General features: G+C 73.6%; 49 protein-coding genes and 1 riboswitch (2 of these 50 cut by a window edge). Of the genes, 26 read left to right on the forward strand and 23 right to left on the reverse strand.

The features are described 5' to 3' along the window. Positions 1 to 875, forward strand: partial view of a low temperature requirement protein A gene (locus ACFWFZ_RS14725; RefSeq protein ID WP_387121847.1) — the 3' portion only. 325 nt of this gene lie to the left of the window's left edge; the window shows 875 of its 1,200 coding nt (coding positions 326-1,200); the start codon falls outside the window, past its left edge; it ends in the stop codon at positions 873 to 875. Here the strand turns inward: ACFWFZ_RS14725 and ACFWFZ_RS14730 are convergent. Next, positions 862 to 1,803, reverse strand: coding sequence for a beta-ketoacyl-ACP synthase III (locus ACFWFZ_RS14730; RefSeq protein ID WP_387121850.1), 942 nt, complete (start codon positions 1,801 to 1,803; stop codon positions 862 to 864). The genes ACFWFZ_RS14725 and ACFWFZ_RS14730 overlap by 14 nt on opposite strands. Before the next feature lie 207 nt (positions 1,804 to 2,010). Here ACFWFZ_RS14730 and fdhD point away from each other — a divergent pair, with 207 nt between their 5' ends. Continuing rightward, on the forward strand, positions 2,011 to 2,838 hold the full coding sequence (fdhD, locus tag ACFWFZ_RS14735; protein WP_387121853.1) for a formate dehydrogenase accessory sulfurtransferase FdhD: 828 nt from the start codon (positions 2,011 to 2,013) through the stop codon (positions 2,836 to 2,838). On the opposite strand, the gene ACFWFZ_RS14740 is transcribed toward fdhD, so the two are convergent. The 3 genes from ACFWFZ_RS14740 to ACFWFZ_RS14750 are packed head-to-tail and all read right to left on the reverse strand — an operon-like array spanning position 2,828 to position 4,777. Next, positions 2,828 to 3,256 (reverse strand): hypothetical protein, encoded by a 429-nt coding sequence (locus ACFWFZ_RS14740; RefSeq protein ID WP_387121856.1) that lies wholly within the window; start codon positions 3,254 to 3,256, stop codon positions 2,828 to 2,830. The genes fdhD and ACFWFZ_RS14740 overlap by 11 nt on opposite strands. A 35-nt stretch (positions 3,257 to 3,291) precedes the next feature. Next, positions 3,292 to 3,726 (reverse strand): (2Fe-2S) ferredoxin domain-containing protein, encoded by a 435-nt coding sequence (locus ACFWFZ_RS14745; RefSeq protein WP_387121859.1) that lies wholly within the window; start codon positions 3,724 to 3,726, stop codon positions 3,292 to 3,294. 34 nt (positions 3,727 to 3,760) lie between these two features. Beyond that, positions 3,761 to 4,777, reverse strand: coding sequence for a bile acid:sodium symporter family protein (locus ACFWFZ_RS14750; protein ID WP_387121862.1), 1,017 nt, complete (start codon positions 4,775 to 4,777; stop codon positions 3,761 to 3,763). Positions 4,778 to 4,943: 166 nt separating this feature from the next. On the opposite strand from ACFWFZ_RS14750, the gene ACFWFZ_RS14755 reads away from it, so the two are divergent. The 7 genes from ACFWFZ_RS14755 to ACFWFZ_RS14785 all read left to right on the forward strand — a co-directional run bounded on the left by ACFWFZ_RS14755 (position 4,944) and on the right by ACFWFZ_RS14785 (position 14,124). Further along, positions 4,944 to 5,795, forward strand: a complete 852-nt coding sequence (locus ACFWFZ_RS14755; protein WP_387121865.1) for a LysR family transcriptional regulator — start codon at positions 4,944 to 4,946, stop codon at positions 5,793 to 5,795. Positions 5,796 to 6,063: 268 nt separating this feature from the next. After that, positions 6,064 to 7,887 (forward strand): AMP-dependent synthetase/ligase, encoded by a 1,824-nt coding sequence (locus ACFWFZ_RS14760; RefSeq protein ID WP_387121868.1) that lies wholly within the window; start codon positions 6,064 to 6,066, stop codon positions 7,885 to 7,887. A gap of 125 nt (positions 7,888 to 8,012) precedes the next feature. Beyond that, positions 8,013 to 9,281 carry an ABC transporter substrate-binding protein gene (locus ACFWFZ_RS14765; protein WP_387121871.1) on the forward strand — a complete coding sequence of 423 codons (1,269 nt, stop codon included), beginning with the start codon at positions 8,013 to 8,015 and terminating at the stop codon, positions 9,279 to 9,281. A 9-nt stretch (positions 9,282 to 9,290) separates the two neighbouring features. Beyond that, positions 9,291 to 11,966 carry an ATP-binding cassette domain-containing protein gene (locus ACFWFZ_RS14770; RefSeq protein ID WP_387121874.1) on the forward strand — a complete coding sequence of 892 codons (2,676 nt, stop codon included), beginning with the start codon at positions 9,291 to 9,293 and terminating at the stop codon, positions 11,964 to 11,966. Continuing rightward, positions 11,963 to 12,733, forward strand: coding sequence for an ABC transporter ATP-binding protein (locus ACFWFZ_RS14775; protein ID WP_387121877.1), 771 nt, complete (start codon positions 11,963 to 11,965; stop codon positions 12,731 to 12,733). Before ACFWFZ_RS14770 ends, ACFWFZ_RS14775 begins: the two co-directional genes overlap by 4 nt. Positions 12,734 to 12,839: 106 nt before the next feature. Continuing rightward, positions 12,840 to 13,688, forward strand: coding sequence for an aldo/keto reductase (locus tag ACFWFZ_RS14780; RefSeq protein ID WP_387122016.1), 849 nt, complete (start codon positions 12,840 to 12,842; stop codon positions 13,686 to 13,688). A 10-nt stretch (positions 13,689 to 13,698) separates the two neighbouring features. After that, the gene (locus ACFWFZ_RS14785; RefSeq protein WP_387121880.1) at positions 13,699 to 14,124 is read left to right on the forward strand and encodes an RICIN domain-containing protein; all 426 of its coding nucleotides are present in this window, start codon (positions 13,699 to 13,701) and stop codon (positions 14,122 to 14,124) included. A gap of 48 nt (positions 14,125 to 14,172) precedes the next feature. On the opposite strand, the gene ACFWFZ_RS14790 is transcribed toward ACFWFZ_RS14785, so the two are convergent. Together ACFWFZ_RS14790 and ACFWFZ_RS14795 are read right to left on the reverse strand one after the other, a co-directional pair. After that, positions 14,173 to 14,937 carry a class I SAM-dependent methyltransferase gene (locus tag ACFWFZ_RS14790; protein WP_387121883.1) on the reverse strand — a complete coding sequence of 255 codons (765 nt, stop codon included), beginning with the start codon at positions 14,935 to 14,937 and terminating at the stop codon, positions 14,173 to 14,175. Further along, the gene (locus ACFWFZ_RS14795) at positions 14,937 to 15,242 is read right to left on the reverse strand and encodes a 4a-hydroxytetrahydrobiopterin dehydratase (protein WP_387121887.1); all 306 of its coding nucleotides are present in this window, start codon (positions 15,240 to 15,242) and stop codon (positions 14,937 to 14,939) included. The genes ACFWFZ_RS14790 and ACFWFZ_RS14795 overlap by 1 nt, the downstream gene beginning before the upstream one ends. A 176-nt stretch (positions 15,243 to 15,418) precedes the next feature. Between ACFWFZ_RS14795 and ACFWFZ_RS14800 the strand changes: the two genes are divergently transcribed. After that, on the forward strand, positions 15,419 to 17,221 hold the full coding sequence (locus ACFWFZ_RS14800; protein ID WP_387121890.1) for an FAD-dependent oxidoreductase: 1,803 nt from the start codon (positions 15,419 to 15,421) through the stop codon (positions 17,219 to 17,221). A 44-nt stretch (positions 17,222 to 17,265) separates the two neighbouring features. Then, entirely contained in the window at positions 17,266 to 18,060 is a 795-nt protein-coding gene (locus ACFWFZ_RS14805) for a helix-turn-helix domain-containing protein (RefSeq protein ID WP_387121893.1), read from the forward strand. Here ACFWFZ_RS14805 and ACFWFZ_RS14810 read toward each other — a convergent pair. Continuing rightward, positions 18,046 to 18,462, reverse strand: coding sequence for a hypothetical protein (locus ACFWFZ_RS14810; protein ID WP_387121896.1), 417 nt, complete (start codon positions 18,460 to 18,462; stop codon positions 18,046 to 18,048). The two genes, ACFWFZ_RS14805 and ACFWFZ_RS14810, sit on opposite strands and share 15 nt — an antisense overlap. Before the next feature lie 257 nt (positions 18,463 to 18,719). Here ACFWFZ_RS14810 and ACFWFZ_RS14815 point away from each other — a divergent pair, with 257 nt between their 5' ends. Next, positions 18,720 to 19,745 carry a hypothetical protein gene (locus ACFWFZ_RS14815; protein ID WP_387121899.1) on the forward strand — a complete coding sequence of 342 codons (1,026 nt, stop codon included), beginning with the start codon at positions 18,720 to 18,722 and terminating at the stop codon, positions 19,743 to 19,745. Positions 19,746 to 20,127: 382 nt separating this feature from the next. After that, entirely contained in the window at positions 20,128 to 21,651 is a 1,524-nt protein-coding gene (locus ACFWFZ_RS14820; protein WP_387121903.1) for an NAD(P)/FAD-dependent oxidoreductase, read from the forward strand. A gap of 133 nt (positions 21,652 to 21,784) precedes the next feature. Here ACFWFZ_RS14820 and ACFWFZ_RS14825 read toward each other — a convergent pair whose 3' ends face one another. Next, entirely contained in the window at positions 21,785 to 22,630 is an 846-nt protein-coding gene (locus ACFWFZ_RS14825; protein WP_387122019.1) for a bifunctional 5,10-methylenetetrahydrofolate dehydrogenase/5,10-methenyltetrahydrofolate cyclohydrolase, read from the reverse strand. 72 nt (positions 22,631 to 22,702) lie between these two features. After that, a riboswitch (ZMP/ZTP riboswitch) is annotated at positions 22,703 to 22,805 on the reverse strand. A 57-nt stretch (positions 22,806 to 22,862) separates the two neighbouring features. On the opposite strand from ACFWFZ_RS14825, the gene ACFWFZ_RS14830 reads away from it, so the two are divergent. Both ACFWFZ_RS14830 and ACFWFZ_RS14835 read left to right on the forward strand, forming a co-directional pair. Further along, positions 22,863 to 23,624: a methyltransferase domain-containing protein gene (locus tag ACFWFZ_RS14830; protein WP_387121906.1), complete on the forward strand. Its 762-nt coding sequence runs from the start codon at positions 22,863 to 22,865 to the stop codon at positions 23,622 to 23,624. Between the two features lie 216 nt (positions 23,625 to 23,840). After that, positions 23,841 to 25,436 carry an RNA polymerase sigma factor gene (locus tag ACFWFZ_RS14835; protein WP_387121909.1) on the forward strand — a complete coding sequence of 532 codons (1,596 nt, stop codon included), beginning with the start codon at positions 23,841 to 23,843 and terminating at the stop codon, positions 25,434 to 25,436. A 195-nt stretch (positions 25,437 to 25,631) separates the two neighbouring features. On the opposite strand, the gene ACFWFZ_RS14840 is transcribed toward ACFWFZ_RS14835, so the two are convergent. From ACFWFZ_RS14840 to ACFWFZ_RS14855, 4 genes are all read right to left on the reverse strand, one after another. Further along, a complete protein-coding gene (locus ACFWFZ_RS14840; protein WP_387121912.1) occupies positions 25,632 to 26,066 on the reverse strand; it encodes an SRPBCC family protein in 435 nt (144 codons plus the stop codon). Positions 26,067 to 26,128: 62 nt separating this feature from the next. Then, positions 26,129 to 27,502: an amino acid permease gene (locus ACFWFZ_RS14845; RefSeq protein WP_387121915.1), complete on the reverse strand. Its 1,374-nt coding sequence runs from the start codon at positions 27,500 to 27,502 to the stop codon at positions 26,129 to 26,131. A 75-nt stretch (positions 27,503 to 27,577) separates the two neighbouring features. Beyond that, positions 27,578 to 29,827, reverse strand: a complete 2,250-nt coding sequence (locus ACFWFZ_RS14850) for a phage holin family protein (RefSeq protein WP_387121918.1) — start codon at positions 29,825 to 29,827, stop codon at positions 27,578 to 27,580. 114 nt (positions 29,828 to 29,941) lie between these two features. Beyond that, complete coding sequence (locus tag ACFWFZ_RS14855) at positions 29,942 to 30,346, reverse strand: hypothetical protein (RefSeq protein ID WP_387121921.1); 405 nt, start codon at positions 30,344 to 30,346, stop codon at positions 29,942 to 29,944. 140 nt (positions 30,347 to 30,486) lie between these two features. Here ACFWFZ_RS14855 and ACFWFZ_RS14860 point away from each other — a divergent pair, with 140 nt between their 5' ends. Both ACFWFZ_RS14860 and ACFWFZ_RS14865 read left to right on the forward strand, forming a co-directional pair. Then, entirely contained in the window at positions 30,487 to 31,263 is a 777-nt protein-coding gene (locus ACFWFZ_RS14860; RefSeq protein WP_387121924.1) for an MBL fold metallo-hydrolase, read from the forward strand. Between the two features lie 92 nt (positions 31,264 to 31,355). Then, on the forward strand, positions 31,356 to 31,928 hold the full coding sequence (locus ACFWFZ_RS14865; RefSeq protein WP_387122024.1) for a DedA family protein: 573 nt from the start codon (positions 31,356 to 31,358) through the stop codon (positions 31,926 to 31,928). Here ACFWFZ_RS14865 and ACFWFZ_RS14870 read toward each other — a convergent pair. From ACFWFZ_RS14870 to ACFWFZ_RS14880, 3 genes are all read right to left on the reverse strand, one after another. Continuing rightward, positions 31,925 to 33,103: an MBL fold metallo-hydrolase gene (locus tag ACFWFZ_RS14870; RefSeq protein ID WP_387121927.1), complete on the reverse strand. Its 1,179-nt coding sequence runs from the start codon at positions 33,101 to 33,103 to the stop codon at positions 31,925 to 31,927. The two genes, ACFWFZ_RS14865 and ACFWFZ_RS14870, sit on opposite strands and share 4 nt — an antisense overlap. Before the next feature lie 51 nt (positions 33,104 to 33,154). Further along, positions 33,155 to 34,372, reverse strand: coding sequence for an aminotransferase class I/II-fold pyridoxal phosphate-dependent enzyme (locus tag ACFWFZ_RS14875; protein ID WP_387121931.1), 1,218 nt, complete (start codon positions 34,370 to 34,372; stop codon positions 33,155 to 33,157). A gap of 211 nt (positions 34,373 to 34,583) precedes the next feature. After that, entirely contained in the window at positions 34,584 to 35,156 is a 573-nt protein-coding gene (locus ACFWFZ_RS14880; protein ID WP_387121934.1) for a TIGR03086 family metal-binding protein, read from the reverse strand. Positions 35,157 to 35,347: 191 nt separating this feature from the next. Here ACFWFZ_RS14880 and ACFWFZ_RS14885 point away from each other — a divergent pair, with 191 nt between their 5' ends. Further along, positions 35,348 to 36,202: a methyltransferase domain-containing protein gene (locus ACFWFZ_RS14885; protein WP_387121937.1), complete on the forward strand. Its 855-nt coding sequence runs from the start codon at positions 35,348 to 35,350 to the stop codon at positions 36,200 to 36,202. A gap of 35 nt (positions 36,203 to 36,237) precedes the next feature. Here the strand turns inward: ACFWFZ_RS14885 and ACFWFZ_RS14890 are convergent, their stop codons facing one another. The 3 genes from ACFWFZ_RS14890 to ACFWFZ_RS14900 form a co-directional block, all read right to left on the reverse strand. After that, a complete protein-coding gene (locus tag ACFWFZ_RS14890; protein WP_387121940.1) occupies positions 36,238 to 38,205 on the reverse strand; it encodes a DUF5107 domain-containing protein in 1,968 nt (655 codons plus the stop codon). A 58-nt stretch (positions 38,206 to 38,263) separates the two neighbouring features. After that, positions 38,264 to 39,169, reverse strand: coding sequence for an arginase family protein (locus ACFWFZ_RS14895; protein ID WP_387121943.1), 906 nt, complete (start codon positions 39,167 to 39,169; stop codon positions 38,264 to 38,266). 63 nt (positions 39,170 to 39,232) lie between these two features. Further along, on the reverse strand, positions 39,233 to 39,790 hold the full coding sequence (locus ACFWFZ_RS14900; RefSeq protein ID WP_387121949.1) for a GNAT family N-acetyltransferase: 558 nt from the start codon (positions 39,788 to 39,790) through the stop codon (positions 39,233 to 39,235). A 194-nt stretch (positions 39,791 to 39,984) separates the two neighbouring features. Here ACFWFZ_RS14900 and ACFWFZ_RS14905 point away from each other — a divergent pair, with 194 nt between their 5' ends. Beyond that, complete coding sequence (locus tag ACFWFZ_RS14905; RefSeq protein WP_387121952.1) at positions 39,985 to 40,710, forward strand: hypothetical protein; 726 nt, start codon at positions 39,985 to 39,987, stop codon at positions 40,708 to 40,710. 131 nt (positions 40,711 to 40,841) lie between these two features. Further along, complete coding sequence (locus ACFWFZ_RS14910) at positions 40,842 to 41,900, forward strand: VWA domain-containing protein (RefSeq protein ID WP_387121955.1); 1,059 nt, start codon at positions 40,842 to 40,844, stop codon at positions 41,898 to 41,900. A gap of 3 nt (positions 41,901 to 41,903) precedes the next feature. Here ACFWFZ_RS14910 and ACFWFZ_RS14915 read toward each other — a convergent pair whose 3' ends face one another. From ACFWFZ_RS14915 to ACFWFZ_RS14930, 4 genes are all read right to left on the reverse strand, one after another. After that, on the reverse strand, positions 41,904 to 43,901 hold the full coding sequence (locus tag ACFWFZ_RS14915; protein ID WP_387121958.1) for a prolyl oligopeptidase family serine peptidase: 1,998 nt from the start codon (positions 43,899 to 43,901) through the stop codon (positions 41,904 to 41,906). 13 nt (positions 43,902 to 43,914) lie between these two features. Continuing rightward, positions 43,915 to 45,300, reverse strand: a complete 1,386-nt coding sequence (locus tag ACFWFZ_RS14920) for a M20/M25/M40 family metallo-hydrolase (RefSeq protein WP_387121961.1) — start codon at positions 45,298 to 45,300, stop codon at positions 43,915 to 43,917. Between the two features lies 1 nt (position 45,301). Then, entirely contained in the window at positions 45,302 to 46,138 is an 837-nt protein-coding gene (locus tag ACFWFZ_RS14925; protein WP_387121964.1) for a M55 family metallopeptidase, read from the reverse strand. Positions 46,139 to 46,379: 241 nt separating this feature from the next. Next, on the reverse strand, positions 46,380 to 46,829 hold the full coding sequence (locus ACFWFZ_RS14930; protein ID WP_387121967.1) for an SRPBCC family protein: 450 nt from the start codon (positions 46,827 to 46,829) through the stop codon (positions 46,380 to 46,382). Between the two features lie 19 nt (positions 46,830 to 46,848). Here ACFWFZ_RS14930 and ACFWFZ_RS14935 point away from each other — a divergent pair, with 19 nt between their 5' ends. Both ACFWFZ_RS14935 and ACFWFZ_RS14940 read left to right on the forward strand, forming a co-directional pair. Continuing rightward, positions 46,849 to 47,643, forward strand: a complete 795-nt coding sequence (locus tag ACFWFZ_RS14935) for a hypothetical protein (RefSeq protein WP_387121970.1) — start codon at positions 46,849 to 46,851, stop codon at positions 47,641 to 47,643. Positions 47,644 to 47,755: 112 nt separating this feature from the next. Then, positions 47,756 to 49,330, forward strand: coding sequence for an alpha/beta hydrolase (locus ACFWFZ_RS14940; RefSeq protein ID WP_387121974.1), 1,575 nt, complete (start codon positions 47,756 to 47,758; stop codon positions 49,328 to 49,330). Positions 49,331 to 49,525: 195 nt separating this feature from the next. Here the strand turns inward: ACFWFZ_RS14940 and ACFWFZ_RS14945 are convergent, their stop codons facing one another. After that, positions 49,526 to 50,080, reverse strand: coding sequence for an adenylosuccinate lyase (locus ACFWFZ_RS14945; protein WP_387121977.1), 555 nt, complete (start codon positions 50,078 to 50,080; stop codon positions 49,526 to 49,528). A gap of 397 nt (positions 50,081 to 50,477) precedes the next feature. Between ACFWFZ_RS14945 and ACFWFZ_RS14950 the strand changes: the two genes are divergently transcribed. The 4 genes from ACFWFZ_RS14950 to ACFWFZ_RS14965 all read left to right on the forward strand — a co-directional run. Continuing rightward, a complete protein-coding gene (locus tag ACFWFZ_RS14950) occupies positions 50,478 to 52,274 on the forward strand; it encodes a 3-hydroxyacyl-CoA dehydrogenase family protein (RefSeq protein WP_387121980.1) in 1,797 nt (598 codons plus the stop codon). A gap of 163 nt (positions 52,275 to 52,437) precedes the next feature. Beyond that, complete coding sequence (locus tag ACFWFZ_RS14955; protein WP_387121983.1) at positions 52,438 to 53,250, forward strand: TetR family transcriptional regulator; 813 nt, start codon at positions 52,438 to 52,440, stop codon at positions 53,248 to 53,250. A gap of 389 nt (positions 53,251 to 53,639) precedes the next feature. Next, positions 53,640 to 54,977, forward strand: a complete 1,338-nt coding sequence (gene ccrA, locus ACFWFZ_RS14960) for a crotonyl-CoA carboxylase/reductase (protein ID WP_387121986.1) — start codon at positions 53,640 to 53,642, stop codon at positions 54,975 to 54,977. Between the two features lie 31 nt (positions 54,978 to 55,008). Further along, positions 55,009 to 56,039, forward strand: partial view of a protein meaA gene (locus ACFWFZ_RS14965; RefSeq protein WP_387121989.1) — the start only. 1,048 nt of this gene lie beyond the right edge of the window; 1,031 of the gene's 2,079 nt are visible here — the first part of the coding sequence; it begins with the start codon at positions 55,009 to 55,011; its stop codon lies beyond the right edge, outside the window.

The following is a 56,039-nucleotide window of genomic DNA, read 5'->3' on the forward strand; positions in this document are numbered from 1 at the left end:
ACGGCGTGCTGTTCACGCAGGCGCACGGCCGCGGGGTGCTGTGGTTCGCGCTGCCCAACGTGCTGTGCGCCCTGGCGGTGACGGCCGCCGGGTTCTTCGACGGGCAGCCGGCCTGGGGACTGTGGCTGCTGGCGCTGCTGCTGCAGTTCGTGACGCCGGTGGTCGTGCAGCGGGTCGCGGCGAGCGGGGCCGCGGCGGAGCCCGAGGTGCCCGAGGTGCCCGAGGTGCCCGAGCAGACGGTCGGCGACCAGCTCGGCGGGATGAACGCGGCGCACCTGGTGGAGCGGCACGGCCTGCTGCTGATCATCGTCTTCGGCGAGTCCGTGATCGCGATCGGCATCGGGGTGGGCTCACTGCCCCTGTCCGCCGGCATCGCGGGCGGCGCGTTCCTGGCGCTCACGATCGCGTCCGCGATGTGGTGGATGTACTTCGTGCGCGACGAGGGCCGGGCCGAGGAGGTCTTCGCGCAGACCCCGCCGGACCGGCGGTTCAAGCTGGCGATGGCCGCGTACTACTACGCGTTCCTGCCGGTGCTGCTGGGCATCGCCGTCTTCGCGGCCGGTGTGAAGAAGACCATCGGGCACCTCGGAGAGCACCTGCACACCGGCCCCGCCGTTGCGCTGGCCGGCGGGGTCGCCCTCTATCTGGCCGGGAACCTGGTCTTCCGCGGGGTGCTGGGCCTCGGGCCGGCCCGCTACCGCGCGACGGCCCTGGTGCTCGCGCTCGCCACGGTGCCCGTGGGGACCGGCTGGACGGGAGCGGGCCAGCTGGTGGCACTGGCGGCCGTCCTGGTCTGCGCGGTGGTCGCCGAGGGGGGCCGCTCCCAAGCCGGGCAGGCGCGGGGAACGGCCACCGAGAGCGTCACGGGCAGCTGATGACCTGGCCGGCGTAGGAGAGGTTGCCGCCGAAGCCGAAGAGGAGGACGGGGGCGCCCGAGGGGATCTCGCCCCGCTGGACCAGCTTCGACAGGGCCATGGGGATGCTGGCCGCGGAGGTGTTGCCGGATTCGACGACGTCACGGGCGACGACGGCGTTGACCGCGCCGATCCTGGCGGCGAGCGGCTCGATGATGCGCAGGTTCGCCTGGTGGAGGACGACCGCGGCCAGCTCCTCCGGGGTGACGCCGGCCTTCTCGCACACCTTGCGGGCGAGCGGCGGGAGCTGGCTGGTGGTCCAGCGGTAGACGGACTGGCCCTCCTGGGCGAAGACCGGCGGCGAGCCCTCGATGCGGACCGCGTTGCCCATCTCCGGGACCGAACCCCACAGCACCGGGCCGATGCCCGGCTGCTCGCAGGCCTCGACGACGGCCGCGCCCGCGCCGTCGCCGGTGAGAACGCAGGTGGTGCGGTCGGACCAGTCGGTGATCTCGGTCATCTTGTCGGCGCCGATGACCAGGGCTCGCGTGGCGGAGCCGGCCCGGATGGCGTGGTCGGCCGTGGCCAGGGCATGGGTGAAGCCCGAGCAGACGACGTTGAGGTCCATGACGGCGGGGCTGCCGCCCATGCCGAGCTTCGCGGCGACGCGCGCTGCCATGTTGGGCGAGCGGTCGATCGCGGTGGAGGTGGCGACCAGGACGAGGTCGATGTCGTCCGGGGTCAGGCCGGCACCGGCCAGCGCCTTTCCGGCCGCGTGGTAGGCCAGCTCGTCCACCGGCTCGTCCGGGCCGGCGACGTGGCGGGTGCGGATGCCGACGCGGGACCGGATCCACTCGTCGGTGGTGTCGACCATGGCCGCGAGGTCCTCGTTGGTGAGCACTCTCGCGGGCTGGTAGTGCCCTAGCGCCACCACGCGTGAACCGGTCATGGGCGGGATCCCCCCTCGTAGGCAAGTCAGGATCACCCAGCTTTGCCTGCTACCGATGGGTACGTGTGCGTGTGACCCGACAGGATTCAGGCACCGGATTTTGGAGCTTCCCGAGGAGCTCCCTGCCCGGGACCTGGTCGGATGCGGAACCGCGAGAATGGGTACGGTCGGGCATCGGCGAGAAACAGAAGGGGTGGGCTGATCACCATGGGACGGGTCACCGAGCGCCGTCGCGTCGTCCGGATCCGGAACGGCGGGGCGGGTGTCCGCCCGGACACCCTAGTGGCCGAGGAGCCGCTGGAGATACGGCTGAACGGCCGGCCGCTGGCCATCACGATGCGTACGCCGGGTGACGACTTCGCCCTGGCGGTGGGCTTCCTGGTGAGCGAGGGGGTGCTCGGCGCGGCGTCGGAGGTCCAGGCCGTCACCTACTGCGAGGGGGCGACGGAGGACGGGTCGAACACCTACAACGTCGTCAACGTGCAGCTGGCCGCCGGGGTGCCGGTGCCGGACATCACGCTGGAGCGGAACGTCTACACCACCTCGTCCTGCGGCCTGTGCGGAAAGGCCAGTCTGGACGCGGTCCGTACGGCGTCCCGTTTCCCCGGGGTCGCCACCGACCCGGTACGGGTGCCCGCGGAGGTCCTGGCCGGCCTGCCGGACCGGCTGCGCGCGGCCCAGAAGGTCTTCGACCGTACGGGCGGCCTGCACGCGGCGGGGCTGTTCACCGCGGACGGGGAGCTGCTCGACCTGCGCGAGGACGTGGGCCGGCACAACGCGGTGGACAAGATCGTCGGGCGGGCGCTGCAGGCGGGACGGCTCCCGCTGACGGGCGCGGTCCTGCTGGTGTCGGGCCGGGCCTCCTTCGAGCTGGCGCAGAAGGCCGTGATGGCGGGCATGCCGGTGCTGGCGGCGGTCTCCGCGCCGTCCTCGCTGGCGGTGGACCTGGCGGTGGAGTCGGGCATGACCCTGGTCGGTTTCCTGCGGGGTCCGGACATGAACATCTACGCGGGCGAGGAGCGGATCACCCTGTAGCGGTGCGCCGGAAGCGTTCCGCGCCGCCGCCCGCGCTGCTGAGGAAGGTGGCCCACACCTCGCTGCCGCCGCCCGCCGCGCCCTCCGTGCCGGTGCCGTGGAGCGTGAACCAGTCATTGCACCCTTGCGCCGCGGGCGTCCCGTCGGGGCTGAACCGGACCCGGATCCCCGGGTCCTCGTCGGGCAGCTGGTCGAGGGTCCAGCTGCCCTCGCCGGGCTCCCCGCCCCCGGCGCACTTCCAGCCCGAAGTGTCCGAGAGGCGGGCCCGGCCGTCGGCCATCACCTCCAGCCGGGCTCCGCGGTCACCGTGCCAGGTGCCGACGACGTCCTTCTCCGTCAGCGGAGGGGAGGATTCGCCGACCCACTGGCCGAAGGCCAGGTACAGCAGGAGCAGCAGGCCGAACAGCACGCTGAGCACGATGCAGACCGCGCGCGCCAGGTTGTGGTCGCGCGTCAGCGCCGCCCCCGGCGGGAGCGGCGCCCGGCGTCGGCGGGCGGCTTCGGGGTCGGCGGGTCGATGCGGTGGAGGTCCAGGGTGGCCGGGAGCGGGGTGGAGCCCGGGCCGCCGGATTCGGCCCAGGCGATGATCTCGTCGGTGGCGGTGTCGTCGAGGGCCCAGCCGAACCACACCGCGCGGGCGCCCCGGCGGCGGGCCTCGGTGGTGGGCTGCACCACGATGACGTTGGCCTGGGCGCACGGGCCGAGGCAGTCGCTCGTACGGACGGCGAGGCGGCCCCCGGACGCGGTCGCTGCCTCGCGCAGCCGGGCGAGCTGGCCCGCGTGGTCGGAGCCGGGGTTCTTGCGGGGGTCTCCGCAGCAGCAGCCGCGGCAGACCACCAGGGTGCAGGGGCGTTCGGCGTGGGCGCCGAGCGGGCGTATCCAGGTCACCACCGTACGTTACCGGGCCTCGGGATCTTGTCGATCAGGCCGTACGGGAGACCTCCGCCACACGGTCGGCGGGGAGTTCGGGCAGCGGGTCGCCGGCGCGGCGCCGCGCGATGACGGCGCAGACCATCAGCTGCATCTGGTGGAAGAGCATCAGCGGGAGCACGGCGAGGCCGGCCTGGGCCCCGAACAGCACGCTGGCCATGGGGAGTCCGGCGGCCAGGCTCTTCTTCGACCCGGCGAACTGGATGGCGATGCGGTCCTCGCGGCCGAAGCCGAGGCGTGCCGCGCCGTACCAGGTGACGAGCAGCATGACCGCGAGGAGCACGGCCTCCACGACCACCAGCGCGCCGAGGCGCGGCGGGCTGACCTGCTGCCAGATGCCCCCCACCATGCCCGCGCTGAAGGCGGTGTAGACGACGAGCAGGATGGAGCCGCGGTCGACGTGTCCGAGGGTTTTCCTGTGCCGGGTGAGGAAGCCGCCGACCCAGCGGCGCAGGGCGCGGCCCAGGAGGAAGGGCAGGAGGAGCTGGAGGGTGATCCTGAGGAGGGAGTCGAGGGAGAAGCCGCCCGTGTGGCCGCCGAGCAGGGCGGCCGCGAGCAGCGGGGTGAGCACGATGCCGGCCAGGCTGGAGAAGGATCCTGCGCAGATGGCGGCGGGGACGTTGCCGCGGGCGATCGAGGTGAAGGCGATGGAGGACTGGACGGTCGAGGGGACCAGGCACAGGAAGAGCAGGCCGCTCTGGAGCGCGGGCGGCAGGAGGCCGGGGGCGAGGGCGCGCAGGGCCAGGCCGAGGGCCGGGAAGAGCAGGAAGGTGCAGCCGAGGACGGTGAGGTGGAGCCGCCAGTGGCGCAGGCCGTCGAGTGCCTCGCGGGTGGAGAGTCGGGCGCCGTAGAGGAAGAAGAGCAGGGCCACGGCCGCGGTGGAGGCGGTGCCGGCTGCCGTGGCGGCCGCGCCGCGGGCGGGCAGGAGGGAGGCGAGGCCGACGGTGCCGAGCAGGGCCAGGACGTACGGGTCCAGGGGGAGCCGGGCGGGGAGGTGGGGGCGGCGCATGCGCAGGTGCTCACTCGCTGTCGGAACGGGCGGGACTCCGGCCGGGTGTGACCGGGTGGGCTTGCTCTTGGTCCCTTCATGGTCGGGCCGCCGCGGTGATCGGGAAACCCGTACACCGCTCTCACTGTCATCACGGATCGCGATGAGCGCGCCCTACGATGGTGGGATGTACGACCCGGTGCAGTTGCGTACGTTCCTCACGGTGGCCCAGACGCTGAGCTTCACGCAGGCCGCGGGGCGTCTGGGCGTACGGCAGTCCACGGTCAGCCAGCACGTGCGGCGGCTGGAGGAGGCGACCGGGCGGCCGCTGTTCCTGCGGGACACGCACAGCGTGGAGCTGACGGAGGACGGCGAGGCGATGCTCGGCTTCGCGCGGACGATCCTGGAGGCGCACGAGCGGGCGGCTTCCTTCTTCACGGGGACGCGGCTGCGGGGGCGGCTGCGGTTCGGGGCCTCGGAGGACTTCGTGCTGTCGCGGCTCCCGGAGATCCTGGAGGGCTTCCGGCACGAGCACCCCGAGGTGGAACTCGAACTGTCGGTGGAGCTGTCGGGCACGCTGCACGAACGGCTGGACGCGGGGCGGCTCGACCTGGTGCTGGCGAAGCGGAGGGGGCCGGGCGACGAGCGGGGCCGCCTGGTCTGGCGGGACCGGATGGTGTGGATCGGCGCGGAGGGGCTGCGGGTGGATCCCGAGCGCCCGGTCCCGCTGATCGTCTTCCCGCCGCCGGGCATCACCCGGGCGCGGGCCCTGGAGGTGCTCGAACGGGACGGCCGGGCGTGGCGGTTCGCGTGCACGAGCGGCAGCCTGAGCGGTCTGGTCGCGGCCGCCCGTGCCGGACTGGGCGTGATGGCGCACACGCGGGGGCTGATCCCGCCGGGCCTGGTGAGGGTCGGCGGGCTGCCCGACCTGGGGCCCGTGGAGTTCGCCCTGGTGCGGGGGCCGCGCGCGTCGCCCGCCGCCGAGGCCCTGGCGGCGGCGGTCCTCGCGGGCGCGGACCGGCTCACCCGCACCGGATGAGCACCGCACACCACGCACCGCACACCGCACACCGCACACCGCCACGACGTGTACGGGATGAGCACCGCGCACCGCGCACCGCCGCTACGCGTACCGGCGTGCGGGGGTGACCCCCGGGCGCACGCCGGGCCGCCCGCGCCCTCGACCCGCACCTCAGCGGCGAGAACAACGTGATCACTGGGGAGGTCTTGTGGAGGTGTCCGAACGCCGAGCTACCCCCCTTGACACTGAGGTACGTTCACCGCGGCGCGCGGAGAGGAGCGGGGCCTTGCGCGAGATCACCGTCCCACCGGTCGTCATGGGCGCGCCCGTCGGCGGCCTGGCCGACGTCGTCTTCCAGCACGCCCGGGAGGAGCCGGGCAGGGTGGTCCTGGGCCGGAAGACCGACGGGGTGTGGCGGGACGTGACGTCCGGCGAGCTGGCGGCCGAGGTGCTGGCGCTCGCCAAGGGACTGCTGGCCCAGGGGGTGCGCTTCGGGGACCGGGTGGCGGTCATGTCACGCACCCGGTACGAGTGGACGCTGTTCGACTTCGCCCTGTGGGCGATCGGCGCCCAGCCCGTCCCCGTCTACCCGACGTCCTCCACCGAGCAGGTGCACTGGATCCTCTACGACACCGACTGCACGGCCTGTGTGGTGGAGAACGAGGACCAGGCGATGACGGTGGGTTCGGTCATCGACCGGCTCCCCCACCTGAGACGGCTGTGGCAGTTGGACGCCGGGGCCGTGGACGCGCTCGTCGAGGACGGCCGCTCGGTCGCCGAGGACGTCGTGCACCGCCATCGCGGCGCGGTGACGCCCGACGCGACGGCCACGGTCATCTACACCTCCGGGACCACCGGCCGCCCCAAGGGGTGCGTGCTGACGCACGCCAACTTCATGTACGAGGCCGACACCCTGGTGGCCCGCTGGGAGTCCGTGTTCCAGGGCAGGCAGGGCGACCCGCCGTCGACTCTGCTGTTCCTGCCGCTGGCCCACGTCTTCGGGCGGATGGTGGAGGTGGCGGCCGTCCGGGCACGGGTCAAGCTGGGGCACCAGCCGGTGCTGGCGGCGGCCGAGCTGATGCCGGACCTCGCGGCGTTCCGTCCGACCTTCGTGCTCGGCGTCCCGTACGTCTTCGAGAAGGTCTTCGCCGCCGCCCGCCGCAAGGCGGAGGCGGAGGGGCGTACGGGGCCCTTCGACCGGGCCGTGGAGACGGCCGTGCGGTACGCGGAGGCGCGGGAGCGGAGGGCCTTCGGGACCGGGCCGGGCCCTTCGGCGACGCTGCGGATGGAACACCAGCTCTTCGAGAAGCTCGTGTACGGGAAGGTCCGCGAGGCGATGGGCGGGCGGGTGCGGTACGCCATGTCGGGCGGGTCGGCGATGTCGCGCCGCCTCGGGCTGTTCTTCGACGGCGCCGGGATCACGGTGTTCGAGGGCTACGGGCTGACCGAGTCCTGCGCGGCGGCCACGGCGAACCCCCCGGAGGCGACGAAGTACGGGACGGTGGGCCGGCCGATCCCGGGCAGCACGGTGCACATCGCGGACGACGGGGAGGTCTGGCTGCACGGCGGGCACATCTTCGCCGGGTATCTGGGCGACCCCCGGTCCACGGAGGCTGTGCTGCGGGGCGGCTGGCTGGCGACCGGGGACCTGGGGCGGCTGGACGAGGACGGCTACCTGGTCATCACCGGGCGCAAGAAGGACATCCTCGTGACGTCCAACGGCAAGAGCGTCGCCCCGGCGGCGCTGGAGGAGCGGGTCCGTTCGCATCCGCTGGTGGCGCAGTGTGTTCTGGTGGGCAACGACCGGCCGTACATCGCGGCGCTGCTCACGCTGGACACGGAGGGGATAGCGCACTGGCTGTCGATGCGCGGCAGGCCGCAGATACCGGCCGCGGACCTGGTGAGCGACCCGGAGCTGACGGCGGAGGTCCGCCGGGCGGTGGTGGCCGCCAACACCCTGGTGTCGCAGGCGGAGGCGATCCGCGCCTTCCGGGTGCTGGCCGAGCAGTTCACGGAGGAGCGGGGGCTGCTGACCCCCTCGCTGAAGCTCAAGCGCCGGGCGATCGAGAAGGCGTACGAGAAGGAGGTCGCGGCGCTCTACCAGACGTGAGCGGCGGATCCGGAGGATCCGTAGCACTGCACCTGACGGTTCGTCACTCCAACCCGCCATCGATATTGACGATCCGTCAGGTCGCCCACAGAATGCGGGGATTCCGACGCGAGGGGATCCCCGACATGTTGCGACCGATCCGCACCCTGGCCGCCGCGGCGGCGGCCATCGCGCTCGTCTCCGCCTGCAACTCCGCCTCCACCGACGGCTCCTCCCCGAAAGGGCGCGGTGGCGCGAGCGGGAACACGCGCGGCGTGACCGGCGACTCGATCAAGGTCGGCGGCATCGTGTCGATGACCACCGCGAGCGGCTACAGCAAGAAGGACACCGACCTCGGCGCGAAGGCCCGCTACCTGAGAGCGAACGCCGAGGGCGGCGTCAACGGCCGCAAGATCGAGTACCTGGGCGCGGAGGACGACGGCCAGGACCCCGCGAAGAACATGGCGGCCGCCCGCAAGCTCGTCCAGCAGGACAAGGTCTTCGCGGTGTCCCCCATGAGCTCCGTGGCCTTCTCCGGCGCCGACTTCCTGGAACAGGAGAAGGTGCCCACCTTCGGCTGGGGCACCCTGCCCTCCTTCTGCGGGCCCAAGTACGTCTACGGCTTCAACGGCTGCCTGGTCCCCAGCCCCGGCGGCACCCTGAACCAGACCTGGCCCGAAGGCATCGCCCAGATCCTCGGCGGGGCCCGGGGCAAGTCGGTCGCGGTCATCGCCAACGACAGCGACGCCGGCAAGTTCGGCATCCGGACCTTCCAGCAGGGCTTCGCCGGCGCCGGCTTCAAGGTGTCCTACGCCAAGGCCTCCGTGCCCGGCACGGCCGTCCCCAGCGACTGGTCCGCGTATGTGAAGGAGATCCTCTCCAGCGACGACGGCAGGGCCCCGGACGCGGTGGTCTCCGTCATGCAGACGCCCAACAACATCGGGCTCTTCACCGCGCTCAAGCGCGGCGGATACGAGGGGCTGCTGTCCGACCCCACCGACTACGACCCCGGGCTGCTCACCCAGGACGCCACCAGGCAGGCCCTCGACGGGGTCCACGTACTGCTGCAGTTCCAGCCGTTCGAGTCGGCCGACCCCAAGACGGCCCGGTTCAAGGCGGACATCAAGGCGGCCGCGGGCGGCAAGGACCTGCCGCTCAGCATGCACATGCTCACCGGGTACATGTCGGCCGACCTGTTCCTGTCCATCGCGCAGAAGGCGGGCAGGGACCTGACCGTCGAGTCCTTCCAGGCCGCCGCGCAGGGCTTCTCCGACACCGGCACGCTCGTCGGCGACCGCGCGCTGCCCAAGGGGCAGAAGGACAGCTTCGGCTGCGGAGCGCTCGTACAGCTGAAGAACGGCGCGTACGAGGTCTCCGTCCCGTTCAAGTGCTACGAGCCCATCCCCTTCACGTAGGGCCTCGGCATGGGGGATCTGCTCGTCTTCGTCCTGAGCGGTCTGGTCTCCGGCGCCCTGTACGCACTGCTCGCCACCGGGCTGGTGCTCTCGTACTCGGCGTCCGGGCTGTTCAACTTCGCGCACGGGGCCACCGCCTACCTGTGCGCGCTCACCTTCTACGAACTGCACTCCGGTCTGGGCTGGCCGGCCGTCCCGGCCGCGCTGCTGGTGGTGTTCGTCCTCGCCCCCGGTCTCGGCTGGGGGCTGGACCGGCTGATGTTCCGGCGGCTCGCGCGGGTCGGCGAGACGGCGCAGATCGTGGCGACCATCGGACTGCTGGTGGCGCTGCCCGCCGCCGGGCTGTGGGCGGTCGAGCTGCTCGCGGACGCGGGCGCCCCGCTGAAACCGGCGGAGAACCAGTTCGGGCTGCCGGGCGTGGGGCCGAGCCCGGCGACGTCCTGGCAGCTCACGGACGGCGTCGGCATCGACTCCGACCAGCTGATCACCTGGGTGGTGACCGCGCTGGTGGCAGTGGCCCTGTGGGTGCTGATGCGGCACACGCGGACCGGGCTGCGGCTGCGGGCGGCCGTCGACAACCGCTCGCTGACCGAGCTGCGCGGGATCAGCGCCGACCGGCTGTCGTCGGTGGCGTGGATGATCGCGTCGGTGCTGGCCGGGCTGGCGGGTGTGCTGGCGACCCCGCTGCTGGGGCTGTCGGCGCACGACTACACGCTGTTCCTGTTCGTCTCCGCCACGGCGGCCGTCATCGGACGGTTCGCTTCCGTGCCGCTCGCCTTCGCCGGCGGGCTGGGGCTGGGGGTCCTGCAGAACCTGGTGGCCGGGTACGCGTCCTTCGCCGAGTCCGTCACCGGCTTCCGTACGGCGGTGCCCTTCCTGATCCTGCTCGGCGGGCTGCTCGTGCTGACCCGCAGATCGCGGACCGCGGGGGTCGCGGCGGTGGACGCCCCGCCGGTGGACCACCTGGCCGGGGCCTCCTGGGGGCGGCGGTGGGGGGTGTGGGCGGCCGGCGGCGGGCTGCTGTGCGTCGCGTTCTACACCGTCACCACACCCTTCTGGAGCGGGCTCCTGGCGCAAGGGCTGGCCGTGGCGCTGGTGTTCATGTCCTTCACCGTGGTGACCGGGCTCGGGGCGATGGTGTCCCTCGCCCAGGGCACCTTCGTGACCGGGGCCGCGCTCGTGGCCGGGCTGCTGATGAGCCGGGGCTGGCCGTTCGTGGCCGCGCTGGCGGTGGGCACGTGCGCGGCGGCGCTGCTGGGGGCGCTGGTCGCGCTGCCGGCGCTGCGGCTGGGCGGCAGGTCGCTGGCGCTGGCCACACTGGCCCTGGCGTTCCTGGCCGACCAGGTGCTGTTCCAGCTGCGGTGGCTGCGCAACGGCGACACGGGCTGGCCGGTTCCGCGGCCGGTGGCCGGGCCGGTGGACCTGTCGGACGACCGGGCCCTGGGGGTGGCCCTGGTGGTGCTGGTCGCGCTGGTCGCCGCCGCTCTGACGGCGCTGCGCGGATCACCGTCGGGGCGGGCGATGCTCGCGGTGCGGTCGGCCCCGGCGGCCGCCGCCGCCTCCGGGGTGTCCGTACTGCGTACGAAGCTGCTGCTGTTCACCCTGTCGGCGGGACTGGCCGGCTTCGGGGGCGTGATGTACGCCTCGTACAACACCCGGATCACGGCGACGGACTTCACGGCGATGACGGGGCTGGTCTGGCTGGCGGTCGTCGTGGCCGCGGGAGTGCGGCGGCCGCAGTACGCGGTGGTGGCGGGACTGGTGTACGCCGTGGCCCCGCGGCTGCTGTCCGACTACGTGACCGAGTCCGCGCACCTGCCGGTGATCCTGTTCGGCCTGGCCGGGCTGGCCCTCGCCAACGACCCCGACGGGTACTGCGCGGCCGTCCCGGTGCGGCTGGCGCGCCGGCGCGCTGCCGATTCCCGGGGCTCCGCCCCGGACCCGTCGGGGGCTGCGCCCCCGAACCCCCGCGCGTCGAACGCCGGCGAGGCGGACGTTCGCCTCGAACTGCGCGGCGTCACAGCCGGGTACGACGGCGGGCTCGTGCTGCACGGGGTCGATCTCGTCGTGCGGCGCGGGGAGATCCTCGCCGTGCTCGGGCCGAACGGGGCCGGGAAGAGCACCGCGTGCCGGGTCGCGGCCGGCCTGCTGCCCGTCACCGGCGGGGAGGTCCGCATCCGCGGGCGGGACGCCACCGGCGACGGGCCCGTACGCCGGTCGCGGGCCGGGGTGCTGCTCGCACCGGAGGGCCGGGGGATCTTCCCCTCGCTGACGATCGAGGAGAACCTGGCCCTCTACCTGGAGGAGCCCGACGCCCGGGTCGCCGTATACGACCGCTTCCCCCGGCTCGCCGAGCGGCGCGGGGTGAGCGCCGGCGCCCTGTCCGGCGGGGAGCAGCAGATGCTGGCCCTGGCTCCGCTGCTGCAGCGGCCGCCCGCGGTGCTGATCGCCGACGAGCCCTCGCTCGGGCTGGCCCCGCGCGTGGTGGACGAGGTGTACGCACTGCTCACCGAGCTCCGCGACGCCGGCACCGCGCTGCTCCTGGTGGAGGAGAAGGCCGCCGGGATCCTGGGCGTCGCCGACACCGTGGCCTACCTCTCCCAGGGCCGGGTCTCCTGGTGCGGCCCGCGCGACGAGGTGGACGCCGACCGGCTCACCGAGGCCTACCTGGGGATGGGGACATGAGCGGCTACGTGCTCCACGCGGGCGGTGTCGGCGTGCGCTTCGGCGGCGTCCGGGCGCTGAGCGGGGTGGACCTCGGGATCCGGGCGGGCGAGGTGTGCGGGCTGATCGGACCCAACGGGGCCGGGAAGACCACGCTCTTCGACGTCCTGTCGGGGATCCGCCGGCCGGACCGGGGTCGGGTCCTGCTGGACGGGGCGGACATCACGCGCCGCTCCCCCGTCTGGCGGGCCCGGCACGGCATGCGCCGCACGTTCCAGCGGCAGCAGCTGTTCGGGCAGCTCAGCGTGGCCGACAACGTGCTGGTGGCGCAGGAGTGGCGGGGCGGCGGGGGCGGGCCGGCCGCCGACCTCCTCGCCCTGCCGTCCCGGCGCGCCCGGGAGCGGGCCCGCCGGGTGCGCGGCGAGCGGGTGCTGGCCGACTGCGGGATCGGCGCGCTGGGGACCTCGTACGCGGGCGGACTGCCCGTCGGGCAGGCCCGGATGGTGGAGCTGGCGCGCGCGGTGGCCGACCCGCCGCGGGTGCTGCTGCTGGACGAACCGGTGTCCGGGCTGTCGGCGCCCGAGCGCGGGCAGCTCGCGGCGGTGGTGCGGCGGCTGGCCGAGCAGGAGGGCTGCGCGGTGCTGCTGGTCGAGCACGACGTCGCCTTCGTGACGGACCTGTGCACCCGGGTCGTCGTACTCGACCTCGGGACGGTGCTGGCCGAGGGCACGCCGGCCGAGGTGCGGGCGGACCCGCTGGTGCGGGAGGCGTACCTGGGCACCGCGTGAGGCGGCCCGGGCGGGGGGAATACGTGGCACGAGGGGCCGGTTGTCGCCCCTCGTACGACGCTGTACCACCGCGCACCACCGCGCCGACGTGAGGGAACGACCCGACGTGAACCAGGTCCCGGCCATCAGGCTCAACAACGGCACGCTCATGCCCCAGCTCGGCTTCGGCGTCTGGCAGGTGCCGGACGCGGAGGCGGAGCGCGCCGTGGGGACCGCCCTGGAGGCCGGTTACCGCAGCATCGACACGGCCGCCGTCTACGGCAACGAGCGGGGCACGGGCAAGGCCGTCGCCGCCTCCGGGCTGCCGCGCGAGGAGCTGTTCGTCACCACCAAGCTGTGGAACGGCCCGAAGCAGACGTGGGGCCGCGAGGCGGTGCTGCGCGCCTTCGACGACTCCCTCTCCAAGCTGGGTCTCGACCATGTCGACCTGTACCTGATCCACTGGCCGCGCCCGATGCGCGACGACTTCGTCGCCATCTGGAAGACCTTCGAGGAGGTCGCGGCGAGCGGCCGCGCCAAGGCGGTCGGCGTGTCGAACTTCCGCACCGAGGACCTGGACCGGATCGCCGCCGAGAGCGCGCTCGTGCCGGCCGTCAACCAGGTCGAGCTGCACCCGCTGCACCCGCAGGCCGAACTGCGCGCCGAGCACGCCGCGCGCGGGATCGTCACCGAGGCCTGGTCGCCTCTGGGCCAGGGCAAGGACCTCCTCACGCTGCCGGCCGTCACCGCGGTCGCCGAGGCGCACGGCCGCAGCGCCGCCCAGGTGGTGTTGCGCTGGCACCTCCAGCACGGGAACGTCGTGATCCCGAAGTCGGTGACCCCCGCCCGTATCCGGGAGAACCTGGACGTCTTCGGCTTCGAGCTGGACGTCGCCGAGATGGCCGCGCTGGACGCCCTGGGCGCGGGCGCGGCGGGCCGCCGGATCGGCCCGGACCCGGCCGAATTCGACGTGTGAGGACGGGCGGGTGAAGCTTCCCGAAGGGCTCTACCGGATCCGGAACGTGGACAGCGGGCTGGTGCTCCAGCTGGAGGGCGCCTCCCGTGTGCGGGTCGGCCCGGACGGGCCGCCCGCTCCGGCGGCCGCCCGCCGGTGGCTGATCGCGCCCGTGCACAGCGGCGGCGGGATCTTCCACGTGGTGAGCGAGGACAACGAGCGGCGCCTCGACGTGGCGAACGCGTCGACGGACAGCGGCGCCCGGGTGCAGGTGTGGCGGGCCAACGCCTTCGGCGCGCAGGAGTGGATCGTCGAGGAGCACCTCGACGATCCGGGGGTGGTGTCCCTGATCGCCTGTATCAGCGGGCTGCTGCTGGAGACCGACGCGGAGGGCCGGGTCCGGCAGGGCGAGGACACCGACTCCCCGTCCCAGTGGTGGCGGCTGGAACCGGCATAGGCCCTGGGGGGCGGCGGCCGTGGCGCCGGGCCCGCCCCCCGGCCGCCGTCACATGCGTACGAAGCTCCGCAGGCGGTACGTCGGCTCCGCGCGCGGCGTGTCCTGGTCGGGCAGCAGTTCCAGCCGGGCCGCCAGCTCGGGCGCGGTGATGCCGCGCGGGACGATGCGCGAGGCGTACCGCCCCGCGAGCAGCGCCTCGGCGGAGCCGCGCGGGGTGCGGCCCTGGCCGTGGCCGGTGAAGTGGGCCTCGCCGCCGGGGAGCAGGCCCGCCCGGGACGCTTGGGCCTCGATCTCTCCGGAGGCGTCCGAGGGGGTCGGGGCCAGGTGCGCGGCGAACACGGCGTCGATGTCGCTGCCGACGTCGTGCGCGGAGTCCTTGTCCACGGTGGTGACGAGGACCCCGCCGGGCCGCAGCACCCGGGCGGCCTCGGCGATCACCGCGGGCACCAGTCCCGGATCCCGCAGCAGGTGGAGCAGCCACACCGCGCTCACCGCGTCCAGCGAGCCCGAGCGCACGGGCAGCCGGGCGGCGTCGGCGAGGGCCACGGGGACGCCGCGGCGCAGCGCCGCGGCCGCCATGCCGTGGGAGGCGTCGGCGCCCAGGACGCGCAGTCCGGGGCGCCCCAGCCGGGCGGTGACGATGCCCGTGCCGCAGCCGAGGTCGAGGAGGGTTCCCACCTCGGCCGGGAGGAGGCTGAGGACGGCCGCCGCGGCGGCCTCGGCGCGCGGGGGGCCGCCGCGGGAGGCGTCGTAGAACCCGGCCTCGGCGTCGTAGTCGAGCAGGGGTTTCGCGGTCGGTATGTGCGTGGTCATCAGCTCGCGCCGTGGGCGGGGGCGAGGGACTCCACGCGCTCGGCGAGGGCGAAGTCGGTCTCCGTCACCACGCCTCCGGCGTCGTGGCTGTGCACGGAGAGCCGCACCGTGTCGTAACCGAGCGTCAGGTCGGAGTGGTGGTTCAACTCCTGCTGGACGGCGGCGATGTGGGCGACCAGGGCGCTCGCCGCGACATGCGACCGCAGGCGGTAGGTACGGATGATCCGGTCGTCCTCGAAGGCCCAGCCGGGGAGTTCCCTGAGCCGGTCCTCGATCTCCTTCTGCGACAGCGGTTCACTCGGCATGCACCGGCTCCTTTTCCCCGTGACGTGTAGTCAAGGTTCCCACAGTGCGCGCCGGAGCGAACCTTTCGCGCCATAGTGCGCTCGGGTACTTCTGCACCTTCCGCCTCCGGCGGCCGCCCTCTAGGCTCCTGCGCCGGACGTGACTGTTACCAGCGGTAACGAGGGGGGCATTCGCCATGGCCGGCACCGGGAGTTCCAGGCGTACGTTCATCGCGGGCACGGGCGCCGCGGCCTTGTCGGCCCAGGCCCTGACCGGCCTGGCGGCTCCGGCGGCGGCTGCCGCCCCCGCCGCACCCGCCGCGGCGCCCACCGCGCCGAACGGCCGGCACGTCGCCGTACTCGGCGGCGGGGTGGCCGGGATGACCGCGGCGCACGAACTCGCCGAGCGCGGATACGCCGTCACCGTGTACGAGCGCCGGGCGCTCGGCGGCAAGGCCCGCAGCATGGACGTGCCGGGCAGCGCCCGCGGCGCCCGCAGGCCGCTGCCCGCCGAGCACGGCTTCCGCTTCATCCCGGGGATCTACCACAACCTGCCCGACACCATGCGGCGCATCCCCTTCCCCGGCAACGCGAACGGCGTGTGGGACAACCTGGTGGCCCCGCCGGAGATGATGTTCGCCCGCGCCGGGGGTCGTGAGGACCTGCGCGGCCCCATCCCCTGGCCCGGCCACTCCCCCGCCGCGCTCACGCCCGAGGAGGTACGGCGCGCCCTGTCGGGGATCCTGCAGACCCTGGTCAGGCTGCCTCCGTACGAGACGGCGTACTTCGTCGACCGCGTACTGGTCTTCCTCACCAGCTGCGACGAGCGGCGGGCCGAGGTCTGGGAGCACACCCCGTGGTGGGAGTTCACCCGGGCCGGGCGGATGTCGAACGAGTACCAGCGCATCCTGGCGGTCGGCGTCACCCGCAACATCGTGGCCACCAAGGCGGAGGAGGCCTCCACCCGTACGGTCGGCACCCTCGGCGAGGCCTTCGTCTTCAACCTCCTGGGCCGCGGGGCGGACGGCCCGCCGGACCGGATCCTCAACCTGCCCACCAACGAGGCGTGGATCGACCCGTGGGAGGCCCATCTGCGCTCCCTGGGCGTGGAGTTCAGGGTCGGCTGGACGGTACGGGAGGTGCAGTACGGGGGCGGCCGGGTGAGCGGGATCGCGGTCGAGGACCCGGACGGCGCCCGGCGGACCGTGACCGCCGACCACTACGTCAGCGCGCTGCCCGTCGAGCACGCCCGGCGCACCTGGAGCGCGGGGCTGCGGGCCGCCGACCCGATGCTGGGGCGCTGCGACAGGCTCCAGACGGACTGGATGACCGGCATCCAGTTCTATCTGACCGAACGGGCCCCACTGGTGCACGGCCACATCAACTGCATCGACTCACCCTGGTCGTTGACGGCGATCCAGCAGGCCGAGCACTGGCCGGCGCGGGACTTCCCCGCCGACTACGGCGACGGAGCGGCGGTCGACTGCCTGTCGGTGGACATCTCGGAGTGGGACAAGCCGGGGATCCTGTACGGGAAGACGGCCAAGCAGTGCACCCGCGACGAGGTGGCGCGCGAGGTGTGGGCCCAGCTGAAGGCCTCCCTCAACGACACCGGGAAGACGCCGCTGTCGGACTCGAAGCTGCACTCGTGGTTCCTGGACCCCGGTGTGGACGGGCTCGGCACCCCGAACCCCACCAACCAGGACGAGCTGCTGATCCACCCGGTCGGCACCCTCGCCAACCGGCCGAGCGCGAACACGCGCGTCCCGAACTTCTTCCTCAGCGGGGACTACGTCGCCGTCGACATCGACCTCGCGACGATGGAGGGCGCCAACGCCTCGGCCCGCGCGGCCGTCAACAGCCTGCTGGACCGGGACGGTTCGACGGCCAGGCGGTGCACCGTCCGGCCGCTGTACCGGGCGCCGGAGATGGAGGGCGCCAAGCGGCACGACCTGTGGCGCCACCGCCTCGGCCTGCGCAACGTCTTCGATGTCGGCTGACCGCGGCGGGGCCCGGCCCGGCTCGCTCGGCTACCGTCGAAGCCATGACCACCTCGACACCCACGGTCGGCGCCCTGCTGCGCACATGGCGGCAGCGGCGCGGGATCAGCCAGCTGGAGCTGGCGGGCCGCGCCGACTCCTCGTCCCGGCACATCAGCTTCATCGAGACCGGGCGGTCCCGGCCGAGCGAGGAGATGGTCCTGAGGCTCGCCGACCGCCTGGACGTCCCGGTACGGGAACGCAACGCCCTGCTGCTGGCCGCGGGTTACGCACCGCACTACGCGCAGACCGCGCTGGACGACCCGTCGATGGAGACCCTGCGCGAGGGCATCGAGCGGCTGCTGACCGGGTACGAGCCCTGTCCCGCGCTGGTCGTGAACGCCACGTACGACGTCGTGGCCGCCAACCGGGGCATCCTGATGCTGCTGGACGGTCTGCCGGAGCACCTGCTGACGCCGCCGCTGAACGCGATGCGGATCACCCTGCACCCCGAGGGCCTGGCCCCGCGGATCCGCAACCTCCGGCAGTGGCGCGGGCACCTGCTCGCCCAGATGGAACGCCAGATCGCGCTGGCCCGCTCCGAGCCGCTGCGCGCGCTGTACGAGGAGGTCTGCGCCTATCCGGTGGCCGAACGCCCCGGCGGCGGCGCACCGCAGGAGCCTGTCACCTCCATCGCGCTCCCGCTGGTCATCGAGCACGACGGTCACCTGCTGTCCTTCGTGTCGTCCATCGCGACCTTCAACACCCCCATGGACGTGACCGTCGCCGAGCTGGCCATCGAGACGATGCTCCCGGCCGACCCGGCGACGGTGAAGTACCTGCGCTCACTCGGCGACTGAGCGCAGGGCGAGCTGCTGGAGCACGGCGAAGCCTGCGACGGTGAGGGCCTGCGCCGGAATCCACACGGTCCCGGCGAGGGTCGGCGAGAACCACACGGCGAGGGCCGCCAGGCTCAGCGCGGCCCAGGCGTAGTTGGTCCCGACGACGGCCTTCACGGCGAGCACCGGGGGCCGGCCGCGCGAGGCCAGCAGGCCGACGGCGGCGCCGTACAGCACCAGCGGGACGCCGAGGGCCAGGAGCAGCCCGGGCCCGACGCCGAGCAGCCGCCCGAGCGGCGCGGAGAAGGCGACGTAGGCGAGGCCGTTGCCGGTGGTGACGACGGCGTCGAGGGCGAGGAAGCGACGCAGCGCGAGCTGTGGGACGGCGGTACGGGCGAAACCGGCGAGCAGGGTAGCGGACATGGGGGATCAGCCTCCGTCGAGGTCGAACGGCCAGGTGGGAGCCGGGCCCGGAACCGAGTGCGCGGCCCCGGGACCCGACGCCCCCACGGTGCCGGGCACCCCCGCGGGGGGTCGATTACCTCCGAGGTCATGCCAACGCTTTTTGAGGTGGGCGTCAGGAAACATGGGGGTTCCCGTGGTTCGGCCGGGGGCGGGGGGCTAGGCTGCTCGCAGCCCGATCCACTCGAACGCCTTGTCGACATACGGAGAATCAACCGGTGCGAGCCGCCGCCAGACCCGACCTCGCCGCGATCTGGCGGCGCGTCGGGGCACTCGCGGAGCGGTGCGGCCGGGACCCGGCCGAGGTGCTGGCGGTGGGGCGGCTGAGCCACCTGTCCGGCGTCGAACCCCGGCGGATCCCGCCGGTGGTGGCGGGCACGGCCGCCGAAGTGCCGCTGGAACGACGCGTGCACCAGCGGTTCCGGCTGCTGCGCGCGACCCGCCGCGACAAGCACGGCCGGGAATGGCCGCTCGCCGCCATCGCCCACGACTTCGGCGCCCCCGGCGCCTCCCTCGGCCCCCTCAACGCGGGCACCGGGCTGCTGCGGCTGGGCCACGCGGCCGGCGTGCAGCGGTTCTTCGGCGTCTACGCCGGCTTCCTGCTGGCCGACTGCAAGAGCGCGGTGGAACGCGCCCTCGCCCTGTCCGCCACCACCGTCTCCGACGGCCGGGAGGACCTGGAACACCTCTCGTACCTGACCGGCATCACGCCCCAGGCCGTCCGGCAGACCCTCGACGGCAGGCCGCCCCGACTCCCCCTGAAGGAGCAGGTGCACCAGCGGTTCGAGCACCTGCGCCGTACCCGTCCGCGGGAGGACGGCCAGGCCCATTCGCTCACGGCCATCGCCAAGTCCTTCGACGCGTCGGGGCAGTCGCTGACCCGTCTGGCCCAGGGCGAGGGCATGCCGAACCTCGCCGCGGCCGCCGGAATCCAGCGCTTCTACGGCGTCGACTGCGGATTCCTGCTCGCCGACGACACCGAGGCGCTCGCGACGGCGCTCGCGCTGATCGAGGGCGAACTGGAGTGCGTGGTACGGGAGCAGGAGAATCCGATGCTGGCCGTGCTGCGCGCGCATGACGTACGGAGCATCGTCACGCGGGCCGGCCGACTGTCGCCCCAGGGGTGGAAGTCGCTGGCCGACCACTTGGACGACCTTCTCGCGCGCGAGGGGCGGCTCGGGCTTCCGGGCACGGAGGGCGGGGCGCCGGCCGAGGGCGCCGCCGCCGAGGGAGAAACACCATGAGGAGCACACGGGCCGTGCGCGAGCTGGGCCCCGAACCGCTGGAGGGCGCACGCCTGACGGCGTCGGCCGATGTCGGGGAGACCATCGGCTCGCGGTGCGCCGCCTGCGGCCCACCGCGCGGCACCGGACGGAAGGCGGCCTTCCACTTGGCCTCGTTCCCGCCCGGCACCGCGAGCGGGTCCGGCGGAGGTCCGGGCCGGGACCTCCGGCCCGCACCCCGGCGGCATCCCGCGTTCCCACCTGCCGCCGCCCCGGGGGGGGCGAGCGCATCAGGTCCGCACTCGGCTGGGGAAGCCCCGCGCCACGCCGTGACCAGCACCAGCCAGTCGCCGCACCCTCACGCCGATGCCCTCAGCACGGCCCTGACAGAGAGCACGCCACGATGAACCAGTCCTCCCCGCCCCGCCACGCCGTCGTCATAGGCGGCAGTCTGGCCGGCCTCCTCGCGGCCGCTGTCCTCGCCGAGCACGCCACGGTCACCGTCATCGACGCCGACCCGCTGCCGGAGGGTCCGGCACCGCGCCGCGGACTCCCGCAGGCCCGGCACACCCATCTGCTGTGGTCGGGCGGCGCCCGGGCCATCGAGCGGATCCTGCCCGGCATCACCGGCGACTGGACCAAGGCCGGCGCCATCCGCCGCAGCCTGCCCACCGACCTGGTCACCAAGACCGCCCAGGGCTGGATCCCGCGCTGCGGCGAGAAGCAGTTCAACATCTCCTGCAGCCGCGACCTCCTCGACTCGGTGGTCCGCGCCCGGGTCACCGCCCTCGCCGGGGTCACCACCCTCCAGCAGAGCCGCGTACGGGGCCTGGAGGGCACGGCGGCCCGGGTCACCGGTGTCCGGGTCGACACCCCCGAGGAGCAGGACCGGCTGGTGACGGCCGATCTCGTGGTCGACGCCAGCGGCCGCGGATCGCGCGCCCGGACGTGGCTCCAGGCACTCGGCGTGAGCGGCATCCGGCAGGCCGAGGTCGACTCCGGTCTCGTCTACGCGACCAGGATCTTCGAGGCCCCGGCCGGCGCGCACGAGATGGGCTTCCCGATCGTCAACGTACAGTCCGACCCGCGGGTGCCCGTGCCCGGCCAGACCGCCACGATCGTGCCCATCGAGAACGGCCGGTGGCAGGCCACCCTGTCCGGCACCCGCGGCGGCCAGCCGACCGGTGACCCCGACGCGTTCATCCCGTTCGCCAGGTCCGTGCGCGACCCGATCGTCGGCGAGCTCCTGGAGCACCGCAAGCCCCTGACGGACGTCGCCGTCACCCAGGGCACCGCCAACCGCCGCATCTACTTCGAGAGGGCCGAGCTGCCGGACGGCTTCTTCGCCGTCGGCGACTCCGTCGCCACCTTCAACCCGCTCTACGGGCAGGGCATGACCGTCGCCGCCCAGGGCCTGCTGGCCGTACGCGGCCTGCTGCGGGCGAAGGGCCTGGCCCATCCGGGGATCGGCCGCGAGGCGCAGCGCGTCATCGCGCCCCAGGTCGCCACCGCGTGGGAGCTCGCCACGTCGCAGGACATCCTGTATCCGGGCGCCACCGGGATGAAGCCGCGCGCCGGCACCGGCCTGCTCAACGGCTACGTCAACCGGCTGATGACGGGTGCCACCACCGACGAGGCGCTCACCGCCGCCCTGTTCAACGTCCTCACCATGAGCATCGAGCCCACCCACTGGCTCCGCCCGTCGGTGGTCTGGCACGTGGCGCGCGCCTCCGACCGGGGTGCGCTGAAGGCGCCGCCGCTCACCTCGGCGGAGCGGGCCGTCGCCGGGCTGGACCCGGCGCCCGGCACGAGGACCGGCGCCGGGGCCGGGGAAACGGGTGCCGGGGGCACGGGCGCCGAGGCCGCCCCCACCGGTCCGGCAGGCGACCCGGTCGGCCCTGCCGACCCCGTCGGACAGGCCCGGTGAGGCGCAGAAGCGCCCGACCCGGGCCTGAGCCGGGCGTCGCCTGAGTACCGGGAAGCGCGGAACGCCCCGGACCGGGGTCCGGGGCGGTGCGCCGTACGCGCCGATCGGCGCGCGCGTCGGATCGGCGGGCGGATCAGAGGTCCGCGAGGTCCAGCCCGGCCTGCGCGGCGGCGGCCCGCACGGTCTGCTCCAGCAGGACGGCGATGGTCATCGGGCCGACACCGCCCGGGACCGGCGTGATCAGCGAGGCCCGGGCCGCCGCCGACTCGAAGTGGACGTCGCCGACGTTGCCCTCGTTGTAGCCGGCGTCCAGGACCACCGCGCCCGGCTTGATGTCCTCGCCCCGGATGAACTCGGCCTTGCCGACGGCGGCGACCAGCACGTCCGCCTGGCGCACGATCGAGGAGAGGTCGCGGGTGCGGGAGTGGCAGTAGGTGACGGTGGCGTTCTGCTCCAGCAGCAGCATGCCGGCCGGCTTGCCCAGGATCGCGCTCCGGCCGACGACCACGGCGTGCTTGCCGGTCAGGTCCACGCCGTACTCGGCGAGCAGGCGCATGATGCCGCCCGGGGTGCAGGAGACGAAGCCGGGCAGGCCGAAGCCCATGGCCGCGAAGGAGTGCATGGTGACCCCGTCGACGTCCTTGCCGGGTGCGATGGCCTCGAAGGCGGCTCGCTCGTCGATGTGGTGCGGGACGGGGTGCTGGAGCAGGATGCCGCTGATCTCCGGGTCCTCGGAGAGCGCCGTGATCGCCGCGACCAGCTCCTCCGTCGTGGTCGAGGCCGGCAGCTCCACGTGGCGGGAGGTGATCCCGGCCTTGGCGCAGCGGTTCTGCTTCATGCGGACGTAGGTGACGGAGGCGGGGTCCTCGCCGACGAGCACGGTCGCGAGGCAGGGCGCGGTGCCCGTGCGCTCGGTGATCTTCGCCGCGAGGGCGGCGGTCTGCTCCGAGATGCGGCGGGCGAGGGCGGTGCCGTCCATCAGCTGGGCGCTGCCGGTGGCGGGGACAGTCTGGGCAGTCGTCACGGGGTCTCCTGAACGTCGCTGCGGATCGCGGTTCGCCCAGGCGCGCGGCAGTCGGCGTACGGGAGGTCCTGAGGTACGCCGGGCCGCTCCCCGGTGGTGATCCACCCGAACGCCAGTCACGGCCCGCCGACCACTGTAGTCGACCAATCCGGTGGTCGCCCGGCGCCCGACCTGCGACGATCGATGTATGACGCGTACTTTCGACCATCTTGTCGCCGAGGCCGAGTCCGTCTCCGTGGACGGCTGGGACTTCTCCTGGCTCGACGGCCGCGCCACCGAGCAGCGTCCCTCCTGGGGCTACCAGCGCCTGATGGCCGAGCGCCTGGCCCAGGTCCGGTCCGCCCTGGACATCCAGACCGGCGGTGGCGAGGTCCTGGCGGGATCCGGCCCCCTGCCGCGCCTGACGGTGGCCACGGAGTCCTGGCCGCCCAACGTCGAGCGGGCGACAAGACTGCTGCACCCGCTGGGCGCGGTGGTGGTCGCCGACTCCGACGAGCCGCCCCTGCCCTTCGGCGACGAGGCCTTCGAGCTGGTGACCAGCCGGCATCCGGTGACCATCTGGTGGGACGAGATCGCCCGGGTGCTGACGCCTGGCGGCAGGTACCTCTCGCAGCAGGTCGGCCCGGCGAGCGTCTTCGAACTCGTCGAATACTTTCTCGGACCCCAGCCGGAGGAGGTCAGGCGTGCACGGCACCCCGACGACGCGGTGGCGGACGCCACGAAGGCGGGTCTCGAAGTGCTGGACCTGCGCTCCGAACGGCTGCGTGCCGAGTTCCACGACATCGGAGCCGTGATCTACTTCCTGCGGAAGGTGATCTGGATGGTGCCCGGCTTCACGGTCGGGCAGTACCGGGACCGCTTGCGCGAGCTGCACGACCGGATCGAGCGCGACGGCCCGTTCGTCGCACATACCGCCCGCTTCCTGATCGAAGCCCGCAAACCGGACTGATGCGGAAGGCGGACGGTTCCACGCCGCATCCGGTTGCCCGGCCGCGGCGTGGCGCAGGTCACTCAATTCAGCGCGTAACGAATCGACTCGGGCATGCGATGAACCGACAGGTGTCCTCGCGCGGCCCGGAATACAGACCCCCCTCGGGTCTGTTTCCCGAGTTCGCGCGATGATGTCCCGCCCACCTCCTTATCTGTTCGCAACGAGAGGCTCCTTGTGTCGCTCAGCCCGTCCCGTACGTTCCCTCCGGAGATCGCCGAATCCGAGGCCCTGGTAGCGCTCGTCGAGCGCGGCCGCGAGCAGGGTCACATCAACGGTGACGACGTGCGCCAGGCCTTCGAGGCCGGCCGCATCCCGGTGGACCAGTGGAAGCGGGTCCTGCGCAGCCTGAACCAGGTCCTCGACGAGGAGGGTGTCGCCCTTCACGTCAGCGCGGCCCCCGCCACCAAGGCTGCCGCGAAGAAGCCCCGCAAGGCTGCCGCCGCCCCCGCCCGTACCGTGGCCAAGAAGGCCGCCGCCGCGCCCCGCCCCATCGGTGCGCGCAAGACCGCGGCCTCCGCCGCGGCCACCACGGTCGCGTCCACCGCTTCGGCGATATCCGCTCCGTCGGCCGCCGCTGCCGCGGAGGCGGCGCCGGCCGAGGCCGCCGCCGAGCCGAAGAAGCGCACGGTCAAGAAGACCGCCGCCAAGAAGACCGCCGTGAAGAAGACCGCCGCGGCGAAGAAGACCAGCGCCAAGGACGCCGACGAGGGTGAGACCCCGGTCGTCGAGGGCGAGGACTGGGCGGCCGAGGACCTCGCCGACGAGGCCGAGGAGGAGGCCCCCAAGGCCGGCGCCCAGGGCTTCGTACTGTCCGACGACGACGAGGACGACGCCCCGGCCCAGACGGTCATGGTGGCCGGTGCCACCGCCGACCCGGTCAAGGACTACCTCAAGCTCATCGGCAAGGTGCCGCTCCTCAACGCCGAGCAGGAGGTCGAGCTCGCCAAGCGCATCGAGGCCGGTCTCTTCTCCGAGTACAAGCTCGAAGAGGAGGAGGACCACAAGCCCGCCTTCAAGCGCGAGCTGGAGATCCTCGTCGAGGACGGCCGCCGGGCGAAGAACCACCTGCTGGAGGCCAACCTCCGTCTCGTGGTCTCCCTCGCCAAGCGCTACACCGGCCGCGGCATGCTCTTCCTGGACCTGATCCAGGAGGGCAACGTCGGCCTGATCCGCGCCGTGGAGAAGTTCGACTACACCAAGGGCTTCAAGTTCTCCACGTACGCGACCTGGTGGATCCGGCAGGCGATCACGCGTGCCATGGCCGACCAGTCGCGCACGATCCGCATCCCCGTGCACATGGTCGAGATCATCAACAAGCTCGCCCGCGTGCAGCGCCAGATGCTCCAGGACCTGGGCCGCGAGCCCACCCCGGAGGAGCTGGGCAAGGAACTCGACATGACCCCCGAGAAGGTCATCGAGGTCCAGAAGTACGGCCGTGAGCCGATCTCCCTGCACACCCCGCTGGGTGAGGAGGGCGACAGCGAGTTCGGTGACCTCATCGAGGACTCCGAGGCGGTCGTGCCGGCGGACGCGGTGTCCTTCACGTTCCTCCAGGAGCAGCTCCAGTCGATCCTGGGCACGCTCTCGGAGCGCGAGGCGGGCGTGGTCTCCATGCGCTACGGCCTCAACGACGGCCAGCCGAAGACCCTCGACGAGATCGGCCGCGTGTACGGGGTGACCCGTGAGCGCATCCGCCAGATCGAGTCGAAGACCATGTCGAAGCTGCGCCACCCGTCGCGTTCGCAGGTCCTGCGCGACTACCTCGACTGAGCCGGCCCCTTCCGGAACGCCCCCGACCTGCGATTGCGCGGGCCGGGGGCGTTCTGCGTCCCGCGGTGGGATCGTGGGCGTACCGCCGACGGCGCACCGCCCGCCGAGCAGCGGGTGGGACGCCTTCTGGGCGGGTGGCGGCAGCCCGCGCGGTCACACCGTCCGGCATCCGGTTCTTCCGGGCTGCCGCCCTGTTCAGGTTTCGAGGAGGTGTTTGAGCTTCTCCTCGTTCAGCGGGATCTCCTTGCGCGCGTGCGGCTTCACGACGAGCGGTACGAGGACCTTGCCGATGCCGTGGCCCTCGAAGTCGAGGCTCAGGGTGAGCCGGGAGCGCGTGCCGTCGCCCAGGGGCTCGACGGCGGCGCGGACGTCGCCGCGGACGGGGCCGTCGATGCCGTGGAGGTGCCAGGTCCTGGGCGGGTCGTACTCGGTGACTTCCATGGTCGTCGGGAACTCGCGGCGGCCGATCCGCCGCCGTACGGCGATGAGCGAGCCGACGGCCGGGTGGTCGGCGCCCCGGACGGACACGGCGCTCTTCTGCCACTCCGGCAGGTGGGAGGCGTCCGACAGGTAGGCGAAGACCTCTTCGGGGCTCCGGTCGATCTCGATGCTTTCCCTGATCGCGGACATGGCGACCCCTTCATGCCCCCGGATGCCCCCAAAGACGCTGTCCTTCCACGCTACCGCGCAGGTCAGGTGGCCGTCCGCTGCCTGCGCGCGGCCATCACGGCGTAGACGGCGACGCCCGCGAAGAGGAAGAGCACGCCCTGGTAGACGGCGGCGTATCCGGAGCCGGCCACCAGCCACATGGAGAAGCCGAAGGCGAGGACGGCGAGGGCGCCGTCGCGGACCAGGCGCCCCCGGTGGACGCGCTCGCCCCGGCCGGAGAGCAGGAAGTAGATCTGAGCGGCGGTGGAGAGCAGGTAGGGCACGGTCGCGGTGAAGGTGGTGACGAGGACCAGGATCTCGAAGACGCCGTCGGAGCCGGCCGTGTAGTTGTAGACGGTCAGGGCGGAGGCCAGGGAGGTCGTGACGACGACGCCGACCACCGGGACGCCGCGCCGCTTCTTCTCGAAGGCGCTGGGGAAGAGCCCGTCCTTGGCCGCTGCGTACGGGGTCTGGGCGCTGAGCAGGGTCCAGCCGTTGAGGGCGCCCGCCATCGAGATGACGGCGGCGCAGGCGACGAGGGTGCCGCCCCAGGTGCCGCCGAACATGGCGTTGACGGCGTCGGTGAAGGGGGCTTCGGAGGCGACCAGTTTCTCGTGGGCGACGAGTCCGAAGACGGAGAGGGTGCCGAGCAGGTAGACGACGGCCGCGCCGGCGGTGCCGAGGATCGTGGCCCGGCCGACGTTGCGGGCGGGGTCGCGGACCTCCCCGGCGCTGACGGCGGCCGACTCCACGCCGAGGTAGCTGAAGAGGAGGATCGCCGCGGAGGCGGAGAGCGCGCCGGCCGGGCTCTGGCCGGTGGCCTGGAACGGGCCGAGGTTGGCGGGGTCGAAGAAGAACAGGCCGCCCACGGCGACCAGCATCAGCGGGGCGAACTTCAGTACGGTGGCGACGAGTTGGACGGCGCCGACGTAGCGGGTGCCGGCCAGGTTGGCGAGCGCGGGCAGCCACTGCATGGCCAGGGCCGCCAGGCACATCGACCACTTGTGTGCGCCGATGGCCGGGAAGAGGACGCTGAGGTAGCCGACCGACGCGACGGCGAGGGCCGCGTTCGACACCCAGCTGGTGATCCAGTAGCTCCAGGCGGCGAGGAAGCCGGCGAAGTCGCCGAAGGCGGCGCGGGCGTAGACGTACGGGCCGCCGGTCTGCGGGTGCCGGTGCGCGAGGCGGCCGAAGACGAGCGCGAGGGCGATGGCCCCGAGCGTGAGCACCGCGAAGGCGACGAGGCTGATGGTGCCGAAGGGGGCGACCGAGGCCGGGAGGAGGAAGATCCCGCCGCCGATGATGTTGCCCATGACCAGGCAGGTCGCGATGGGGAGGCCGAAGCGTCGGGCATGGGGGTCGCGGCCCGGCTCGGGGGGTGCGGTGGCCTCGGCGGGCAGGGCTGCGGTGCTGGTCATCGGTGGTGCGCCTCGGGTCGTCTCACATGGTGGGCCGGTCGACACATGGTCGGCCACTGTGCGGGTCGTACCAAATCAGCGGGTTTCGTCCCGCGCGGGCGACCCCTCGGAAGGAAGGATTCCGCCGATCTGGCCGTCCGGCGGGGAAATCTGCGGCACCGCTCGCGGCGGCCGCTCGCCGGCCTGCGCCGCGGCCTCCGCCGCCTCCGCGGCCTGCGCCCCCTCCGCCGCCTCCCACCCGGATGCCTCCCCCGCCGATGCCTCCGCCGCCGACCTGCCCGCCGCCGCAGATCTGCCCGCAGGCGGAGCCACCGGCACCTGAGGGCCGTCCGCCTCCCTGAGCCAGCGCCGCAGTACGCCGTGCACCGCCTCCGCGCCGATCAGCTCCGCCCCCGGGTCCGACAGCTCCGCGGGCCACATCAGGAAGGGGCGCCCCTGCTCCCCGCCCAGGCCGCCGTGCGAACCGATCTGCTCCTCGAAGGCGTGCACCACGCCCGTGTCCGGGTCGTACGCCGAGTTCACCATGATGTCGGCCACGTGCGGGAAGGTGTCGGTCCGGCGTACGGCCTCCGCCGCGCCGGGCCCGAAGGCGGCGAGGAGCTCCTCCGCCTCGCCGGGTACGTCCAGCCGGGCCTGCGCCCCGTCCGGGCCCAGCACCACGCCGTCCACCAGCAGGAAGCCCACTCCCGGGTGGTTCGCCAGGGTCGCCAGCAGCGCGGGGTGGGTGCGGTCGATACGGGCCCGGGAGGCCCGGCCGGGGACGTCGGGGAAGGAGATCAGGGCGAGGTTGCCCGAAGCCAGCACCACCGGGTCGGAGCCCGGCCCCGGATGGGCCTCCTCGTCCTCCTCCACCGGCCGGTGGAGCGCCGCGAGGACCGCGGCGCGGGCCTCGGCCCCGCTGCGGGTACGGCCGGCCTTGCGGGAGACGGGCAGTCCGCAGCCCGCCCGGACCAGGTCCTTCAGGGTCAGCCCGTACCGCGCCAGGAAGGTCTCCCCCGGGCTCTGGCCGTGGTCGGACAGCAGCACGATGCGGTACGGGCGCGGCGCGTGCTCGGCGACCCGGGCGATCAGCGCGAGGCTGCGGTCGAGGCGTTCCAGCACCTGGTCGGTGTCCCGGCCGCGCGGGCCCGAGTGGTGGGCGACCTCGTCGTAGCCGACGAGGTCGGCGTAGACCACGGCACGCCCGGCGAGCATGTCCCCGATCACCGCCGCCACGACCACGTCCCGTTCGACCACGGTCGCGAAGGCCCGGATCAGCGGGTAGAGCCCGCCGCGTGACACCCGGGGCCGGTCGCCGCGGATCCGCGCCCGCAGGGACTGGACGATCTCCCGGACCGCGTCGGAGACGAAGGACAGGGCGGTGCGGACGGCGTTGGCCGGATCGGAGAAGTACGCGAAGTAGCCGGCGCGGGACCGGTTGGCCCGGCCCCGCCGCGCCGAGACCGAGAGCACGAGCGCCAGCTGGTCCGCGCCGCCGCTGAAGAGGTTGCCGCGGCTGGCGCCGTCGAGGGCGAGCAGTCCGCTGTATCCGGTGCGCTCGACGGCCCGCCGCTGGAGTTCCGCGGCGCTGGTGGGCCGGTTGCAGACCACCACCTCACCGGTCTCCTTCTCGTACCAGCGGAAGGCGGGCACGTCGAAGGTGGAGCCGTGCAGGATGCCGAGCTGGCTGGCGCCGGTCTGGCTGGACCAGTCCGTGCACCAGGGCGTGACGCTGTGGCCGTGCTCCAGCCAGCCGGCCGCGGTGGGCATCAGCGCGCCGTTGCAGGCCTCGCGCAGCACCTCGTAGCCGACCCCGTCGAGTTGGATGACCACCAGCCCGGGCGCAGGCGCCCCGGTCGGTGGCGCGGCCCCGCGGCCCTGCCGCCGCCGGCGGCGGTCGGCGAGCCGGTAGAGCCGGCGCCGGTAGGCCTCGTCGTCGCGCACGGCGAGCGCGGTGGAGGTCGCCGAGGCCACCGCCGACATCACCGCGGCCACGACGACCGCGGTCTCGGGTGCCGCCTCACCCCGCCCGTCGGGAATCAGCCTGAGCGCGATCAGCAGGAGCGAGCCGTTCAGGAAGAAGACGAGCAGCCCGAGCACGAGGGCCGGCACGAGCAGCAGGGCCCTGACGACCACGGGCCAGACCAGGGCGCTCAGCAGGCCGAAGGCGCCGGCGCCCCACGCGGCGGTGAGGCCGATCTGGGTGATGCTGTCGCCGTCGTCGGACTGGAGCCGGAAGTCCGGCAGGATCCCGGCCAGGGCCAGCATCGTGAGGGTCGACACCGCCCAGACGAGGAGCACCCGCACCAGGGCGTTGCCCGTGGTCCGCCACCTTCGTCGCCGCACCGTGCCACCCCCTGGGTCGTGTCCGCCTCCAGGCTCGCACAGCGGCGGCGGCCCGGCCGGGCGACGGGAGAGGGCGGATACGGCGAGGGACGCGGCCCGATGGGGGCGGCGGGGTCAGGTGCCGTCGTAGCCGGCGGTCGGCATGGACAGCCGCCGGTGCACCTCGGCCTTCATCTCGGAGGTGTACCGGGGCTCTTCGACCTCGGCGGTCTCCAGGCGTACGCCGCGCCGCTCGCACTCGGCGGTGAACTCCTCGACGCAGCTCACGGCGCGGGCCAGCACCCGCTGGTTGGCGGCGACGAAGAGTTCGACCCGCCCGGCGTCGATGTCGGACCAGAACCCGCAGTGGTCCGCGCGCAGCCCGTAGACGAGCAGCTGCTTGGCCACGACGTAGCCCCGGTCGGCCGCCCAGCGTGCGCACACGGCGTACTGGCCGCGGGTGTCCACGGCGAAGGGGTCGGCGTCCAGGTCTTCGAGCGGGGCCAGGCTGGCGATAGCGGCCACGCGCAACTCTTCCATGCCGCCGGACCCTACTCCGATCCGCCGCCCGAGAGGAGGGGCCGCCGGGATCCGATCCGGAAGCGGTGGCGGGAGCCTGCGGCCCGGCATGATGGGTAGGACAGTGCGAGCTGCTGGGACGGCGAGGGAGGGAGGGCCTGGTGCCGGTGGAGATCACCTGGTGGGGCCATGCCGCGTGCACCGTCGAGGATTCCGGGGTGCGGCTGCTGACGGACCCGCTCTTCACGCGGCGGCTCGCGCACCTGCGGCGGCGCCGCGGGGCGCTCCCGCCGCCCGAGGCGGCGGTGGCGGACGTGGTGCTGGTGTCGCACCTGCACGCGGACCACATGCACCTGCCGTCGCTGGGGCGGCTCGCGCCCGGGACCCGGCTCCTGGTGCCGCGCGGGGCGCGGCGGGCGGTCCCGGGACTGGCCCGGCTCGCCGGGCAGCGCGGGCTGGCGGTGACGGAGACGGCGCCGGGTGAGGAGACCGGCGTCGGCAAGGGCGTACGGGTGCGCGCGGTCAGCGCCCGGCACGACGGGCGGCGGCTGCCGTTCGGTCCGCACCTCGCGCCGGCGCTCGGATACGTGGTCCAGGGCGCGGCGCGGACCTACTTCGCCGGGGACACCGGGCTGTTCGACACGATGGCCGAGGAGGTGGGGCCGGTGGACGTGGCCCTGCTGCCGGTGGGCGGCTGGGGCCCGTACCTGGGGCCCGGGCACCTGGACGCCGGGCGGGCGGCGCGGGCGCTGGCGCGGCTGGCGCCGGCGGCGGCGGTGCCGGTCCACTACGGGACGTACTGGCCGGTGGGGATGGACGCGGTGCGGCCGCACGAGTTCCACGCGCCGGGCGGGGAGTTCGAGCGGCTCGCACGGCAGCTGGCGCCGAAGGTGACCGTACGGGTACCGGCGCACGGCGAGCGGGTGCGGCTGCCGTGACCCTTCGCGACCTCACGGCGGCTGCGGCCGCGGCCTCTGCCTCGGCGGCGGCGGGGACCGGCCAGGTACCTCCGGAGACCGCCCAGCAGGCGGTGGGCTACCCGGCGTTGTTCGTGCTGGTGGCGCTGGGCGCGCTGGTGCCGGTGATTCCCACCGGGGCGCTGGTGAGTTCGGCGGCGGTGGTGGCGTTCCACCACCAGTCGCCGCCGTACGGGGTGCTGCTGGTGTTCGCGGTGTCGGCGACGGCGGCCTTCACCGGGGACCTGACGCTGTACTGGCTCGGGCAGCGCGGGGTGCGGTCACGGGGCGGGTCGCGGTGGCTGGAGGCGTTGCGCGACCGGGCCGCGCCCGAGCGGCTGGAGCAGGCGCAGAGCAAGCTGGACGAGCACGGGGGCATGGTGCTGGTGCTCTCCCGGCTGGTCCCGGCGGGCCGGATCCCGGTGATGCTGGCCTGCCTGCTGGCGGAGCTGCCACTGCGCCGGTTCGCCCGCGGGGACGGTCCTGCGTGCCTGGCCTGGGCGGCCACGTACGGCCTGATCGGCATCCTGGGCGGTTCGCTGTTCTCGGAGCCGTGGAAGGGCGTGGCCCTGGCGGTCGGCCTGACGCTGCTGATCAGCGCGAGCCCTGCAGCCTGGCGCCGCCTGCGCCCGGACCCACAACCCTAGTAGCGGGAGCCGGGGGCCGGATCCCGGTCGGGGTCGGGGTCCGGATCGGAGTCCGGGTCCGGGTCCGGGGCAGGGCCCGGGGCGGGGTCGGGGGCCGCGGCCGGTGGCGGGTCGGGCAGGGTGCGGGAGGCTCCGACCGGGAGGTCCCAGAGGTCTTCCCGGGGAAGGCCCGCACGCGACCAGGCGGCCCGAGTGCGGTGCAGGGGCTCCATGACCGGTTCGGCGGAGAGCACGAAGGCGGCCCAGTGCATGGGAGCCATCCGCCGGGCACCGAGGTCGAGACAGGCCTGGACGGCTTCCTCCGGGTCGGCGTGCACGTCGCCGAGCCACCAGCGCGGTGCGTAGGCGCCGACGGGCAGGAGCGCGAGGTCGATGCCGGGGTGGCGGCGGCCGATCTCGCGGAACCACCGGCCGTAGCCGGTGTCCCCGGCGAAGTAGACCTTCCTCGGCACCGGGCTCAGCGTGTCGGTGAGGATCCAGCCGCCCCACAGGGACCGGCAGGTGTCGGTCAGGGACCGCTTCGACCAGTGGTGGGCGGGGACGAACTCGAAGCGTACGCCGCCCAGCTCGGCCTGCTCCCACCAGTCGAGGTCGGTGACCCGGGTGAAACCGCGGCGGCGGAACCAGCCCGCGAGGCCCGCGGGGACGAAGAGGGCGGTGTCCCGGGGCAGCCGCCTGAGGGTGGGGGCGTCGAGGTGGTCGTAGTGGTTGTGGCTGATCACCACCGCGTCCACCGGCGGCAGGTCCTCCCAGCGCACCCCGACGGGCGTCATCCGGGCCGGGGTGCCGAGGATCCGGCGGGACCAGACGGGGTCGGTCAGCACGGTCAGTCCGCCGGTCCGTACGACCCAGCTGGCGTGCCCGGCCCAGGTGACGGACACCGCGCCGGGGACCGTCGGGGGCAGCGGGCCCGGCTCGTACGGCAGGTCCGGGATGCCGCGCAGCCCTTCGGGGCCGGGCCGGAAGGCGCCCTCGCGGGCGAGTCGGGCGAAGGCGCGGACGCCGGGGAGCGGGGCGGTCAGCCGGTCGGCGAACGAGCGGGGCCAGCGGCGGTGTACGCCGATCGGGCGCGGTGCGGACGGGCGCGGGGCCCGCGGGGTGGCGGCCGGGCGTACGGGCCCCGCGGAGGGGGCGGCCGGGGCGGGTGCGGGGGCGGCGTCCGTCCGGTCGCTCATCGACAGTCTCCGTTCACCTTGGTCGCGGGGTCGGGGCGGGCCGCACCGGGGTCAGGCCAGCCCGGCCAGGACCGCTCCGAGGAGGTCCAGGGAGCGGCGCACGTGCGGCAGTTCGAGCGGATCGCGGGCGGTGAGGGCGGCCAGCCGCTCCTCCGGCGTGGCGCCCAGCAGCGGCCCCGTGGACAACCTCACCCGCAGTGCGCCCAGTTCGTCCGCGAACCGCTGCCCGCCGGGGGTCGGCGTGCCGAGCCGGCCGCCGAGCCAGTCCTCCAGCTCCAGGGCGTCGCCGACCCCGTGCCGGGCGAGCCCCGCGCGCAGCGGGGTGAGGTCGGCGTAGAGGTGCCGCCCGGCCTGCGGGGGCCGGGCCATGGCTCCTACGGCAAGGATCTCGCGGTGCGCGGCGGCGGCCACCCGGCCGTGCAGGCGGGCGGCCGCGCAGGCGCGGGCGGCGACGGCGTCGGGTTCGTCGAGGGCGTGCGCCGCCGCGCCGGCGACGGGCCCCGCGACCATCGCGCCGGTGGCGGTGAGGACGTCGAGGGTGTGGGCGCACAGCCGGGACCCCTGCGGGGTGGCGGGGAAGCGGACCACTGCGGCGGGCCAGTCGGCAGGCAGCAGCGCCCCGGCGAGGTCGACGAGGACGGCCGTCTGTTCGGGCAGCATCTCGGCGGGGCTGAGGACGAGGTCGTCGTGGGGCCGGTGGACGGTGTCGCGCCAGCTCTCGTCGCTGACGACGAACAGCCCGGCGGTCTCGGCCGCCTCGCACGCCTCACGCACCAGCTCGGGCGGCGGCACGGTCGCGGTCGGGTCGTCGGCGACCGACAGCAGCAGCACCCGCGGGTCGCCGCCCTCGGCGCGCACCCGCCGTACGGTCTCCAGCAGGGCGTAGGGGTCCGGTACGCCGCCGCACTCCGCGGGGGTCGGTACGTGGTAGGCCCGCCGGCCGAGCAGCCGGATCTGCGGGGTCCACCAGGCGGGGCAGGGCCGGGGCAGCATCACGTCGCCCCCGACCGCCCCGAGGAGGGCCAGGAGCAGCGCCGGGGCGCCGGGGCCCGCCGCCACGTTCTCCGGGGCGGTCGCCAGTCCGCGCCGGCCCCAGTGCCGGCAGGCGGCCTCGCGCAGCGATGCCCCGCCGCCCGGGGGCTGCGGCGAGGAACGCCCGGCGGCCGCGCCGAGGACGGAGACCAGTTCGGCGAGGACGGGCAGGCCGGGCTCCGGCGTGGGCGGGCCGTAGCGGACCGGGCCGCGGCCCTCCGCCGCCGTGCGCTGCATCCCCTCCACCGTTGTCCGCCTTCCGCGTTCGTCGCGCCCGCACTCCGCCGACCCTGACCTTTATACGATTGTTTGGACGCGTATGCCCGTTGTCGGGCGCCGTCTGCCGGCCGCCCGGCGGGGCTAGGGTCTGTATCGAGTTGCCCCGTGGAGCAAGGAGCGGCGTTCGTGCCGGGCGTCGCGACGCCGCGGGGCAACTCGATACAGACCCTTAGCCCTTGCGCCCCACCATCGCGAGCAGTCTGGTCTGCGCGTCCGCGCCCGGCGGGATGTCGACCGGCTCGGCGAACATGCCGCTGGCCGCGAGTCCGTCGGCGTAGGGCATGAGCTCCTTGAGGGAGAACTCCACGAGGGTGGCGGGCAGCCGGTCGTCGGCCCCGATGCCGCGGCAGAGGTCCCAGGTGTGCACGACGCAGTCGGCGGTCAGCTGCGAGCAGTACGCCGACCCGAGCGCGGGCCCGTACGAGAGCCGCACGGTCCGCTCCAGCGCGCCGGACGCGGCGAAGGCGGCGTGCGCGGCGCCCGAGGCGCGGTCCCACGCGGCGACCGGGTCGTCGCCCAGCACGTCCCCGGAGAAGGCGTCGCCGAGCTCCTCGACGGTGCGGCCCTCGGTGATCAGCGGCGGGATCCAGAGCTGTTCCCCGGTGACGTGGTTGACCAGGTCCCGCACGGTCCACTCCGTGCACGGGGTGGGCGCGTCCCACTGGTCGCGTCTGACGGCGCGCACCCGCTCTCCGAAGAGGCGCAGCGCTTCGGCGTGCCGTTCGAGCAGCGTGTCGGACATGGCTCCCACCGCTCTCCACCGGGAGGGACATCCCCTGGACCAACTTTCCTCGCCCCCGCCCGACCTTGCCACCGACCGGCCCGGTCCCCTTGGAGAACAAGCCATGTGTCCACATGTCAAAACGCATATCTCACATGACGAACTGATCGCTTACGGTGGTGCCAATGCTTCGACGAGGAGGGGCACAGGCCATGGACGCCACGAACGCCGCCGCGAACGCCGCCACCGACGCCGCCAGCAAGACCGCCGTCTACACGCACGGCCACCACGAGTCGGTCCTGCGCTCGCACCGCTGGCGCACGGCCGAGAACTCCGCGGCGTACCTGATCGGCGAGCTGCGCCCCGGGATGGCGGTCCTGGACGTCGGCTGCGGCCCGGGCACGATCACGGCGGACCTGGCGGAGCTGGTCGCACCGGGCGGCCGGGTCACGGCCGTCGACGCGGCCGAGGACGTCCTGGCGCAGGCCCTGACATACGTGGAGGAGCGCGGCCTGGGCGGCGCCGTGTCCTTCGCCGTCGCGGACGTGCACGCCCTGGACTTCCCCGACGACTCCTTCGACGTGGTCCACGCCCATCAGGTACTGCAGCACGTGGGGGACCCGGTACGGGCGCTGCGCGAGATGCGCCGGGTGTGCCGGCCGGGCGGGGTCGTCGCCGCGCGCGACGCCGACTACGCGGCGATGACCTGGTACCCGGCGACGCCGGGGCTGGACGGCTGGCTGGACCTGTACCGGCGGGTGGCCCGCGCCAACGGCGGGGAGCCCGACGGGGGCCGCCACCTGCGGGCCTGGGCCCGGCAGGCCGGTTTCACGGACGTGGCCTGCTCGGCCACCGCCTGGTGCTTCGCCACCCCGGAGGAGACGGCGTGGTGGTCCGCCCTGTGGGCCGACCGCACCAAGGCCTCCGCGTACGCGGACACCGCCGTCCGCGGCGGCCACGCGACGCCGGCCGACCTGGACGCCGCCGCGCACGCCTGGCACGCCTGGGGCACCTCCCCGGACGCCTGGTTCTCCGTCCTGAACGCCGAGATCCTCTGCCGGGCCTGACCGGGGCGGCCCCGCGCCGCCGCCCGGGGCGGGGATCAGGCCGGCGGCCGCATGCGGAAGTCGTAGCGGGACGGCAGGGGGCAGTCGGTGAGGGCGGACCAGAGTTCGGACAGGGTTTCCTCACCCTCCCTCAGGTCGGGGAGTTCGAAGCCGTCCTCGAAGACCCGGCGGGCCGCCCGGACATGGCCCTCCGCCGCGAGCAGCCGGGCCGCCAGCAGCCGGAAGCGGCCCTGTTCGCGCAGGGCCGGCCGGAGCCGCTCCCAGACGGACCGGGCCTGCGCCAGACGTCCCGCCGCCAGGAGCGTGGCCATCGCCTCCCGGCCGAGCGCCGACTCCGCCGCCGTCCACGGCTCGCCCCCGCGGCTCTCCGCGGCCAGGTCCTCGAAGGCCGCCGCGAACCCGTCGGCGGCCCGCGCCGCATCGCCCGCCAGCGCGTCCGCCACCGCCAGGCACCGCAGCAGGGGCCACTGCGAGGGGGCGAGCGCCAGCCCGCGCTCCCAGCTGCGCACCGCCTGGGCTGTGTCCCCCGCGTGCCACTGGGCCACGCCCAGGTGGTACTCCGTCAGCGGGTCCGCCGGGGCCGTCTCCAGCATGTCCCGCCAGTGCGCGGCGACCAGGCTCGGGCCTGGCGGGACCACCCGGCGCGGAGCGGGCAGGACACCTGTGCGCCACAGCTCCAGCCACGGCTCCTGCTCCTCACCCAGCGTGGACTCCTCGAAGGGCGTACCCGGCAGCCGGTGGCCCGCGCACACCACCTCCAGCGCGCCCCAGCCCGAGCCGGCCGCCAGCCGCTCCCCCGGTTCGGTGTCGGCGCGGCCGCGCCACGCCTCGTAGGCCGCGTCCACGCGCTCGCGCGGCAGTACGGCGTCCAGCGCGTCCTCGGCGGCGCCGCGGGCCGCCGCCCAGTCCGCGCCGTGCACCGCCGACGGGTCCGCCGACAGCGGCCCGTACGCCTCCAGCCAGCTGAACTCCGCCCCGCCCTCCAGCCGTACGTGCTCCAGCTGGGTGCGGGCCAGTCCGGCCTGGATCTCCGCGTAGCCGCCCGTGCCCGGCTCGGTCAGCCACTCCTGCCAGCGCCGCCCGCCGGCGCCCGCGCCCCACACGAACAGCTTGCGGCCGCGCAGCCGCCCGGTGGAGGTCTGCACGAGCCCGTGCCCGGCGGCGTCGAGGGAGGCGATCCAGGGCCGGGACCCGCCCGGGACCTCGTAGAAGTAGTCCGCCGGGTATTCACTGCGCAGCGGGTACGTGCGGTCCGCGGACTCCCACTCCGGCACGGGGATCCGGCGCAGCGAGCGCTCGTACCCGAAGTGCCAGGCCTCGTCGGCGGGGGCCAGGACGCGGCTGCCCGGGTCCTCGGGGACGGCGGTGTTGGACCACCAGTACACGGGGGCGGGCCGCTCGTGCGGGTTGCGGACGCGGACGCCGACGTACAGGAACGGCGAGTCGTGCGGCAGCCACAGGTCCACCTGGAACGGCAGGTCGCGCAGCCGCTCCCACTCCCACAGCCGGACCATCACGCCGCCGTCCGGGGCTGGGACCAGCGCGGCGTGCAGAGGGGCGCAGGACAGGGTGGTGTGGCCCGTCGCGCCGAGGTTCCACTCGATGCCGCCGGAGAACCAGGCACCGTTCAGCGCGAAGTTCGCGGGCTGGAACACCGGGTTGCGGTAGAGCAGTTCGCGGCCGGTCGGCAGGTGGACCAGCGAGTGGACGCGCCCGCCCAGGCCCGGGAGCACGGTGGCCCGCAGGTGCTCGTTCTCGATGACGACGGCCTCGAACTCCCGCTCCGCGCGCTCGCGCCGGTACCCGTCGCGGATCCGTACGGGCAGCAGGGACCGCAGCGGCGCGTAGCCGATCTGCCGGGCCATGTCGCGCGGCAGGCCGTCGCGGGAGCGCTCGTCCAGGACGTGCACGCCGTCGGGCGCACGCAGGGCGGGCAGCGGGTTGTCGGAGCCCAACGGGGCTGCGGGGAGGGTCAGTACGGCGCGTCGGACGGTGGTGGCCATGGGGAGATGGAACACGCCGCGGCGGCCGGTGCACAGGGGTTCCGCGGATCACCACCGGTCAGGATGACGCGAAGGCCCCCGCCACCAGATCCGCGAGCAGCGCGCCCGCACGGCCGTCGGGGTCGAGGTCCGGGTCGTAGATGGTGACGTTCAGCCCGACGCACCGAGGCGACCGGACCAGGACGGCCAGCAGTTCGGCGACCTCCTCCGGCCTCAGGCCCCCGGGGTCGGGGCTGTCCACGGCGGGCATCACCTCCGGGTCGAGCACGTCGGCGTCCAGGTGGACCCAGAACCCGTCGGTGACGGGCGGGTGCAGCCCGTCCAGGGCCGACCGCGCGACGGCCGCGGCGCCCCGCCGTCGGATCTCGCCGACGGTGGCGGCGAAGATACCGGCCTCCGCCAGCTCCAGGAGGTCCGCGTCCCCGTCGCGCAGCCCGAAGAGCCGCACGTCCTCGTCCCGCAGGTACGGCGCGAGGCCCTCCAGGTCGCTGAGGGAGGGCTGCCCGCGGCCGGTCGCCAGAGCCAGCTCCTCGCCGCCCGCGGCCCCGACGGGCCCGTTGACTGCGGTGTTTCCGGGGTGGCGGAAGTCGGCGGAACCGTCGACGGCGGCGAGGCCGTAGCGGCCGGTCCGGCGCATGGCGAGCGAGGCTCCGAGCTGGATGGAGCAGTCCCCGCCGAGCACGACGGGGAACTCCCCGGCCCTCAGGTGGCCTTCGATGCGGTCGGCGAGGGTGACGGTGTACGCGGCGAGAGCTTCTGCGTTGAACACGCCGTCGCCCTCCTTCCAGTCCCCGCGGTCGTAGCGGGGCGGCACCACGACACCTCCCTCGCGTGCCCCGAGCCTGCCCAGCAGGCCCTGTTCGCGCAGGGCGCCCGCGAGTTTGTAGACACCGGGGACGGTCCCGGGGGCGGGCGGCCGCAGACCCAGGTTGGACGGGGCATCGAGCAGTACGAGGGTGCGCATCCCCTCATCCTGCGCGATGCGTCGCCGGGGCGGCAATCGCCGGTCGTCCGGCCGCCGGCGCCGTCATCGCGTGCGCCACATCCCGGCGGTGACGGCCCAGCGCTCGTGGTCGCGCCAGGCGCCGTCGACGTGGAGGAAGTCCGGGGAGAGGCCCTCCAGCCGGAAGCCTGCGCCCCGGACCAGCGCGATCGAGGCGGCGTTGGCGGGCTGGACGTTGGCCTCCAGGCGGTGCAGGCCCAGGCCCTCCCCGGCGGGTGCGAAGGCGTGGTCGAGGAGCAGTCCGAGGGCCTCGCGCAGGAGCCCGCGGCCTGCGGCGTGCGCGAAGGCCCCGTAGCCGAGGGCCCCGCACTGGAAGGCGCCCCGCACGATGTTGTTGACGTTGACGAACCCGGCCAGGGCGCCGGTACCGAGCTCGCACACGAGGAACCCGGCGCGGGCGTCGCCCTCGGTCAGCCGGGTCGCGTAGGGCTCGTACTCCTCCACGGTGGCGGGCGGGAACAGCCAGGGGCGGTGGAGATCCCGGCTCTCGCGTACGCGCGCGGTGAACTCGGGCCCGTCGGCGAGCCGGTAGGGCCGCAGGCCGACGCGGTCGCCCTCCCGGACGTGGATCGAGAAGGTCATCGGGCAAGGCTAGTCCCGCGCCAGGCGACGTTTGCCCGTCAGGAGCGGCGTCCGGTGCGTGCTCTCGGCGTGCCGGCCGGAAGCGCTCGTACGGGACGTACGTGGCTTTCGTCCGGTGCCGCGAGAGTGCGTGCCGGACGCCGCGACGCCTCGGGGCAACTCGATACAGGCCCTAGCTGTGGCACGATCAGGTCGTGATCACGGACGGGACGAGTACGCCGCTGCGCCGCCTGGCAGCGCTGAACAACGCCGGGTGGTGCGACGCCGTCTGCCGCGCGCACGGCCTGTCGCCGCGGTACGAGGGCGAGGACCTCTGGCTGAGCACGGTGCGGACCCCGCCGCTGTATCCCGACGCCGTGACCCTGGACGCCTCCGTCCCGGCGGAGAGCGTGCTCCGGTCGGTCGACACCGGCTCCCCCGGCTGCTCGGTGAAGGACGGCTTCGCCGTCCTGGACCTGTCCCAGGACGGCTTCGAGGTGCTGTTCGAGGCACAGTGGATCCACCGCCCGGCCGGGGCACCGGTCACGGCGGCGGCCCGGTCCGCACCGCAGTGGTCGCAGGTGCGTGACGCGGCGGAGCTGGCGGCCTGGGAGGCCGCCTGGGGCGGCGAGGGGGCCACCGGGCTGTTCCGGCCCTCCCTCCTCGGCGGCGACACCGCCTTCCTCGCCGGCCGGGCCGGCGGCCGCATCGTCGCCGGGGCCGTCGCGCACACCTGCGCCGGCGCGGTGGGCGTCTCGAACCTGTTCGCCCGTGACGGGGCCGGCGCCGACGAGGCCTGGTCGGGCGCCCTCACCGCGGTGGCCGCCCGCCGCCCCGACCTGCCCGTGGTCGGCTACGAGCACGGCGAGGACCTGGACGCCGCCCTGCGCAACGGCTTCACCGCCGTCGGCCCGCTGCGCGTCTGGCTGCACACGGCGTGACGGCCCCCTTTCACCGCCGCTGAGCGCTGAGCGCTGAGCGCAGATCACTGATTGTCCGTCAAGCTCCGTTGTCAGTGGCTCCCCCTACTGTGAGGACATCACTCGGGGAGCTTCGGAAAAGGAGCGCAGTCATGTCCGCAAACAGGATCCAGCACAAGGTGAACCACGTCGCGCTGGTAGTGGACTGTTCGGGTTCCATGCGTCAGCACCAGAGCCAACTCATCCGCGTCGTGGACGAGTTCGTGGCGGGATTGAAAACCGAGTCGGACAGCCTCGGCCATGAGACGCGCATCAGCCTCTATTCCTTCGACCACACAGTGGAGAACCTGGTCTGGGACATGGACGTGAAGCACCTGCCGTCCATGCGGGGCCTCTACAAGGTGAAGAACGGCGCCACCGCCCTCATCGAAGCGTCCCTGAAATCCCTCGACGACCTGGGCCACATCTGGGAGGAATACGGCGAGCACAGCTTCCTCCAGATCGTGGTGACGGACGGCGAGGAGAACGCCTCCGGCGGCGACCGGCGGCACGACGGCGACATGAGCATCCTCGGCCCCTGGCTCGACCGGATCACGGCCAGGATGGGCACGCTCCCGGACCACTGGACCTCGGCGATCCTCGTCCCGAACTCCCTGGCCAAGCGGACCGCCCAGAACTACGGCTTCCCGGCGGGGAACATCGCCATCTGGGACGCGGATTCCCAGGAGGGCGTCAAGGAGGCGATCGGCACCGTGCGCGCCGCCGCCACCAGCTTCCTGCGCGGCCGCGAGAAAGGCGTGCGCGGCACGAAGAACCTGTTCGCGGTCGGCCAGGACATTTCCGTCGACGACGTACGGGCGAACCTCGAACCGATCGCGGCCGACAAGTACCGGCTGCTGGAGGTCGACGCGGAAACGAGCATCCGCTCCTTCGTCGACGCGCAGTCCGGCGTGACCTATGAGCGCGGCTCCTGCTACTACCAACTGGGAAGCCGAGTCCAGGTCCAGCCCGACAAGGAGGTCATCGTGGTCGAGAAGGAAACCGACCGCGCGTACACCGGCGACGCCGCGCGCAGCCTTCTGTTCGGCACCGGCATCCAGGGGACCGTATCCGTGAAGGCCGGCCACAATCCCGAATTGGAGGTCTATGTGCAGAGCCGTTCGGTGAACAGGAAGCTCAAGGCGAAGACGCGCCTGCTCGTCATGCTCTGAGTTTCACGAGGACGTTTCCAGGGCGAGCCGCGGCACGTCGGTGCGTTCGATCCCGAAGACCTGCGCGTACAGCGACAGTTCCGCCTCCAGCGCCCGGACCATGGTGTCCGCGCGGCGGAAGCCGTGCCCCTCGCCCTCGAAGGCCAGATAGGCGTGCGGCACCGGCCGGCCCCGCATCGCGGCCAGCAGCCGCTCCGCCTGCGCCGGCGGGCACACCGGGTCGTCCAGCCCCTGCAGCAGGACGAACGGCGCCGAGATCCGGTCGGCCCGGGCCACCGGGGAGCGCTCGCGGCACAGGACGGCGAGGGTCTGCGGCGGTCCCGCCAGGCCGTCGACGTAGCGGGACTCCAGGTCGTGGGTCTCCTCGGCGAAGCCGAGCAGGTCCAGCACCGGGTAGATGAGCGCCGCGCAGGCGTACAGGTCCGTCGCGGCCAACGAGGCCGCCGCCGTCCAGCCGCCCGCGCTGCCGCCGCGGATGGCGAGCCGGGCCGGGTCGGCGGTGCCCTCGGCGGCCAGCGCCCGGGCCACCGCCGCGCAGTCCTCCACGTCCACCACGCCCCACTGCTCGCGCAGCCGCTCCCGGTAGGCGCGGCCGTAGCCGGTGGAGCCGCCGTAGTTCACCTCGACCACGCCGATCCCGCGCGAGGTGAAGTAGGCGATGTGCAGGTCGAGTACGGGCGGCACGTGATCGGTGGGCCCGCCGTGGGCCCACACCACGTACGGGGGCAGTTCGGCGGCGGCCGCCCGGCAGGCCGGGTGGTGCGGCGGGTACACGTGCGCGTGGATCTGCCGGTTGTCAGGGCCGGGGAAGGTACGGCTCTGCGGCTCGGGGTAGTAGGCCGGGTCCACCGGGTCCGCGCCGTGCGCACCGACCACCCTGGCGTGCCCGCTGGCGGTGTCCAGCTCGACCACCTCGTAGGCGCTGCGCGGGCTGGCGGCGACCCCGTAGACCCGGCTGCCGTGCACGGCGAGCGTCGGCTGCCAGGCCGTCCACGGCCCGGCCGCGTCCACCAGGTCGCCACTCTCCGGGTCCAGGATGCCGAGCACCGAGGAGCCCTGTCCGTGCAGCACGGCGACGAGCCCGTCGGGGAGCGGGGCGAGCCAGCGCAGGCCGGGCTTCCACAGGGCTCCCCCGAACTCCTCCTCCCGCGGACACAGGTTGACGGCCGACCCCGTGTCCGGGTCCACCCGGTACGGGTTCCACCAGCCGCCGCGGTCGCTGACCGCGAGGAGGGTTCCGCCGGCCGTCCAGTCCACCTGGGCGACGGACTCCTCGGGGCCGCCGAGGACGGTCCGCGCCCCGGCCAGCCGCCCGTCGGTGGTGACCTCGGCCAGCTGCAGCTCGGTGCCGTCCCAGGGCATCAGCGGGTGGTCCCACACCAGCCAGGCCGCCCGCCGCCCGTCCGGCGAGAGCCGGGGGCCGGTGGTGAACCGGTGCCGGCCGTCGGTGAGCTCCCGTACCGCCGTCCGGTCCCCGGCCGCCGACCCGTCCAGCGGTACGGCGGCCAGGACCCGGCGCACATCGGTCGGCGCGGGCCCGGTGAACTCCTCCAGCACGCACCACACTTCGCCGCCGCGCACCACCGGGTCGGCCCAGCGCAGCCCGCCGCCCGTCGCGGACACCGGGGTGAGGGGCCGCGGCTCGGGGGCTCCGGGCGCGTCCGGCTCGTACGCGTACAGTCTCTGATCGGCGCAGTGGACGAAGACCAGCAGGGGGCCGCCGCTCGCCCGCTCGGCCCCCGCCCAGGGCAGGCCGCCGTACTCGGTGACCCGGCTGCGCACGTTCCACGGTGCGGGCAGCTCGCTCACCTCGCTCCCGGCGCCTGCGGGCCGGCGGCGTACGAGGGCGCGGCGGCCCGCCTCCCGCGGCCGGGGCTCGGTCCACCACACTTCGGGGCCGACCGTGCCGAGGTACTCGGGCCGCCCGTCGAGCGAGGCCGCGAGACCCGCGTCGATGGGCGAGGGCCAGCTCCCGTACGGACTGGTCGGCGCGGCGGACATCACCGGTCCCCGCTCACAGGGTGCGCAGCGCGCGGTCGAGGACGCGGACGCCGAAGTGGAGGGCATCGACGGGGACCCGCTCGTCCACGCCGTGGAAGAGGGACCAGTAGTCGTAGCCGGGCGGCAGCTTCAGCGGGGAGTAGCCGTAGCCGGTGATGCCGAGCCGGGAGAACTGCTTGGCGTCGGTGCCGCCCGCCATGCAGAAGGGCACCACGCGGCCGTCCGGGTCGAACCGCTCGACGCACTCGCGCAGCACGGCGTACGTCCGCCCGTCCACGGGTGCTTCGAGCGCGACCTCCCGGTGGTGGAACTCCCACGTGACGTCGGGGCCGGTGAGCGCGTCGAGGGTGGCGATGAACTCGGCCTCGCCGCCGGGCAGCATGCGTCCGTCGACGAAGGCGGTGGCCTGGCCGGGGATCACGTTCAGCTTGTAACCGGCGCTGAGCATGGTCGGGTTGGCGCTGTTGCGGAGGGTCGCCTCGACGAGGGCGGCGGCCGGGCCGAGCTTGCCGAGGACCGATTCGAGGTCGAAGCCGGGACGCCGCGGGTCGACCGACAGGCCCTGGAGGGCGGCGAGTTCGGTGATACAGGCGGTGACGGTGTCGGTGAGCCGGACCGGCCAGTCGTACGCGCCGATCCGGGCGACCGCGGCGGCGAGTCGGCTGACGGCATTGGCCTTGTTGGGCTTGGAACCGTGGCCGGCGGTTCCGCGCGCCGTCAACTTCAGCCAGGCGGTGCCGCGTTCGCCGGCGGCGATCGGGTAGAGGGCGCGGCCGGGGCCGGTGTGGAGGGTGAAGGCGCCGGATTCGCTGAGGCCTTCCGTACAGCCCTCGAAGAGTTCCGGGTGGTGGTCGGCGAGGAAGCCGGAGCCGTCGACGGCGCTGTCCTCCTCGTCGGCGGTGTAGGCGATCACGATGTCCCGGCGCGGGCGGACTCCCGCGCGCGCCCAGGCCCGTACGACGGCCAGCACCATCGCGTCCATGTTCTTCATGTCGACGGCGCCGCGGCCCCAGACGACACCGTCCTGGACCTCGCCGGAGAAGGGGTGCACGCTCCAGTCGGCGGCTTCGGCGGGGACGACGTCGAGGTGGCCGTGGACGAGGAGCGCGTCGGCGGACGGGTCGGCGCCGTCGATCCGGGCGACCACGTTGGTGCGGCCCGGGGTGCGCTCCAGCAGGAGCGGCTCCAGGCCGGCGGCGGCGAGCCGTTCGGCGACGTACTCGGCGGCGGGGCGCTCGCGGCAGTCGCCGCCGCCCCGGTTGGTGGTGTCGATCCTGATGAGGTCCGAGGTGAACCCGACGGCCTCGTCGAGGGCCACCGCGTCCACGGCGGTGACGCCGTCCACGGTGTCTCCGGCGTCGACGGCGGTGGCGGGAGACCCGGTGTCGATTGCGCGCATGTCAGCCATACTGCTCCTCCACCGCCGCCGAGACGACCGTCGTGACCGCCTTGAAGGCGCGGATCCCCTCGTACATCGTCTCGCTGGTGTACGCGACCCTGCGCTCCCCGCTGCGCCGGACCCCCGGAACCACCGTGGCGGACATCGCCAGGTGTTCGGCGTCGAACTCCAGCTCCACGGTGTACGGACCGCCGCCGGGTACGGGCTCGCGCCGGACGGCGAGGGCGGTGGCCTCCTTGGCCGCGGCCCGGATGTCGGCGGCGGTGCGGGACGGCGTCCGGCAGACGGCGGCGTAGCGCGAGACGTGGTCCTTGACCGCGACGGTCACCGCCCCGGGGGCGTAGCCGGCGGCGTCCACGCAGGTCAGGTCGTCGCCCGTGACCAGGATGACCGGGACTCCGTACTCGGCGACGACATGGGCGTTGAGCAGCCCCTCGCTCGCGCGGGTCCCGTTGAGCCAGACCCCGGTGATGGAGTTGGCGAGGTAGGTGTGGGCGAGCACGCCTTCGGAGCCGGCGCCCGTGTGGTAGCCGACGAAGGCGACGCCGTCGACGTCGCCGCGCTGGACGCCCTCGACCATGGAGAGGGACTTGTGGCGGCCGGTGAGCATCTCAGCGCGGGCGTCGAGGCGCTCCAGCAGCAGGTTGCGCATGGTCCAGTGGGCTTCGTTGACGACGACCTGGTCGGCGCCGCCGTCGTAGAAGCCGAGCACGGCGGCGTTGACGTCAGAGGTGAACATCGCGCGGCAGCGCTCCCACTGGGGCGTGCCGGGCAGCACGTCGGCGGGCCAGGTGACGCCGGTGGCGCCTTCCATGTCGGCGGAGATGAGGATCTTCATCGGGCCCCCGTGCGGTCGGTTGCGCGGTCGCGCGCGACGCGGACGACCGCGCACGGGCCCCAGCCTAGAGCCTGTGCCGTGCTCCCCGGCGGATCAGCGCGCGGGCGGGGCAGGGCGGAAAGTCCACCCGAACCGGTGAGGGGGTCAGACCCGGCCCGGGCCCGGGCAGAGCCGGCCAGGGCCCGGGCAGAGCCGGCCAGGGCCCGGGCAGAGCCGGCCCGGGCCCTGGCAACAGCCTTGCTCAGGCCTTGCCTTCGACCTCCGCGGCCAGGTTGGCCAGCAGCGTGTCGTAGATCCGGGCGAGGCCCTTGGGGGCGAAGGTGCGCTCGAAGAAGCCGCCGATGCCGCCGGCGCCGTTCCAGACGGTGGTGACGACGGCCTTGGACTTGCCCTCGCCGGCCGGGGTGACCACCCAGGTGGTGACCATGGAGGAGTTGCGGTCCTTCTCCACGAGCTGCCCGTCGGTGGGCTCGGTGACCTCCAGCAGGCAGTCGCGCACGCGCTTGCTGGTGGCCTGCAGCTTCCAGTGCACCAGAGTGCCCTCGCCGTCGCCGCCCTCGCGCACCTCGTACTCGCTGAAGTGCTCGGGGAGCAGCTTGCCCCGGGTCCCGCTGTAGTCGGCCAGCGTGTCGAAGACCGTCTCCGCGTCGGCCCCGATGATGCGCTCCGTGGTGGCCTCGACCTGCGCCATACCTGTTCCTCCAGCAGTTGTGTCCGCTCGTCACGGCGAAGCCAACCACCTCCGGCGCGGTGGCCCAAATCCGGGCCGGCCGCCGGCCGACGGGGCTCCGGACCCGCACGATCACGGGAACGTTTGTTCTATTCTCTCGGCAGAGCTACCGAGAGAGGCGCACCATGCGCTGGGAGAACCTGACCGAGGGCCCCGCGGGGCCGGCCGCGAGGCCCTGCGCGACCGCGCCAACCCCTTCTCGATCCTCACCAAGGGCCCGCTGATCCTGCGCGACCTGCCCCTCCTGCGCGAGGCCGCCGAGGTCACCGAGGTCGGGAGCTCCGTCTCCGTCGGCTTCACCGACACGGCCCTGTGGCGGACCGTGGAGCCCGGCACGCCCTCCCCCGCCGCCCGGCTGAACGCCGTACGGACCCTGACCGGCGCCGGGATCGACTGCGGGGTGCTGATGGCCCCCGTGATCCCCTCCCTCGGCGACTCCCCCGCGCAGCTGCGGGCCACCGTCCGCGCCGTCGCCGAGTCCGGCGCCACCTCCGTGACACCCCTGGTACTCCATCTGCGGCCGGGGGCCCGCGAGTGGTTCACCGCCTGGCTGGGCGAGCACCACCCGCACCTCGTCGCACGGTACGAGCGGATGTACGCGGGCGGCGCGTACGCGCCCACCTGGTACCAGCGGATGATCACCCGCCAAGTCCACGAACTGGCGGCCGAATTCGGCATCGGGCCGGCCGGACGGGACGCGGCCCGCAAGACGGCCGGCCCCGACCGCCCGGACGGGCCGGCGCCCGCCGGGGCGACGCAGCTGACCCTCCTGTGACGCCCATCGCACCCTGAACGGTCATCAGATCGGGCCAATAGCCCCTGCAATCCCGTCTTCCAGGTGTGGTTTCCGGGACGATTCCGCCCAGAACCCTCGGCTGGGAGGCCCCATGCTCCACCCCTTGAAGAAGCGCGCCGCCGTCCTGTTGGCGATCTCCACCGTCGCCGCCGCCCTCGCGAGTCCGGTGACGGCGGCCCCGGCCGCGCCCGCCCCGGCCGAGAAGGCCGCACAGGCCGCGCTGCGCTGGACCGGCTGCGCGACCCCCCGCTACCCGACGCTCCAGTGCGCGTCCCTCAAGGTGCCTCTCGACCACGACCGGCCGGACGGCCGGATGATCACGCTCGCGCTGACCCGGGTCCCCCACACCGCCAAGACCTCCCAGGGCCCCCTGCTCGTCAACCCGGGCGGTCCGGGCGGCAGCGGGCGCGCCCTCGCCGGGTTCGTCGCCTCTGCCCTGCCCAAGGACGTCGCCGCGCAGTACGACGTGATCGGCTTCGACCCCCGCGGGGTCGGCAAGAGCGAGCCCGCGCTCGACTGCGGGCCGGGGCACTTCGCCCCCGTACGACCCGACTCGGTACCGCGGGACGGAGCCACCGAGCGGGCCAACCTGGACCGCGTGCGGGCCTTCGCCGAGTCCTGCGGCGCCCGGCACGCGGACGTACTGCCCCACATCGGCACCGTTTCCGCCGCCCGCGACATCGAGGCGCTGCGCACCGCCCTCGGTGCGGAGCGGATCAGCTACTTCGGCTACTCGTACGGGACCTACCTGGGCGCGGTGTACGCCAAGCTCCACCCGGGCCGGGTGCACCGGCTCGTCCTGGACTCCGTCGTCGACCCGACCGGCGTCTGGTACGAGGACAACCTCTCGCAGGACCTCGCCTTCGACGCCCGCCACAAGGCGTTCCTGGCCTGGGTGGCGCAGCACGACGCCACCTACCGGCTCGGCACCGACCCCGCGGCGGTCGAGAGGCGCTGGTACACGATGCGGCAGGCGCTGCGCCGGACCCCGGCCGGCGGCAAGGTGGGCCCGGCGGAGCTGGAGGACACCTACATGCCGGGCGGCTACTACAACGGCTACTGGCCCAGCCTCGCCGAGGCCTTCGCGGCGTACTCGGCGAAGAAGGACCCCAAGCCCCTGGTGGCGGCGTACGAGCGGTTCGGCGCGGTGGAGCCCTCGGCGGGCAACAGCTACAGCGTCTACACCGCGGTCCAGTGCCGGGACTCGGCCTGGCCCCGGGACTGGAACGAGTGGCGCGCGGACATGTGGCGCACACACGCCAAGGCGCCGTTCATGACCTGGAACAACGCCTGGTACAACGCCCCGTGCGCGTTCTGGCCGGCGGAGCCGCTGGAGGCGCCGGACGTGGCCAACGCCGATCTGCCGCCCGCCCTGCTCCTGCAGGCGACGGACGACGCGGCGACCCCCTTCGACGGGGCGGTCAGCATGCGGGAGAAGCTGTCGGGCTCGGCCCTGGTGGTCGAGGAGGGCGGCGGCAACCACGGCATCGCCCTGAGCGGGAACAAGTGCCTGGACGAGAAGGTGGCGGCCTATCTGCGGACCGGCCAGGCCGCGGACGCCACCTGCCCCGCGCAGGCGGCCCCGCAGCCGACGACGGCGACGCGGGCCGTACCCTCCTCGGCGGGCGGCGCGGCCCTGCACGGCCTGCTGGGCTTCCGCGGCTGACCTGCCGGGCCGCCGGGCGGGCCTGCCAGGCCGCCGGGGTCCCGCCGGGCCTGCCGGGCCGCCGGGCGGGCCTGCCAGGCCGCCGGGGTCCCGCCGGGCCTGCCGGGCCGCCGGGGTCCCGCCGGGCCTGCGGGGCCGCCCGGCCTCCCAGCGGTATCCGGCGGGCCTCCCGCCGGATCCGCCCGCCCGGTCCCGTCAGCCGTCGAGGCCCCGCAGCGCGGCCGTCGCCGCCACGGCCAGGCGGGGGTGGGACTGGGCGCGGGTGAGGACTTCGCGGGCGCGGGGGTCGGCAAGGGCGCCCAGGCCCTCGACGCAGGCCAGGGCCACCCGCCAGTAGGGGTCGTTCGGTGACAGCAGCCGCGACAGGGTGGTGAGCAGAGCCGGTACGGACTCGGGGGCGCGCAGGGCGGTGAGCAGCCGGACGGGCTGGAGGGCGTAGGCCGTGCGGAGTCCGTTGGTGGCGAGGGCCGCGGCGGCGCGGGCGGTGCGCGGGTCGTCCAGGACGGCCAGGGCCTCGGCGGCGGCCGCGCAGCGGGGCGGGTCGCGGTGGTTGAGGAGCAGCACGAGGGACTCGAAGGCGCGCCGGTCCCCGGCGAGGCCGAGCCGGTACGCGGCCAGCTCGCGGGCCCACAGGGGCAGCCCGGCGGAGGTCAGGGAGGCTGCGAGCGCGTCGGGGCCGGCCGCGAGCAGCACCTCGTACTCGGGCGAGCCGCCCGCCTCGGCCCGCAGGCGCTCCAGCACGTCGTTCACGCGGCCCAGCCTAGGGGGGCGGGGCCCTCGCCACGCCGGGTTCGCGGAGATGACCGGCCTCGGTTGATCGATGATCGATGATCGGTACATTTCGGCGGTACAGGTCACATCTCCGCGCTCTGGCGCACGAGTTACCGGCGAGTTACTGTCGTTTCAACACGTACGAGGGCGGCCTGGTGACGCAGCCGCCTCGTGCCGGTCGGTTCGTTTTCGCATGCACGGTATGGCCCCGGGACAGGGCCGTGCCGCTTCCGCCCCGGGGACTTTCCCCCGTCGGGTCCCGGTCCGGGCCGCTCCTGCCCCGGGCTCCTCACCGCACGGCATCCCGTACGGCATCCGCGCGCGCTGTGCGCCGCGCGCTCCCTCAGTCGTCACCCTCTTCCACTGGAGTCCCTCGATGGACCGTCAGTCCAGTCACCCCACCCTGCAGACCATCGCCGTCGTCGGCCTCGGCACGATGGGCACCGGCATCGCCGAGGTCCTCGCCCGGGCCGGCCGCGAGGTCATCGGCATCGACATCAGCGAGACCGCCGCCCGCCGGGCCTCGGCCTCCCTCGCCGCGGCCACGGCGCGTTCCGTGGCCCGCGAGCGCCTCACCGAGCAGGAGCGCGCGGACGTCCTGGCCCGCTTCCGCACCTTCTCCGACCTGGCCGCCGCGGCCGAGGCCGACCTCGTCATCGAGGTCGTGCCGGAGTCGTACGAGGTCAAGCAGCAGGTCTTCCGCGAGCTCGACGCGGTCGTGCGGCCCGACACGATCCTGGCCACGGGCACCAACGCCCTGTCGGTGACCCGGCTCGCCGCCGAGTCCCAGCGCCCCGAGCGCGTGCTGGGCCTGCACTTCTTCAACCCGGTCCCGGCGATGAAGCTGGTCGAGGTCGTCTCCTGCGTCCTGACCGCCCCGACGGCGGTGGAGGCGGTCACGGAGCTGGCCCGCGAGCTCGGCAAGGAGCCGGTGGCCGTCGGCGACCGGCCCGGTTTCGTCGCGGACGGCCTGCTCTTCGGCTACCTGAACCAGGCCGCCGCCATGTACGAGGCGAAGTACGCCTCCCGTGAGGACATCGACGCGGCGATGCGGCTCGGCTGCGGCCTGCCCATGGGGCCGCTGGCGCTGCTGGACCTGATCGGCGTGGACACGGCCCGCACGGTCCTGGAGGCCATGTACGCCTCCTCCGGCGACCGGCTGCACGCCCCGGCCCCCATCCTGGGGCAGCTGGCCGAGGCCGGCCTGGCCGGGCAGAAGTCCGGGCGCGGTTTCTACACGTACGAGGCTCCCGGCAGCTCGGTGATCGTGCGCGACCTGCAGACCCCGCTGGACGGGTCCCTGCTGGGCGCGGGCCGCCCGGTCAGCTCGGTCGGCGTGGCCGGCTCCGGCACCATGGCGAGCGGCATCGCGCAGGTCTTCGCCCAGTCCGGGTTCGACGTGGTCCTGGCGGCACGCAGCCAGGAGAAGGCGGAGGCCGCCAAGGCCGCCATCGGCAAGTCCCTGGGCCGTGCGGTGTCCAAGGGCAGGCTGACGCAGGAGGCGGCGGACGAGACCCTGGGCCGGATCACCCCGGCCGGGTCGCTGGACGCCTTCGCCGAGGTGGATCTGGCGGTGGAGGCGGTCGCCGAGGACCTGGAGGTCAAGCAGGAGCTGTTCGCGGCGCTGGACAAGGTCTGCAAGCCGGGTGCGGTGCTGGCCACCACCACCTCCTCGCTGCCGGTGATCGCGGTGGCCCGGGTGACCTCGCGTCCGCAGGACGTGATCGGCATGCACTTCTTCAACCCGGCCCCGGCGATGAAGCTGGTCGAGGTGGTCCGGACCGTCCTGACGGCCGACGACGTGCACGCCACGGTCCGCGAGATCTGCGTGAAGGTGCGCAAGCACCCGGTGGACTGCGGGGACCGGGCCGGCTTCATCGTGAACGCGCTGCTGTTCCCGTACCTCAACAACGCGATCAAGATGGTCGAGGAGCACTACGCGAGCCTCGACCAGATCGACGCGGCGATGAAGCTGGGCGGCGGTTACCCGATGGGACCGTTCGAGCTGCTCGACGTGGTCGGCCTCGACGTCTCGCTGGCCATCGAGAAGGTCCTCCACAAGGAGTTCCGCGACCCGGGCCTGGCTCCGTCCCCGCTGCTGGAGCACCTGGTGGCGGCGGGCTGCCTGGGCCGGAAGACCGGCCGCGGATTCCGTGAGTACGCCCGGCGGTAACCGAGCGGGCCATGAGCCGGATGCGTGGGGAGGGCTGCTCGGGTCCGCCGGACCCTCACGGCGGACCGATCCTCCCGAGCCCAGTGCGGGCTCTCCCCCGCATCCACCCCTCTCCCACCCCCCTCAGGCGCGCTCCCCCGCGCGAATGAAGTACTTTCGCTCTATGTCCCAGCCCGCCAAGACCTCACCCCGCGCCTCCTCGGCCCCCGACGCCCCGGAGAGCGCGGCCGGCACCCGGGCTGCCGCCCAGCGGCTCAAGATGCGACGCGAGCTCGCCACCGCGGCGATGGAGCTCTTCGCGACCAAGGGCTACGAGGCGACGACGGTCGACGAGATCGCCGCGACGGCCGGGGTCGCGCGGCGGACCTTCTTCCGGCACTTCCGGTCGAAGGAAGAGGCGATCTTCCCCGACCACGACGACACCCTGATCCGCGCCGAGGCGGTCCTGGACGTCGCGCCGGCGCACGAGCACCCGCTCGACACGGTGTGCCGCGGGATCAAGGAAGTCATGAAGATGTACGCCGCCTCGCCCGCGGTGTCGGTGGAGCGCTACCGGCTGACCCGTGAGGTGCCGGCGCTGCGGGAGCGGGAGATCGCATCCGTGGCCCGCTACGAGCGGCTGTTCACGCGCTACCTGCTGGCTCACTTCGACGAGACCGAGCACCACGACGGCAACGACGACCCGCTGCTGGCCGAGGTGGCCGCCTCGGCGGTGGTCACGGCCCACAACCACGTGCTGCGGCGCTGGCTGCGGGCCGGCGGCCAGGGTGACGTGGAGGCGCAGCTGGACCACGCCTTCTCGATCGTCCGCAAGACCTTCGGTACGGGGATCGGCGCGGGCCGGACCCTGAGCCCCGCGCCGTCCGCTCCGGCGACCGTCCGTACCGAGGGCGAGGTGCTGGTGGCGGTGGCCCGCACCGACGCGCCCCTGGACGAGGTCATGCGGACCATCGAAGAGGCACTGCGCCCGAGGTAGCGGCACAGGAAGCGATGCTCGTCACAGCGGCCGTCCCCGAACCGGGGGCGGCCGCTTTCGTATGTCCGGCTTGCCCCTACTCCACGGTAACTTTGATCGATCATCGCTCATCTGCGCAGGTCAATAGGCAAATGAGAGAAAGTTTTGGCACGCGGTGCCTTGCCGGGTGACACGGGGTGCCATACGTTGAATCTCATCCGGATGTCCCCGCGACCCACGCCCACACGGCACGGAACGCGCCCCGGACGCCTGCGTCACCAGGCACCCCGCACGCCCCACCACGGGCGGCGCCCAGCACCACAGCACAGCCGGACCGACGGCACACCGCACCCGCTCCACGCACCCGTTCACCTCAGCGCACCCCCATCAGCGCTAGCCGGAGGCTCACCGTGAAGGACATCCTGGACGCGATTCAGTCGCAGTCCGCCACCGCCGCAGACTTCGCGGCCCTGCCGCTGCCCGACTCCTACCGCGCGATCACCGTGCACAAGGACGAGGCGGAGATGTTCGCGGGGCTCACCACGCGCGAGAAGGACCCGCGCAAGTCGCTGCACCTGGACGACGTCCCGCTCCCCGAGCTGGGTCCGGGCGAGGCCCTGGTCGCCGTCATGGCCTCGTCGGTCAACTACAACTCGGTGTGGACCTCGATCTTCGAGCCCGTCTCCACCTTCAGCTTCCTGGAGCGCTACGGGCGCCTGTCGGAGCTCACCAAGCGCCACGACCTCCCGTACCACGTCATCGGCTCCGACCTCGCGGGCGTCGTCCTGCGCACCGGCCCCGGCGTCAACGCCTGGAACCCGGGCGACGAGGTCGTCGCGCACTGCCTCTCCGTCGAGCTGGAGTCCTCCGACGGCCACAACGACACGATGCTCGACCCCGAGCAGCGCATCTGGGGCTTCGAGACCAACTTCGGCGGCCTGGCGGAGATCGCGCTGGTCAAGTCGAACCAGCTGATGCCCAAGCCCGACCACCTCAGCTGGGAGGAGGCCGCCTCCCCCGGCCTGGTCAACTCCACCGCCTACCGCCAGCTGGTCTCCCGCAACGGCGCCGGCATGAAGCAGGGCGACAACGTCCTGATCTGGGGCGCCAGCGGCGGGCTCGGCAGCTACGCCACCCAGTTCGCCCTGGCCGGCGGCGCCAACCCCATCTGTGTCGTCTCCTCCCCCGAGAAGGCCGACATCTGCCGGGCGATGGGCGCGACCGCGGTCATCGACCGCAACGCCGAGGGCTACAAGTTCTGGAAGGACGAGAACACCCAGGACCCCCGCGAGTGGAAGCGCTTCGGCTCGAAGATCCGCGAGCTGACCGGCGGCGAGGACATCGACATCGTCTTCGAGCACCCGGGCCGCGAGACCTTCGGCGCCTCGGTCTACGTCACCCGCAAGGGCGGCACCATCACGACCTGCGCCTCGACCTCCGGCTACATGCACCAGTACGACAACCGCTACCTGTGGATGTCGCTCAAGAAGATCGTCGGCTCGCACTTCGCCAACTACCGCGAGGCGTGGGAGGCCAACCGCCTGATCGCCAAGGGCAAGATCCACCCCACGCTGTCGAAGGTCTACTCCCTGGAGGAGACCGGCCAGGCCGCCTACGACGTCCACCGCAACCTCCACCAGGGCAAGGTCGGCGTCCTCGCGCTCGCCCCCCAGGAGGGCCTGGGCGTCCGCGACCACGAGATGCGCGCCGAGCACATCGACGCCATCAACCGCTTCCGCAACGTCTGAGACCGTTCAAAGGCCTAAGGGACAGCCTGAGATGACAGAGCGCCAGAAGGACCGTCCGTGGCTCATGCGGACGTACGCCGGCCACTCCACGGCCGAGGCGTCCAACGAGCTGTACCGCCGCAACCTCGCCAAGGGCCAGACCGGCCTGTCGGTCGCGTTCGACCTGCCGACGCAGACCGGCTACGACCCCGACCACATCCTCGCCCGCGGCGAAGTGGGCCGGGTCGGGGTCCCGGTCTCCCACCTGGGCGACATGCGCCGGCTGTTCCAGGACATACCCCTGGAGCAGATGAACACCTCGATGACGATCAACGCCACCGCCATGTGGCTGCTGGCGCTCTACCAGGTGGCCGCCGAGGAGCAGGGCGCGGACATCGCCCAGCTCCAGGGCACCACCCAGAACGACATCGTCAAGGAGTACCTCTCGCGCGGGACGCACGTCTTCCCGCCGGGGCCGTCCCTGCGGCTGACGACGGACATGATCGCGTACACGGTCAACCACATCCCCAAGTGGAACCCGATCAACATCTGCAGCTACCACCTGCAGGAGGCCGGGGCCACCCCGGTCCAGGAGATCTCGTACGCGATGTCCACGGCGATCGCCGTCCTCGACTCGGTGCGCGACTCGGGGCAGGTCCCCGAGGAGCGCTTCGGCGAGGTGGTCGCCCGTATCTCCTTCTTCGTGAACGCGGGCGTCCGCTTCATCGAGGAGATGTGCAAGATGCGCGCCTTCGGCCGCATCTGGGACAAGGTCACCAAGGAGCGCTACGGCATCGAGAACGCGAAGCAGCGCCGCTTCCGTTACGGCGTCCAGGTCAACTCCCTGGGACTGACCGAGGCGCAGCCGGAGAACAACGTCCAGCGCATCGTGCTGGAGATGCTCGCGGTCACCCTCTCCAAGGACGCCCGCGCCCGCGCGGTGCAGCTGCCCGCCTGGAACGAGGCGCTGGGCCTGCCCCGGCCCTGGGACCAGCAGTGGTCGCTGCGCATCCAGCAGGTCCTCGCCCACGAGAGCGACCTGCTGGAGTACGACGACATCTTCGCCGGATCCCACGTCATCGA

This window comes from Streptomyces sp. NPDC060232 (genome assembly GCF_042726555.1).
Taxonomy (GTDB): domain Bacteria; phylum Actinomycetota; class Actinomycetes; order Streptomycetales; family Streptomycetaceae; genus Streptomyces.

Excerpts from the sequence above, each read along its gene's own strand:
- ACFWFZ_RS14840 (WP_387121912.1), bottom strand. The coding sequence starts at position 26,066 with ATGTCCGCGATCAGGGAAAGCATCGAGATCGACCGGAGCCCCGAAGAG.
- ACFWFZ_RS14795 (WP_387121887.1), bottom strand. The coding sequence starts at position 15,242 with ATGCCGAGTGAACCGCTGTCGCAGAAGGAGATCGAGGACCGGCTCAGG.
- ACFWFZ_RS14820 (WP_387121903.1), top strand. The coding sequence starts at position 20,128 with ATGAACCAGTCCTCCCCGCCCCGCCACGCCGTCGTCATAGGCGGCAGT.
- ACFWFZ_RS14885 (WP_387121937.1), top strand. The coding sequence starts at position 35,348 with ATGGACGCCACGAACGCCGCCGCGAACGCCGCCACCGACGCCGCCAGC.
- ACFWFZ_RS14800 (WP_387121890.1), top strand. The coding sequence starts at position 15,419 with ATGGCCGGCACCGGGAGTTCCAGGCGTACGTTCATCGCGGGCACGGGC.
- ACFWFZ_RS14880 (WP_387121934.1), bottom strand. The coding sequence starts at position 35,156 with ATGTCCGACACGCTGCTCGAACGGCACGCCGAAGCGCTGCGCCTCTTC.
- ACFWFZ_RS14910 (WP_387121955.1), top strand. The coding sequence starts at position 40,842 with ATGTCCGCAAACAGGATCCAGCACAAGGTGAACCACGTCGCGCTGGTA.
- ACFWFZ_RS14825 (WP_387122019.1), bottom strand. The coding sequence starts at position 22,630 with ATGGACGGCACCGCCCTCGCCCGCCGCATCTCGGAGCAGACCGCCGCC.
- ACFWFZ_RS14915 (WP_387121958.1), bottom strand. The coding sequence starts at position 43,901 with ATGTCCGCCGCGCCGACCAGTCCGTACGGGAGCTGGCCCTCGCCCATC.
- ACFWFZ_RS14750 (WP_387121862.1), bottom strand. The coding sequence starts at position 4,777 with ATGCGCCGCCCCCACCTCCCCGCCCGGCTCCCCCTGGACCCGTACGTC.
- ACFWFZ_RS14770 (WP_387121874.1), top strand. The coding sequence starts at position 9,291 with ATGGGGGATCTGCTCGTCTTCGTCCTGAGCGGTCTGGTCTCCGGCGCC.
- ACFWFZ_RS14765 (WP_387121871.1), top strand. The coding sequence starts at position 8,013 with ATGTTGCGACCGATCCGCACCCTGGCCGCCGCGGCGGCGGCCATCGCG.
- ACFWFZ_RS14890 (WP_387121940.1), bottom strand. The coding sequence starts at position 38,205 with ATGGCCACCACCGTCCGACGCGCCGTACTGACCCTCCCCGCAGCCCCG.
- ACFWFZ_RS14895 (WP_387121943.1), bottom strand. The coding sequence starts at position 39,169 with ATGCGCACCCTCGTACTGCTCGATGCCCCGTCCAACCTGGGTCTGCGG.
- ACFWFZ_RS14775 (WP_387121877.1), top strand. The coding sequence starts at position 11,963 with ATGAGCGGCTACGTGCTCCACGCGGGCGGTGTCGGCGTGCGCTTCGGC.
- ACFWFZ_RS14925 (WP_387121964.1), bottom strand. The coding sequence starts at position 46,138 with ATGAAGATCCTCATCTCCGCCGACATGGAAGGCGCCACCGGCGTCACC.
- ACFWFZ_RS14855 (WP_387121921.1), bottom strand. The coding sequence starts at position 30,346 with ATGGAAGAGTTGCGCGTGGCCGCTATCGCCAGCCTGGCCCCGCTCGAA.
- ACFWFZ_RS14950 (WP_387121980.1), top strand. The coding sequence starts at position 50,478 with ATGGACCGTCAGTCCAGTCACCCCACCCTGCAGACCATCGCCGTCGTC.
- ACFWFZ_RS14810 (WP_387121896.1), bottom strand. The coding sequence starts at position 18,462 with ATGTCCGCTACCCTGCTCGCCGGTTTCGCCCGTACCGCCGTCCCACAG.
- ACFWFZ_RS14875 (WP_387121931.1), bottom strand. The coding sequence starts at position 34,372 with ATGCAGCGCACGGCGGCGGAGGGCCGCGGCCCGGTCCGCTACGGCCCG.
- ACFWFZ_RS14730 (WP_387121850.1), bottom strand. The coding sequence starts at position 1,803 with ATGACCGGTTCACGCGTGGTGGCGCTAGGGCACTACCAGCCCGCGAGA.
- ACFWFZ_RS14955 (WP_387121983.1), top strand. The coding sequence starts at position 52,438 with ATGTCCCAGCCCGCCAAGACCTCACCCCGCGCCTCCTCGGCCCCCGAC.
- ACFWFZ_RS14790 (WP_387121883.1), bottom strand. The coding sequence starts at position 14,937 with ATGACCACGCACATACCGACCGCGAAACCCCTGCTCGACTACGACGCC.
- ACFWFZ_RS14930 (WP_387121967.1), bottom strand. The coding sequence starts at position 46,829 with ATGGCGCAGGTCGAGGCCACCACGGAGCGCATCATCGGGGCCGACGCG.
- ACFWFZ_RS14805 (WP_387121893.1), top strand. The coding sequence starts at position 17,266 with ATGACCACCTCGACACCCACGGTCGGCGCCCTGCTGCGCACATGGCGG.
- fdhD (WP_387121853.1), top strand. The coding sequence starts at position 2,011 with ATGGGACGGGTCACCGAGCGCCGTCGCGTCGTCCGGATCCGGAACGGC.
- ACFWFZ_RS14755 (WP_387121865.1), top strand. The coding sequence starts at position 4,944 with ATGTACGACCCGGTGCAGTTGCGTACGTTCCTCACGGTGGCCCAGACG.
- ACFWFZ_RS14900 (WP_387121949.1), bottom strand. The coding sequence starts at position 39,790 with ATGACCTTCTCGATCCACGTCCGGGAGGGCGACCGCGTCGGCCTGCGG.
- ACFWFZ_RS14845 (WP_387121915.1), bottom strand. The coding sequence starts at position 27,502 with ATGACCAGCACCGCAGCCCTGCCCGCCGAGGCCACCGCACCCCCCGAG.
- ACFWFZ_RS14870 (WP_387121927.1), bottom strand. The coding sequence starts at position 33,103 with ATGAGCGACCGGACGGACGCCGCCCCCGCACCCGCCCCGGCCGCCCCC.
- ACFWFZ_RS14940 (WP_387121974.1), top strand. The coding sequence starts at position 47,756 with ATGCTCCACCCCTTGAAGAAGCGCGCCGCCGTCCTGTTGGCGATCTCC.
- ACFWFZ_RS14830 (WP_387121906.1), top strand. The coding sequence starts at position 22,863 with ATGACGCGTACTTTCGACCATCTTGTCGCCGAGGCCGAGTCCGTCTCC.
- ACFWFZ_RS14920 (WP_387121961.1), bottom strand. The coding sequence starts at position 45,300 with ATGCGCGCAATCGACACCGGGTCTCCCGCCACCGCCGTCGACGCCGGA.